This window comes from candidate division Zixibacteria bacterium HGW-Zixibacteria-1 (assembly GCA_002838945.1).
Lineage (GTDB): Bacteria > Zixibacteria > MSB-5A5 > GN15 > PGXB01 > PGXB01.
On the sequence record PGXB01000022.1, the window covers coordinates 1 to 55456 of the forward strand.

Annotated in this window: 47 protein-coding genes; 31 read left to right on the forward strand and 16 right to left on the reverse strand. The window is 48.3% G+C overall.

What is annotated here, in order from left to right:
• The first annotated feature begins 126 nt into the window (after positions 1-126).
• Together CVT49_09435 and CVT49_09440 are read left to right on the forward strand one after the other, a co-directional pair.
• The gene (locus CVT49_09435; GenBank protein ID PKK83219.1) at positions 127-639 is read left to right on the forward strand and encodes a hypothetical protein; all 513 of its coding nucleotides are present in this window, start codon (positions 127-129) and stop codon (positions 637-639) included.
• A 191-nt stretch (positions 640-830) separates the two neighbouring features.
• Entirely contained in the window at positions 831-1190 is a 360-nt protein-coding gene (locus tag CVT49_09440) for a hypothetical protein (GenBank protein PKK83220.1), read from the forward strand.
• A gap of 30 nt (positions 1191-1220) precedes the next feature.
• On the opposite strand, the gene CVT49_09445 is transcribed toward CVT49_09440, so the two are convergent.
• Together CVT49_09445 and CVT49_09450 are read right to left on the reverse strand one after the other, a co-directional pair.
• On the reverse strand, positions 1221-1571 hold the full coding sequence (locus tag CVT49_09445) for a cupin domain-containing protein (GenBank protein ID PKK83221.1): 351 nt from the start codon (positions 1569-1571) through the stop codon (positions 1221-1223).
• A 33-nt stretch (positions 1572-1604) separates the two neighbouring features.
• Entirely contained in the window at positions 1605-2462 is an 858-nt protein-coding gene (locus CVT49_09450) for a hypothetical protein (protein ID PKK83222.1), read from the reverse strand.
• 314 nt (positions 2463-2776) lie between these two features.
• Here CVT49_09450 and CVT49_09455 point away from each other — a divergent pair, with 314 nt between their 5' ends.
• The 11 genes from CVT49_09455 to CVT49_09505 all read left to right on the forward strand — a co-directional run bounded on the left by CVT49_09455 (position 2777) and on the right by CVT49_09505 (position 18049).
• Complete coding sequence (locus tag CVT49_09455; protein PKK83223.1) at positions 2777-4936, forward strand: hypothetical protein; 2160 nt, start codon at positions 2777-2779, stop codon at positions 4934-4936.
• A 25-nt stretch (positions 4937-4961) separates the two neighbouring features.
• Complete coding sequence (locus tag CVT49_09460) at positions 4962-5579, forward strand: hypothetical protein (protein ID PKK83224.1); 618 nt, start codon at positions 4962-4964, stop codon at positions 5577-5579.
• Entirely contained in the window at positions 5557-8124 is a 2568-nt protein-coding gene (locus CVT49_09465; protein PKK83225.1) for a hypothetical protein, read from the forward strand. Before CVT49_09460 ends, CVT49_09465 begins: the two co-directional genes overlap by 23 nt.
• A gap of 201 nt (positions 8125-8325) precedes the next feature.
• A complete protein-coding gene (locus tag CVT49_09470) occupies positions 8326-8664 on the forward strand; it encodes a hypothetical protein (GenBank protein ID PKK83226.1) in 339 nt (112 codons plus the stop codon).
• 67 nt (positions 8665-8731) lie between these two features.
• Positions 8732-10324, forward strand: a complete 1593-nt coding sequence (locus CVT49_09475; GenBank protein PKK83227.1) for a hypothetical protein — start codon at positions 8732-8734, stop codon at positions 10322-10324.
• 8 nt (positions 10325-10332) lie between these two features.
• Entirely contained in the window at positions 10333-13401 is a 3069-nt protein-coding gene (locus CVT49_09480) for a CusA/CzcA family heavy metal efflux RND transporter (protein ID PKK83228.1), read from the forward strand.
• A gap of 365 nt (positions 13402-13766) precedes the next feature.
• A complete protein-coding gene (locus CVT49_09485) occupies positions 13767-14846 on the forward strand; it encodes a hypothetical protein (protein PKK83229.1) in 1080 nt (359 codons plus the stop codon).
• Between the two features lie 37 nt (positions 14847-14883).
• The gene (locus tag CVT49_09490) at positions 14884-15975 is read left to right on the forward strand and encodes a hypothetical protein (GenBank protein PKK83230.1); all 1092 of its coding nucleotides are present in this window, start codon (positions 14884-14886) and stop codon (positions 15973-15975) included.
• A 37-nt stretch (positions 15976-16012) separates the two neighbouring features.
• A complete protein-coding gene (locus tag CVT49_09495) occupies positions 16013-16540 on the forward strand; it encodes a hypothetical protein (protein ID PKK83231.1) in 528 nt (175 codons plus the stop codon).
• A 45-nt stretch (positions 16541-16585) separates the two neighbouring features.
• Positions 16586-17098: a hypothetical protein gene (locus CVT49_09500; GenBank protein PKK83232.1), complete on the forward strand. Its 513-nt coding sequence runs from the start codon at positions 16586-16588 to the stop codon at positions 17096-17098.
• A 228-nt stretch (positions 17099-17326) separates the two neighbouring features.
• Positions 17327-18049 carry a hypothetical protein gene (locus tag CVT49_09505; protein PKK83233.1) on the forward strand — a complete coding sequence of 241 codons (723 nt, stop codon included), beginning with the start codon at positions 17327-17329 and terminating at the stop codon, positions 18047-18049.
• 67 nt (positions 18050-18116) lie between these two features.
• Here the strand turns inward: CVT49_09505 and CVT49_09510 are convergent, their stop codons facing one another.
• Positions 18117-19568 carry an FAD-linked oxidase gene (locus CVT49_09510; protein PKK83234.1) on the reverse strand — a complete coding sequence of 484 codons (1452 nt, stop codon included), beginning with the start codon at positions 19566-19568 and terminating at the stop codon, positions 18117-18119.
• A 429-nt stretch (positions 19569-19997) separates the two neighbouring features.
• Between CVT49_09510 and CVT49_09515 the strand changes: the two genes are divergently transcribed.
• The 4 genes from CVT49_09515 to CVT49_09530 all read left to right on the forward strand — a co-directional run bounded on the left by CVT49_09515 (position 19998) and on the right by CVT49_09530 (position 24660).
• Positions 19998-21785, forward strand: coding sequence for a hypothetical protein (locus CVT49_09515; protein ID PKK83235.1), 1788 nt, complete (start codon positions 19998-20000; stop codon positions 21783-21785).
• Complete coding sequence (locus CVT49_09520) at positions 21745-23319, forward strand: hypothetical protein (protein ID PKK83236.1); 1575 nt, start codon at positions 21745-21747, stop codon at positions 23317-23319. Before CVT49_09515 ends, CVT49_09520 begins: the two co-directional genes overlap by 41 nt.
• A gap of 184 nt (positions 23320-23503) precedes the next feature.
• Positions 23504-23995 (forward strand): GNAT family N-acetyltransferase, encoded by a 492-nt coding sequence (locus CVT49_09525; GenBank protein PKK83237.1) that lies wholly within the window; start codon positions 23504-23506, stop codon positions 23993-23995.
• Positions 23996-24030: 35 nt separating this feature from the next.
• Positions 24031-24660, forward strand: a complete 630-nt coding sequence (locus tag CVT49_09530; protein PKK83263.1) for a class I SAM-dependent methyltransferase — start codon at positions 24031-24033, stop codon at positions 24658-24660.
• A 93-nt stretch (positions 24661-24753) separates the two neighbouring features.
• On the opposite strand, the gene CVT49_09535 is transcribed toward CVT49_09530, so the two are convergent.
• Together CVT49_09535 and CVT49_09540 are read right to left on the reverse strand one after the other, a co-directional pair.
• Positions 24754-25836: a hypothetical protein gene (locus tag CVT49_09535; protein PKK83238.1), complete on the reverse strand. Its 1083-nt coding sequence runs from the start codon at positions 25834-25836 to the stop codon at positions 24754-24756.
• An 11-nt stretch (positions 25837-25847) separates the two neighbouring features.
• Complete coding sequence (locus CVT49_09540) at positions 25848-27269, reverse strand: hypothetical protein (protein PKK83239.1); 1422 nt, start codon at positions 27267-27269, stop codon at positions 25848-25850.
• A 280-nt stretch (positions 27270-27549) separates the two neighbouring features.
• On the opposite strand from CVT49_09540, the gene CVT49_09545 reads away from it, so the two are divergent.
• The gene (locus tag CVT49_09545) at positions 27550-28344 is read left to right on the forward strand and encodes a hypothetical protein (GenBank protein PKK83240.1); all 795 of its coding nucleotides are present in this window, start codon (positions 27550-27552) and stop codon (positions 28342-28344) included.
• Between the two features lie 29 nt (positions 28345-28373).
• On the opposite strand, the gene CVT49_09550 is transcribed toward CVT49_09545, so the two are convergent.
• Together CVT49_09550 and CVT49_09555 are read right to left on the reverse strand one after the other, a co-directional pair.
• Positions 28374-30578 (reverse strand): Na-K-Cl cotransporter, encoded by a 2205-nt coding sequence (locus tag CVT49_09550; GenBank protein ID PKK83241.1) that lies wholly within the window; start codon positions 30576-30578, stop codon positions 28374-28376.
• Positions 30579-30780: 202 nt separating this feature from the next.
• Positions 30781-31344 carry a hypothetical protein gene (locus tag CVT49_09555; GenBank protein ID PKK83242.1) on the reverse strand — a complete coding sequence of 188 codons (564 nt, stop codon included), beginning with the start codon at positions 31342-31344 and terminating at the stop codon, positions 30781-30783.
• A gap of 230 nt (positions 31345-31574) precedes the next feature.
• On the opposite strand from CVT49_09555, the gene CVT49_09560 reads away from it, so the two are divergent.
• From CVT49_09560 to CVT49_09575, 4 genes are all read left to right on the forward strand, one after another.
• The gene (locus CVT49_09560; protein ID PKK83264.1) at positions 31575-31835 is read left to right on the forward strand and encodes a transcriptional regulator; all 261 of its coding nucleotides are present in this window, start codon (positions 31575-31577) and stop codon (positions 31833-31835) included.
• Between the two features lies 1 nt (position 31836).
• Positions 31837-32253 carry a hypothetical protein gene (locus CVT49_09565; GenBank protein PKK83243.1) on the forward strand — a complete coding sequence of 139 codons (417 nt, stop codon included), beginning with the start codon at positions 31837-31839 and terminating at the stop codon, positions 32251-32253.
• Between the two features lie 143 nt (positions 32254-32396).
• Positions 32397-33218: a hypothetical protein gene (locus tag CVT49_09570; GenBank protein ID PKK83244.1), complete on the forward strand. Its 822-nt coding sequence runs from the start codon at positions 32397-32399 to the stop codon at positions 33216-33218.
• 12 nt (positions 33219-33230) lie between these two features.
• Positions 33231-34406, forward strand: a complete 1176-nt coding sequence (locus CVT49_09575) for a hypothetical protein (GenBank protein ID PKK83245.1) — start codon at positions 33231-33233, stop codon at positions 34404-34406.
• Here the strand turns inward: CVT49_09575 and CVT49_09580 are convergent.
• A complete protein-coding gene (locus CVT49_09580; protein PKK83246.1) occupies positions 34393-35076 on the reverse strand; it encodes a hypothetical protein in 684 nt (227 codons plus the stop codon). The two genes, CVT49_09575 and CVT49_09580, sit on opposite strands and share 14 nt — an antisense overlap.
• A gap of 330 nt (positions 35077-35406) precedes the next feature.
• Between CVT49_09580 and CVT49_09585 the strand changes: the two genes are divergently transcribed.
• On the forward strand, positions 35407-36576 hold the full coding sequence (locus CVT49_09585; GenBank protein ID PKK83247.1) for a hypothetical protein: 1170 nt from the start codon (positions 35407-35409) through the stop codon (positions 36574-36576).
• A 331-nt stretch (positions 36577-36907) separates the two neighbouring features.
• Positions 36908-39292, forward strand: a complete 2385-nt coding sequence (locus tag CVT49_09590) for a hypothetical protein (GenBank protein PKK83248.1) — start codon at positions 36908-36910, stop codon at positions 39290-39292.
• A gap of 76 nt (positions 39293-39368) precedes the next feature.
• On the opposite strand, the gene CVT49_09595 is transcribed toward CVT49_09590, so the two are convergent.
• The 4 genes from CVT49_09595 to CVT49_09610 form a co-directional block, all read right to left on the reverse strand.
• On the reverse strand, positions 39369-40574 hold the full coding sequence (locus tag CVT49_09595; protein ID PKK83249.1) for a phosphofructokinase: 1206 nt from the start codon (positions 40572-40574) through the stop codon (positions 39369-39371).
• Between the two features lie 151 nt (positions 40575-40725).
• On the reverse strand, positions 40726-41199 hold the full coding sequence (locus CVT49_09600) for a hypothetical protein (protein PKK83250.1): 474 nt from the start codon (positions 41197-41199) through the stop codon (positions 40726-40728).
• A 165-nt stretch (positions 41200-41364) separates the two neighbouring features.
• Complete coding sequence (locus CVT49_09605) at positions 41365-42621, reverse strand: hypothetical protein (protein ID PKK83251.1); 1257 nt, start codon at positions 42619-42621, stop codon at positions 41365-41367.
• A 15-nt stretch (positions 42622-42636) separates the two neighbouring features.
• Complete coding sequence (locus CVT49_09610) at positions 42637-43635, reverse strand: cytochrome-c peroxidase (protein ID PKK83265.1); 999 nt, start codon at positions 43633-43635, stop codon at positions 42637-42639.
• Between the two features lie 248 nt (positions 43636-43883).
• On the opposite strand from CVT49_09610, the gene CVT49_09615 reads away from it, so the two are divergent.
• From CVT49_09615 to CVT49_09645, 7 genes are all read left to right on the forward strand, one after another.
• On the forward strand, positions 43884-44888 hold the full coding sequence (locus tag CVT49_09615; protein PKK83252.1) for an aldo/keto reductase: 1005 nt from the start codon (positions 43884-43886) through the stop codon (positions 44886-44888).
• 222 nt (positions 44889-45110) lie between these two features.
• The gene (locus tag CVT49_09620) at positions 45111-45557 is read left to right on the forward strand and encodes a hypothetical protein (protein ID PKK83253.1); all 447 of its coding nucleotides are present in this window, start codon (positions 45111-45113) and stop codon (positions 45555-45557) included.
• 71 nt (positions 45558-45628) lie between these two features.
• A complete protein-coding gene (locus CVT49_09625; protein ID PKK83254.1) occupies positions 45629-46171 on the forward strand; it encodes a methyltransferase type 11 in 543 nt (180 codons plus the stop codon).
• A gap of 191 nt (positions 46172-46362) precedes the next feature.
• Positions 46363-48378, forward strand: a complete 2016-nt coding sequence (locus CVT49_09630; protein ID PKK83255.1) for a hypothetical protein — start codon at positions 46363-46365, stop codon at positions 48376-48378.
• A 228-nt stretch (positions 48379-48606) separates the two neighbouring features.
• Positions 48607-50463, forward strand: coding sequence for a hypothetical protein (locus CVT49_09635; GenBank protein PKK83256.1), 1857 nt, complete (start codon positions 48607-48609; stop codon positions 50461-50463).
• Positions 50464-50612: 149 nt separating this feature from the next.
• Positions 50613-50816, forward strand: coding sequence for a cytosolic protein (locus tag CVT49_09640; GenBank protein PKK83257.1), 204 nt, complete (start codon positions 50613-50615; stop codon positions 50814-50816).
• On the forward strand, positions 50813-51361 hold the full coding sequence (locus CVT49_09645; protein PKK83258.1) for a hypothetical protein: 549 nt from the start codon (positions 50813-50815) through the stop codon (positions 51359-51361). Before CVT49_09640 ends, CVT49_09645 begins: the two co-directional genes overlap by 4 nt.
• 7 nt (positions 51362-51368) lie before the next feature.
• On the opposite strand, the gene CVT49_09650 is transcribed toward CVT49_09645, so the two are convergent.
• The 4 genes from CVT49_09650 to CVT49_09665 form a co-directional block, all read right to left on the reverse strand.
• The gene (locus CVT49_09650; GenBank protein PKK83259.1) at positions 51369-51800 is read right to left on the reverse strand and encodes a DoxX family protein; all 432 of its coding nucleotides are present in this window, start codon (positions 51798-51800) and stop codon (positions 51369-51371) included.
• A gap of 323 nt (positions 51801-52123) precedes the next feature.
• Positions 52124-53179: a hypothetical protein gene (locus CVT49_09655; protein ID PKK83260.1), complete on the reverse strand. Its 1056-nt coding sequence runs from the start codon at positions 53177-53179 to the stop codon at positions 52124-52126.
• Complete coding sequence (locus CVT49_09660) at positions 53176-53751, reverse strand: hypothetical protein (protein ID PKK83261.1); 576 nt, start codon at positions 53749-53751, stop codon at positions 53176-53178. Before CVT49_09660 ends, CVT49_09655 begins: the two co-directional genes overlap by 4 nt.
• A 518-nt stretch (positions 53752-54269) precedes the next feature.
• Positions 54270-55307, reverse strand: a complete 1038-nt coding sequence (locus CVT49_09665; GenBank protein PKK83262.1) for a hypothetical protein — start codon at positions 55305-55307, stop codon at positions 54270-54272.
• Positions 55308-55456: the final 149 nt, after the last annotated feature.

Below are 55456 nucleotides of genomic sequence, written 5' to 3' on the forward strand. Positions count from 1 at the left end.
ACATCTGAACACCTCCTGTCCTTCGGGACTCAGGATGAGAAAGAATCATAATAATAGTATCCTTTCTCCGTGTCCACTAAATCGGGGGAACTTCACAGTATCTGCATTACCAGAGATAATTACGGAATGTTAGCGACAGATTTATCACTCCTATTAGAAAAAGAATCTAAAGCCCCATATCCTCTATGTGTTAATATTCTAGATTTAGATTCATTGCTTGATGCATTTTCCTATTTTGGTTGGAATCCAATAAGGCTTTGCGAATATCTTGATGGCCGAGAGAAGATGCACGGTCGGGTGACTGCTGAAGATGAGTTAGAATATGCTGGTTATCTGATTTCTCATGGAACATTCGATTATATGTTTGAGTTAAAATACGATCGCTTGACATTAAATCATAGTTATTCAGAAGTGTTCGATCAGATTTTCCATGCCAAACATGGTGGTGAGCCAGTAAAATACGACCCTAAGCCACCAGTCACTATAGACTATACTGAGGAAATGAAAAAGTGGATGTCACAGGATAATCCTGATGCCATGATCGATAAAAAGCAAAAGAAAGCAGTTCGACAGCAAGGTAGGAATGAGCCATGTGCATGTGGTTCTGGTAAAAAATTCAAAAAATGTTGCGGACGCTGACAATCCACCAATCATCCAACCATCTATTTGGTTAACAAATTATTGGGCCGCCGTGCCCCGGAGTTCCGCTCCGGGTTTCTTAAACCATATTTCGTGAACATTTAGCCCATCCCTGTTTCCAAATTATCTGCAATTTTACCACCACTTTGATGGTAAATCGGTCATGAGGGGGTCTTATAGAGGAGTGTCTATTGAAAAATTTGTTCTTACACGTCGTTGCGAGCGGAGAGATGCGCCAAACGCGCATATCGAAGCGTGGCAATCACGCCGCTTCTGACATGAAGACAACAATTACGCCAAAATGTGATGAGATTGCCACTTCGCTCATCCTCGCCCGGCGGCTCGGCTTCGCTCCTCGCAACGACGATCAGGAAATAGGCAGGATCACTCATTCCGCCAATGGTGGAATATCGGACCCTGCCCTATTTATGCCTATTCATCCATTGCCGGGGAATGGACACTCAATTTTTTTAAAAAAGCAAAAACAAAGCCAATTTCGTGTAAACTCCAGCCACGGTAGGGCACGGAGTCTCCGGACTCCTGCCTGCTAAAAATTAACGATCATTCGTTCACGGTGCTTTTTACCCCTTCTTCCTCTTCAGCCAGAAATCGAAGGAGCGGCCGGGGACAAAGATATCAAGACCGATCGAAATCTCATCGAGCGGATTCTTGACCACATGCATCTCATCACCGGGGATATAAATCGTGTCGCCCTCGCCAAGTTCATACTCTTCGGATGGCCCGGTAACTACAATCTTCCCCTTCAGGACAACCAGCACCTGCGCATTGGGATGATTGTGCTCGGGCGATTGATGTTTGGGCGGTTTGATAAAATGCTCTATCGATATATCGGCCTGACTGCAGAGACTGATTCGTTTCCAGTCCTTTTCCGGCTCATAACGTTCGCCATCTTTGATTCGAATAACCTGCATAATTCTGCTCCCTCTTTTATTTCATCTCGATCATCAGCGGCTGAACATGATACCGAACCCGACTCGGGTCAGCTCTTTTTTGTAATCGACCAGGCTCTCACCGTAGCCGTGCGAGACTCGTACGCACATGAAACTTGTTTTACTCTTCGGCACCGGGAGACTGTACATCAGGCTGATGTACCCTTTGCCGGTACTGATGCTCCCCCGAAGCGTAATATGGATGGATTGATAATTGAGAAACTTATAAAACAGGTGCAAGTCGGTGTATCCGAGATAATCGGTGATATCGGGGTTGTCATCACCCACTGCCGCGTCAGGGTATTCTTTTTCATCTTCGGGAATCCGGTATCGCAGTTTGAGGTACAAAAGCACATTGGAATCGAAATAATACGGCGAAATGTATATCAGGTTCCAGCTTCGCGATATCGGCGGTTTCTGGCCGTTCGATTCATGCTCGAAACCCACATCGGCGCCGACTTCACCGGAAGAAAAAGCGAAACGCTGTGTCCGGTAAAACAATTCCGGGTTGTAATTCGTCTCCCGAAACGGGGCCGAATTATTGTGGTCATAAGCCTGCCAGAATGATATCTGCGTATAACCGAAATATATTCGGGAATTAAAAAGGCGGTGTTTGGCGCTAACCTGAAAGACCGCCTCGGTCCGGGCCTTGTTGTACTCGTCGGAATAAGTGAACGGCAGCATGAACAGTTCCTTGTGCAAAGTGAGTCCGGGACCGGTGCGTATCATCTGGAAACTCTCGGAAAGTTCTTCGGCACCGACGTGAATTCGCAGGAGCAAAATCAGAAATAGAAACACCATAAGAAACGACTTGTAGTTGAATTTGCCCTTCATAGTAAGCTCCTCCCCTGCCATCTTTCCCGACGCAGACATATCGAAAAATGGCCGACAAAATATAATTTAGTGAACTTTTTAATAATAATGATCGGCTGGCTGCATTGTCAAGCTTGAAGGTTTGTTCCGGGACGAGGCTTAATCAGTGCAATCTTAATTTGCTGTAAGACAGCCGTTTGCAATCACCGGGGCAAATCCCCGGCCGCCTTCACTTCTCACTCCTGAGTCTGCAAAAGAGCAATTTTGGTGCAATAAAAGCAGTCGCAACTCCATCCGGTTTATGTGCTTTTGGGAAAAAGTGACGATAATTGTATTACTAACAAACCACATAGAGAGACCAAAGGGGATTACATATGCGAGACTTCTTGCCCTTGCAACTATCCAAAAATATTACCGTTACGATAATCATTCTGCTGCTGGCCTTGCCGCTCGCAGGTTTGGCCGGTGATGGCATAGATATAGCCGACATGGATCTCGACCGGCTGCTTGATGACATTGTCGTCTCCGCTTCGAAGAAGGCCGAAAGACTGGAAGAGACGCCAGCCAATGTTTTCGTCATTACACGAGATATGATCGAAAATTTTGGGTGCCAGAATATCGGTGAAGCGCTTTCTTTGGCGCCCGGTTTATACATCACCAACGACTATTCATTATCTCAGATAGGCATCAGGGGTGTTTCCGAGTACGGTGACTGGAACAGTCACGTGCTCGTTTTAATCGATGGCCGACCGACATGCGAACAATACGGCGGGACCAGCTCAATAGACAATATCGGGCTGGACATCGATAATATTGATCGGATAGAAGTGGTCAAGGGTCCCTCATCATCTCTTTACGGAAGCAATGCCTTCTACGGCCTGATCAATCTTATATCAAAAAATCCCGATGAAGAAAATTTGACGGTGGCTACGAAGTACTCATCGGAACTTGATATAAGAACAATCAGCCTGAGTCTGTCACAGAAGGTCAACCCCGATCTTTCTTTCCTTGTCACCGGATCACTGTCCGACCAGGAAGGGAATAAACTGTATTTTCCGGAATTCAGCGACTTTGCCGATTCCAGTATGTTTGCCCTGGATGCCGACGGGTATAATCAGTATTATCTTGATTCCGGTTCCTTTACCGAGGGGTGGGCGGACAAAAAGAATACTCTCGATAAATACTCTCTTTATAGTACACTTAATTATCACGGATTGTATGCCATGGTTCACGTGGCGAAAATGAATACCGGAATTGCCCATTCAATGTGGGGTTCGGTGTTCAACCGGAGTGAAAATAAATTCAAGGAACAGAAGATCAATATCGACCTGGGATTTAAACACCAGTTTTCTTCGACTATCGACTGGAAGGCCAGCCTCGGATACGATCACTACACTTGGGTCGATTATATTCTTTACAATTACGGCGTCGCCGACCCCGATGGATATTACTCACCGGGGCCTATCTGGCAGGACTGGGAACATGACCGGGCGATGACAGCATCATCTCAGGTCCATATCTCGGTCACACCGTCATATGACATAATTGCCGGGGCCGAAGTTCAGTTCCATACCATCCGACATGAATCCGGCGAGACCGACCGGAGCGGTGAAATAATAAGTGAAAATGTCATTCCGAAGGAATCCGTCGAAAACAAAGGTCGGATTTATAATTTGTACATCCAGAATGATTATTCTTTCGGGAATCATCTCAAGATAGTGGGCGGTCTTCATCTCAACCACTACACCTATACCACTGGCAAAGCCATGCCAAAGGCAGCCCTGGTTTATACGCCGTACTCCGCGGGCACTTACAAATTGATTGTGGGTCGTGGATTCAAGTCGCCGAGTTTTTATGAATTAACCTTTACCGACGGGACATTCTATGCGGCAAACCCCGATCTCAAACCGGAATTAATCACAAATTATGAAGTTGTCGCTTCGCACTCGCTGCCTCATGGGCTGTATCTGGACATTGCGGCCAATTACAGCCGCGTCACAAATCAGATTGTCCAGACAATTGTGGATAGTTCTGATCCGGACCACCCCGGCGGCGATTTTCTGGATGAAATATCGCAGTTCCATAATATAGGTCGGAGACAAATCCGGTCGGCCGAACTAACAATCAGGCGAAAAAGTGTTTACAGGCTCAGCGGATTGGCCGGCATAACCTACCAGGAAGTCTCTTCCACCGAAGAATCGGCCATATCCAGACAGTTTAATTCCCCGCGGTGGCTTGGAAATGCCGGATTGAATTATCAACTCGTTCCGGAGCGACTCAATGCCTCGGTACGCGTCTCTTATATCGCTCACCGCTATACGTGGGACGGCAGTCAAATACCGGAAATGTTGACGATTGACATGTCCCTCTGCGGCACAAACATTATCCGGGGTACCGCCATGACTGTCGGTATAAAAAACCTTCTTAATCGAGACAACCCTATTCCTTTCAGTTACGACTACGCTCCCTCGAGAAGCATTCAGGGTACCGGTCGATCTCTTTATATCAGACTGGAATCCAGCATAGGAATATAGCCCCGCCGTCCGGATAAAAAAGAAAATGACAACTTTTAAGTCGCTCATATTGATATTTTTAATAATCGCGGTTGCGTATCCGGCATTATTTTCTGACTGTGCCGCGGCCGTCAGTAAGGATGCGGTACCGCCAAAGCTGGCTCTGCCGCTGTTTCTGAAGATTATTACGTACGACCAGTGTTTCAATCGGGATAGTATTTCAAAGATTGTTGTTTATATAGTCAGTGATAAATCCGTTTCCGAATCTTTCGAGCAGGCGGCCGAACTGCAGGATTTTATTCACTCGACCGGGCCGTTGAAGGTCCATGATATTCCGGTAAGACCGGTATTCGTCTCCATTCCGGAGCTGAAGGACTCCCTCAAGAATGATTCGAAAGATCAGTATCGCATCACCGTTCTCACTAATCTCAAGCGGCAGGAAACGCGCGAAGTCGTGGAGGCCTGCCGGTCGAATCATGTATCGACATTTGCACTTGACCCCGCATTGCTTGTTGACGGCGTGTCGGTCAGTGTAATTTCGGATAGAGACGGGGCGCATATACTCATCGATATTTCCTCCTCACGAATGGAACAGACGCAATACAGCGCCCACCTTCTGAAAATATGTAAGGTATACAAAAATGGTGACTTACATAGTGAATAAATGGTCGCTTCAGATCCAGATAACTATTCTTGTGACGGTAGCGGTAATCTCCGTGTCCGCAACCCTGGGATTATCTTCCTATTTTGCCCTCAAGAGGCAGATGCATGATAATCTGGACGACAAAGCGCAGAGCGTGGCCACCATTACAGCCGCCAATCTTGTCCCCGGACTGGAGTTTGATGATCGTGATTATATCGCAGACGTGGTCGGTTCCCTGTTCCGCGACGGTGATATCCGTGCCGTGATCGTATATGATAGCACCGCCTCGCTGATCCATTCGATTATCGTTGACAGCACTCTTGAGAGGCAACTTGATACCGAATTTTTGAAAGATAATGAATCTTGTGAATTACGAGATCAATTTCACCTGGCCCTCAGGCCGATTGTACATATGGATACGTACCTCGGCAAAGTATATATTGTTGTCCGTCAGGACGAAGAAAAATCATCAGCCGCCGACACCTTCATATTTGTCATAATTCTGGCAATCGCGCTTCTGATCGCATCCATAACAGTCGCCAGGATTGCCGCCAGAAGGATACTGCGTCCGATAAGGACATTCGAGACCGCGGCGGTTCGCGTCAAAAGCAGCGACACCCTCCATCCCATCGATATCGCTGATCTCCATCCTGATTTTTTGACGCTTGGTCAGTCTTTTAATGCCATGCAAAGCAGATTGCGGGCGGTCTTCACCGAACTGGCCGATTCCCGCGACCAGCTCGAATTCAGAGTGCGTGAACGAACCAAACAGCTGGAAAAGGAAATTGAAGATCGCAAAAAGAACGAATTTGAACGCACCCAGCGTTTGATCAGGGTTCAATTGCAGCGAACGGCAATTGCCGAAATGACTACGGATGATCGTATCACGAAACAGCCTTTTGAACTTGCCGCAAGGGCGATAACGGAAATCTGCTCGCACTCCCTCAATGTGGAAAGAGTCGGCATCTGGCTGTTCGAAAACAATCAGGAGCAGATTAAATGCATCGATCTCTACGATCGAGCGGCCGATGGCCATTCCAATAGCATGGTAATTCCAAGGGCATCTGCGCCGCGATATTTTTCACACCTTTCGCACGACCGTGTCCTGGCCTGTGATGATGCCAGGACTGCTGTTTCGACCAATGAATTTGCGGACGCCTACCTCATTCCCTTCGGAATTACTTCAATGATGGACGCTTCAATCAGAATATCAGGCGAATTTATCGGAATTGTCTGCTGTGAACATATCGGCCCGATACGCCACTGGCATTCGGATGAAATCAAATTCGCGGATGAAATATCGGCTCAGATTGCCCAGGTATTCGCTGAATCGCAGCGGCGCGAAATGGAAAAGGAGCAGCGGATATTGAACGAGCGCCTGGAGAAGGCCGAGCGGATGGAATCGCTGGCGGTTCTTGCCGGGGGAGTGGCCCATGATCTTAATAATATGCTCGGACCGGTCGTTGGATATGCGGAGTTACTGCTGAAAAGCGATCTTACTGATGATAAGGTCCGCAAAAAGATTGAACGCATCGCAGCGTCAGCGGGAAGTGCCGCCGATGTTATTCAAGATTTGCTGGCCCTTGCAAGAAGAGGCCGTTATGAAATGACACATATCAAGCTAAATGATGTTTTAAAAAGCTATTTTGATTCTCTTTCTTTTATGCAACTGGCGAAGAAAAAGCCCGAGATCGATGTCTTGGTCTCATTAACCGCCGATGATTCATCAATATTCGGTTCAAAACTTCATCTGGAAAAAGTCCTCATGAACCTGGTGCACAATGCATTTGAAGCTATTACAAATGATGGAACAATAACGGTCTCGACGGAAAAAATACGCATCAACAGACTGGAATACACCGGGATGGAGATTGAACTGCGTGATTATATGGCGCTTCGAGTCAAGGACAGCGGGGCTGGAATTGCCCCTGAGGATATGCATAAAATCTTTGAGCCATACTTTTCGAAAAAAGTCATGGGCCACAGTGGCAGCGGCCTCGGACTGAGTGTGGTTTACGGAATTGTGAAGGATCACAAGGGTTATTATGATATCAGCTCGGAATATACTAAGGGTACCGAATTTGTTCTGTATTTCCCATTTTCAACTGAAGAAAAAATATCCGATTCCAAAACACCCGCAGATGATGGTGCCGTCGGTGTAGCCGGGAACGAGACAATTCTTGTTGTCGATGATTCGGCGGAACAGCGCGATATATCCAGGGAAATGCTGGAAAACATGGGTTATACTGTCTTCACCGCCCAAAATGGTCATGCCGGCGTGGATTTCTTGAAAACCCACGAGGTCGATCTGGTAGCCCTTGATATGATAATGGAAGACGGGTTTGACGGCCTTGATACATTTCAGGAAATTCTGAAATTCAAACCTAATCAGCCTACCATCGTGGTGAGTGGATATTCAGCCACCGACCGGGTCCAGACAATGCTTAATCTGGGGGCAAGCACCTATGTCAGGAAACCTTTTGGCTTCGAATCGCTGGGTAAGGCTGTCAGAACGACATTGGAGGCGGATCGACAAAGAATGGCCAGGTCTCAGGCCGACGCATAGCGGAATTCAATGCCATCCGCGCCGCTCCTCTCCGAAATCGCCTGCTCACCATAATTTCTTGCCCCCTAATGACAAAGATGAATCCTCGACCCTACCTTTTCTCACAAATATTGTTCGAACGACAGATACATAAAAAGATGAGGTTGACAATCAGGAGTTTTTTGGTATATTATTCGAAATTCATTTTGTCCGGAACGTCTGATGGTTTTGATGGTATATAAGATAATGAAAGCAGCCATAAGTCAATTAGCAGGCATCAGTCCCGTTAAAGCGGCGGCAATACTGGGACTGGTATTTCTTGTCATTTTCGCGGCCTCGTGCGATTTTTTATCGGGGCATTATGACCGGGCCTGCGAAAATATCTGCGAGGACTGCAGCGACTGCGTCACCTGCTCGCCGACTCTTCACATGCTGTCGGACAGCGGCCCTGATTTCCGTCATATAGATCATGTATATGGATGGCACATCCCTTTACCGTCACCACAGCGCCTTAATATTCTCTCCACCGGCATAGATCATCCTCCCCGAAATATCTCGTAATATCCATTACGCCGGCATCAGCCGGCCCCTAAATTCCAGAAACAAAACTGGAACCGAACTGGCGGCCATGTTCAGGCTGTTATTCGGAAGATTAATTTTTGTAAATGCGATTAATTCTGGAGGTTTGGTAATGAGATCCTGTTTGAGATACATTTTTATTAGTTTAATGGTAACCGGGGCATTTTTGATAACCGGCTGCAATTCCGGCCAGTCGGATATCCACGCCGATGCAGCCGGAGCCGAAACGGGCCATGAAGGGCATAGCCATGCCCCCGGCGAACACGGGCAGGCTGTTTCTGCAGGAGCCGGCGAAACTGAGATTTCGAACTGGTGCACCGAACATTCCGTACCGGAATCGGAATGCACCAAGTGCAACCCCGCCCTTGAGGCAAAATTCAGGGCATCCGGCAATTGGTGCGAGGGCCACGGCGTCCCCGAATCGCATTGCAGGCTATGCAACCCCGGAATCAAATTTCCGCAGGAGGAAATATTAATAACGCAGGAGCCTGAATTTTCGGGTAACGGTATTGAAATATCGCTGAATTTTCGACCCAATGCAGCGGTATGTGCCACCAACGACGCCCTTATTCAATTTGCCTCGGCTGTCACTGCCGAACGGGCCGGAATCAAGGTGCAGGCGGTACAATCGGCACATTATGAATCGGCAATAAATGCTCCGGCGGAAATAGTCTTTGATGAAACCGGAGTGACCGTTATTGCTTCCACCGTTCAGGCTCTGGTTTCCCGCTGGTTGATTTCGGCCGGTGATGTCGTATATAAAGGTGATAAACTCGCCATTCTTAATTCACCCGAAATAGCTCAGTTGAAATCATCGCTGGTTGCAATGCACGCCCGTTACGAGGTGGAGCGGAAAGAACTCGAGCGCCATCAGTATATGAATGAAAGGGATTTAATAAGCAGGGCCGAACTGGACCGTCAGGAGTCCGCGGCGGAACAGGCGCGGGCCGAATATATCGGCACCAGGGGAATGCTGCTATCGGCGGGATTATCGGAGAGCGATATCGATGAGGTGATAAAATTCGGCGGCTTATCCAATCAATTTATCATGCGCTCTCCCTCAGACGGCCTGGTGGTCGAACGCATCGCCCGGCTCGGCGAATTGATCGACGCCGGAAAGGTATTTGCTATTGTCGCCGATCCGAGATCGATGTGGATCGAGGCCCGGTTGACCGAGGAGCAGATCAAGGATGTCAGAATCGGCGACCAGCTTACATTCAGTTCCGACGGCAATGGTATTGATCGGATCGGCGGTGAGATTATCTGGGTCTCGCGCTTTTTGGATACTCACACCAGAATGGGGACGGTCCGTGCCAAAGTCATTGATCCCGATCACGCGCTGCATGCCGGTGAATTCGGCCGGGCGAAAATATTGCACGCAACCGATCGTGTCGTCTCCCTCGTTCCGAAGGATGCCGTGCAGTGGGAAGGTTGCTGCAATGTGGTTTTTATAAAGGAAACTCAGGATCGGTACCGCCCCCGCAAGGTGCAGCTGCTCGATGGCGATGGTCCTTACTATCAGGTAACCGACGGCTTGCGGCCGGGTGAGGAAGTTGTGGTTGACGGAGCCTTTCTTTTGAAAACCGAATTGAAAAAATCAAGCATCGGCGCCGGCTGCTGCGGTCTTGATCCGGTCGGCTGAGGTGCATGATGATTAGACATCTTGTTGAATTCACGCTGCGGTACAGGTATGTCACCCTGGCGCTGGCCGGTTTGCTATGCCTTGTCGGCCTCCTGGCACTCTGGCATCTCCCCTTCGATGCCTTTCCGGATACAACACCGGTCCTTGTCCAGGTAAACGTCGCCGCCCCGGGCTGGGCGCCCGAGGACCTTGAACGCCTGGTCTCATATCCACTGGAGCAGGTCCTCACCGGCCTTTCCGGTTTGACGGAGGTCCGATCCGTCACCAAGTACGGGCTGTGTCAGGTCACGACGATTTTCGATGATGGGATCGATTTGTATCTGGCCCGTCAGCAGGTGAGCGAGCGCCTTCTGGCCGTCGATCTCCCCGAAGGTATCGGCGCCCCGCAGCTCGGACCGGTCTCCACCGGTTTGGGAGAAGTTTTCCATTATATAGTCATTGCGCAATCCGCCGATGAAACCACCGCCCGCACCGCCCAGGACTGGATCGTCAAACCGCAGCTTCAGGCCGTGCCGGGAGTTGCCGAGGTGAACAGCTGGGGCGGATTCGTAAGACAGTACATGATTCTTTTCGATCCGGATCGAATAGCCGGATACGGTTTATCAATCAATGAGGTCGTCGAGACCATCCGCCGCGATCTTGGTAACGTCCCCGGCGGGCAGGTTGTCCGGGGTGGAGAAATGACCATCATCCGAGGCGTGGGAACGGTAGAATCGATAGAACAGATAAAAAATATTGTCCTTGTTAGTCCCGAAGGCGTCCCTGTTACGGTCAGCAACATTGCGGAAGTGGTCATCAGTCATGAAATCCGGCGCGGTGCCGCAACGTACAATGGACAGGGTGAAGCCGTTCTGGGCCTCGGATTCCTGATCACCGGTGAAAACCCCGCGGAAATTACCGAAAGACTCTCCACCCGTCTCGCCGAAGTGCAGCAAAACTTGCCGGACAATATCAAGGCCGTCCCCGTTTATGAACGAACCACTCTGGTCAGCAAGGTGCTGAGAACCGTCGAGCATAATCTGTTGTACGGTGCTTTGCTTGTTATTGCCGTCTTATTCGTCTTCCTGGGAAATCTCCGCGCCGGACTGATCGTGACATCGGCAATTCCATTGTCAATGATGTTTGCTTTCGACATGATGTCCCGCGTGGGTATTGCAGGAAGCCTCATGAGCCTCGGCGCCATCGACTTCGGGCTGGCGGTGGATAACGCCGTCATACAGGTCGAGAATGCCGTCCGCCGGCTTTCGCATGATACATCCGGGCGCGACCGCCTTCAGGTTATTCGGGATGCCATTCTCGAAGTACGCAAACCGACCCTGTTCGGCGAATTGATCATCATCATTGTTTACCTGCCGATTTTGACACTGCAGGGCGTCGAAGGAAAACTTTTCCGTCCGATGGCCCTGACGGTTGTGTTTGTACTCACCGGGTCATTGATTCTGTCATTTACCGTCCTCCCCGCCCTCATCGGCACTTTTCTTACCAAACGAATCCGCGAACGCGAGCCGATATTTGTGGGATGGCTGAGAACAGCTTATCAACCCGTGCTCAATGCGGCGATTAAACACAGCAAAGCCGTTCTTGCAACCACTTTAGCACTCGTGGCCGGGGGTATCCTGCTCTTTACTCAACTGGGATCCGAGTTCGTACCACGGTTGAGTGAAGGAACGGTCGTGATCAATTTTGTCCGCCTCGCCGGTATATCAATCGATGAATCCGTGAAATACAATACCATCATCGAGAAAAACCTGCTGGAAAAATTTCCCGATGAAATTTCGCATGTATGGACCCGGACCGGCACCGCCGAACTGTCAACCGATCCCATGGGTCTTGAGCTTTCCGATATGTTCATCTCACTCAAACCTCGGTCGCAATGGACAAAAGCATCGAACCAGCAAGAGCTGGTCGCCGCCATTGACGGCGAACTGGCCGATCTCCCGGGCCAGAATCGGATTTTTACCCAGCCGATCGAAATGCGCGTGAATGAAATGATTGCCGGAATACGCTCCGATATCGGTATCAAGCTGTTCGGCGATGATCTGAAGATCCTCGAGGAGAAAGCGGAAGAGATCGCCGCCCTCGTCGAAAGGATACCGGGAAGTTCCGATGTATCGGTGGAACAACTGACAGGGCAGCCACAGGCGCAAATATCGGTCGACCGACAGCGCCTGGCCCGGTTCGGGCTCACGGCACGTGATGTCCTTACGGCCGTGGAAAGTATCGGCGGGATTATTGTGGGCGATGTGTTCGAGGGCCAGAAGAGAATCGACCTGGTGGTACGAATCGATACGACTCTTCTTGCCGGTCCGGAAGATATCGACCGGATACTCCTTCGATCACCCACCGGAAGCCTGGTCGGACTTGATCGGGTTACGTCGAGTACTCTCGATGAGGGACCGGCGACAATCACTCGGGAATGGAGCAAGCGGCGCATCGTGATTCAGTGCAATGTTCGTGATCGGGATATGGGATCATTCGTCAATGAACTGCGGGACCGAATCGAAACCGATATCGAACTGCCTTCGGAGTATTTCATCCGCCTCGGCGGAGAATTCGAAAATCTCGAAAGAGCGCGCGTCCGGCTTGCCATCGTCGTTCCTATCGCTCTGCTGCTGATCTTCGGATTGCTCTACTGGACGTACAAGTCCGTGCGGGATGCCTTGCTTATATTTTCGGGAATTCCGCTCGCCGCTCTTGGTGGTGTTGTCATCCTCGCGTTTCGAGGAATGCCTTTTTCGATTTCCGCCGGTGTCGGCTTCATAGCCCTTTTCGGTATTGCCGTCCTGAACGGCCTGGTGCTTGTTTCCTCCATCAAACGCATGCGATCCGACGGCATGGATATTACCACGGCCGTAAAAGAAAGCGCCCTTGTCAGACTCAGGCCGGTGTTCATGACCGCTTTGGTGGCGGCGCTTGGATTTGTCCCGATGGCGATATCGACCGGTGTCGGCGCCGAGGTTCAGCGACCTCTTGCCACCGTTGTTGTCGGCGGAATTCTGACCTCCACGGCACTTACACTGATAGTCCTGCCGGCTTTGTATGTAACATTTGGCCGCCGCACGGAGGCGGAACTATAATTTCGGTTTAGGTCGAACAGGCTGATTTCGGTAGAGAAAAATATTCCCGGCTTTGTGAAATTGCCGTGCAAGTTCTTGCACGGCAATTGTATTTTGCCGCCTCACTGCAATAAAGAAATGGAATAAAAAAATATTCGACTGCTGATATTTCAAATTTGCCCTTTGCTATTTTTTTATATCTCGTTATATTTAAGAGTTATTAATTAGTCACTTATTCATCGACACCTTAGTTATCGATGAATAATGCGGTGTGCGAATATCTGGTGTGAGGCGGTCTCCGGCAATCTGATAATGGGTCGATGCAATGAAACATTCACCGCGCCGGAGTGATTATGCACAAATAATATAATCTGGAGAGGTCTCAAATGAAAAAATCATGGTTCTTTCCGGCCGGAGTGCTTGGTATCATGTTGATTCTCGGCCTGATCTTCTCGGCTTGCTCGGATGATCCGACCGGCCCTTCCGGCAAATGGGCCTGGCGCCCGCTCGGGTCGGGGACAAATGGCTCGGTCGCGGCACTTACAGAGTACAACAACAAATTAATCGTGGGCGGATGGTTCTCCGCTGCCGGTGACTCCACGGCACATAACATGGCCGCCTGGGACGGTTTCAAATGGTCAACTCTCGGTTCCGGGTGTGACAACGTGGTCAACGTAGTTGAAGTCTATAATGGCAAGCTGTATGCCGGGGGTGGATTCACCGTAGCCGGCGGTGTAGCCGCCAATAGAATTGCGTCCTGGGATGGCTCTGCCTGGGCTTCTTTGGGAACCGGCATGACCGGCCCTGATGTCTATGCCATGGCCATATATGATGACAAGCTGATTGTGGGCGGAAATTTTAGATTCGCCGGCGGACTCGCCGCCGACTACATCGCCGCCTGGGATGGGACAAACTGGTCAACTGTCGGATCAGGCGTGAACGGGGTTGTCTGGGGACTGGAAGTGTACGACGGCAAGTTGATTGCCAGCGGATATTTTACTTCGGCCGGCGGTACCGCGGCTGATGGAATCGCTTCATGGGATGGAACCAACTGGGCGCCTCTGGGTTCGGGCGTGGACAATGACCCTTGGGCAACGATTGTATATAACGACAAGCTGGTTGTCGGCGGCTCTTTCATACATGCCGGAGGAGTCAGTACCGACTACATTGCGGCCTGGGATGGTTCCTCCTGGTCGCCGCTGGGAGCCGGAATGGATCAATCCGTATATGCGCTGAGCGTTTTTAACGGCAAACTGATTGCCGCCGGATTGTTTTCGGAGGCCGGCGGTGTCGCTGCCAATAAAGTCGCGTCCTGGAACGGCTCCTCCTGGTCTGAGGTCGGTGGCGGAACAAATAATAGAATCCTCGAATTCGAAGTCTGGAACGGTAAGCTCTACGGCGGTGGCGAATTCAATGTCGCGGGCGGCGACAGCATCAATTACATCGCCGAGTGGAGCTATAAATAATCAATTATTTGCATCAATCCTGTAATTGGTGAGACAAATGAAAAAAGTCGCATTAATAATTGCCCTGATAATCGGTCTTCTCCTGATTATCTGCGCATTTTTATCTGGCTGCTCTGATGATCCGACGAGCCCGACTGGACCAAAGGGCAATTGGGCGTGGCGCCCTCTTGGATCGGGGACAAATGGCCCTGTCGCCGCGTTTACAGTGTACAATAACCAATTAATCGCAGGCGGATTATTTACGTCTGCCGGGGATTCAACCGTCAGCAATATTGCGTCGTGGGATGGCTCCAATTGGTCAACCCTCGGTTCCGGGATGAGCGCTTGGAGATGGGTTAATGCCGTCGAAGTATATGGCGGTTCGTTATATGCCGGGGGGGGATTCATCGTAGCCGGCGGCGTCGATGTCAATCATATTGCGGCCTGGGATGGTTCTGCCTGGGCGCCCGTGGGAGCCGGAGTGAACGATATGATTTTTTCCATGACCGTTTACGACAATAAATTGATTGTGGGCGGACAATTTACTACCGCTGGCGGGAGCGGCGCCAATTTCATTGCGGCCTGGGATGGGGCCGTCTGGACGGCGCTTGGATCAGGAGTAAATTCAAGTGTCTTTGCTTTGTCGGTGTACGACGGTAAATTGATTGCCAGCGGATATTTCTCAGCTGCGGGGGGGAACCCTGCCAATGGGATCGCCTCCTGGGATGGGGCCGCCTGGGCACCCCTTGGTTCTGGTGTGGACAATGAACCCTGGGCAACGACAGTTTACGATAACAAACTGATCGTCTGCGGCAAATTCACTCAGGCCGGAGGGGTGGATGCAAACAATATTGCGGCCTGGAACGGATCCTACTGGTCACCGCTGGGTACCGGGATGGATTCTTCCGTAATTTCGCTGGAAGTATTCAACGGCCAGTTGATTGCCGGCGGCTATTTCAACACGGCCGGCGGCGTCAGCGTAGGTAAAGTGGCTTCATGGAACGGTTCATCCTGGTCATCGTTCGGCGGCGGAACAGACCAGGAAATCCTGGAATTCGAAGTGTGGGGCGATAAAATGATCGCCGGTGGTCAGTTTCTGGTTGCAGGCGCCGACAGCATTAATCACATCGCCGAATGGAGCTATAAATAGACAACCATTTGCATCAATCCTGTAATTGGTGGGACAAATGAAAAAACTTCGGTTAATGCTTACATTGATAATCGGAAGCATCCTGATTATCGGCGCTTTGTTTTCCGGTTGTTCGGATGATCCGACAGGACCAACGGCCAAGTGGGCCTGGCGTCCACTTGGTTCGGGGTCAGCCTACGCTCTCGGGGCGCTGACAGTATACGATAATAAAGTATTTGCTGCCGGAAATTTCTTGGATGACGTCGATTTTATGGCCAACGATATCGTGATATGGGACGGTTCTGACTGGTCGATCCACGGATCAGGGACGGATAGCATGGTTCTTGCCATGACCGTTTATGACAACAAGTTGATTGTCGCTGGTCAATTTTCATCCGTCAACGGGGTCAGCGCGAGCAAAATTGCGGCCTGGGATGGTTCTGCCTGGACCCCGCTGGGATCAGGAGTGGATCATCGGGTTTATGCCATGGTCGTTTATGACAACAAGCTGATTGTCGGCGGCGAAATTACTTCCGCCGGCGGAGTAAATGTAAATCGTATTGCGGCCTGGGATGGATCTTCCTAGACTCAACTCGGATCCGGTATTACCGGATATGTCTATTCGCTCTGTGTGTACGACAACAAGCTTATCGCCGGAGGGTGGTTCACCTCGGCCGGCGGCGTTGGCGCCAGAGGAATCGCGGTCTGGGATGGCTCTTCCTGGAGCCCGCTTGGGTCAGGCTTTACGGGTGATAATGACGAGGTCTTTTGTCTTTCCCCTTACGGCGACAAATTGATTGCCAGCGGATATCTTGATCAGGCGGGATCGGTCAATGTCAATAATATCGCGGCTTGGGATGGTTCTGCCTGGACAGATCTGGCACCAGAGATGAATAATGGGATTAGTCCACTTATCATATTTAACAATAAATTGATTGCCGTGGAAAATTTGACATCACCCTTCGATCCAAGCGCCTATAGAATCTTTTCCTGGAACGGATCTTCCTGGTCCCCGCTGGGGTCAGGCATGAATGGAAGGATCCTTGACTTTGCGGTTTTCGGCAACAAATTGATCGCATGTGGAGAATTTGACATGGCCGGCGGCGACAGCGTCAACTACATCGCCGAATGGAGCTATAAATAGCCCGACTTTACTACAAAAGTATTAATCGTAATATGTTCGCCGTGTGGGGCAGGCATTTGCACCGCACGGCGATCTGTTATGACTCGCCATATTTGACGGAACCACTCGACAGAAACATAACCCCGCAAAACCGGGAATAATTTAATATTGTCACTATAACAAATAATGCATTGCACGATTTCCCGAAAATAGGTAATATATCTTCTGTTACAATCCACAGGGGATGGTATGAATTTCGATAATGTCTATGAAGATGCCCGGCGGGCCGAGGCCTATGCCAAGCTCGAGTTTCCCGGAACGTACTATCTGGCCTATCGGGACCTCCCCGAAATAATAGCGCAGCATGTCACGGGAAAAAGGGCGTTGGATTTCGGCTGCGGCACCGGCCGCTCTTCAAGATATCTCAGGAAACTCGGGTTCGAGGTGGTCGGCGTGGATATCTCGGAAGCGATGCTCACAAAAGCCCGGGCAGGCGATCCGAACGGGGATTATCAGCTCGTCAGCGATGGTGATTTGAGCCGATTCACGGCCAGCAACTACGATCTGGCTCTATCGGCATTTACCTTTGACAATATTCCGACGGTCGAAAAGAAGATGAATAACTTCAGAGAGATCAGGCGCCTGCTAAAACCGGGCGGCATCATGATCAATCTGGTGTCCTCGCCGGAAATTTATACCCATGAATGGGCCTCATTTACGACCTCCGATTTCCCGGAAAACCGATACGCCAAAAGCGGCGACAAGGTTAAAATTATCATGAAGGACGTGGATGATCAACGGCCGGTTGAAGATATTATTTATATGGATGATGCCTATCGGGCGCTTTACAAACTGTCAGGGTTGGAACTGGCGCTGACTCATAAGCCGCTGGCCCGGGAGAGCGAACCGTATGAATGGATCAATGAACTGCACATCGCCCCCTGGACAATTTACATCTTAAAGAAATCATAAAATACCGGATAACCCCGTCTGGAGTTACCCGGTACTGGACTAATCTAAAACGCGAACTGCAAAAAATTTATACGACGCGTTTGATTTTTGCCGCTTCTTTGCCGGTAGCGATATTCTGATTTAGACAAAACAGATTTTCCGGATCATATTTCAGCTTGATCTTCAGCAATCGCTCATAGTTCCCGCCATAGGCTGCATTTATGCGATCGGTTTCTTCCGCTGTCAGGAAATTCACATAAACGCCGCCCGAGGCGTGGGGCGTTAATTCTTTGAAGAAATCCCTGGACCACCCGATACAGCGGTTGTCATCGGAAGGTTCCTCCCAGCGTCCGTGCATGTTCAGGACATAATTGATATCACGATGAGAATAGGCTGTGGCATCCTTGGAAACACGATTTACCTGGCCCGCCAGCAGACCGAGGAAAACTTCGCATTGTGGTGACGGAAGCTTCGAAGTGTACTCAACCGCAATATCAATGACCTCATCGCTGAGCTCGACAAAATTGTGGGATTTCCAATAATTGCGCGCCCCGGGCGTCAGCAGCGGATCAAAGGCCGCCTGCCAGGCGGTAAAGGGCTGCACTCCGACATGCTCGCCGATGACTTTCCCGAATCCGCGCAGCGGCTCGATCGCTTTCAACCCCTCCTCCGGGTCACCCACATGGCAAAGAGCAAAGGCCATGATATTTTTACCGTGATACTTCTCCGGTAGAAATGGAAGCGGCGGCGCCTGTCGCAACACTACCCACACGCTGGTTTCATCTTTCAGACCTTTAACATATTCGCGGTACAACTTCAGCGCCGGTACGGCATCGGACAACGGCAGGAATATCAGTCCGCTGAGAACTTCCGGTCCCACCGGATGGAGTCTGAACTCAAACCTGGTTACGACCCCGAAATTTCCTCCCCCGCCTCGGACCGCCCAGAACAGATCCGGGTTTTCTTTTTCATTCGCGCGCAAAAGCTCGCCATCGGCAGTCACGATATCGACCGCCAGAAGGTTATCGACGGTCATGCCGTATTTCCGCGAAAGCCAGCCGAAGCCGCCCCCAAGCGTCAAACCGGCCACACCCGTGGTGGGATTGATACCGACCGGTGTCGCCAGCCCGAAAGACTGCGCCTCGCGATCGAAATCACCAAGCGTTGCACCCGGCTCGACATGGGCCACACGGGCGCCGGGGTCGATTCTGACCGAACGCATCTGCGATAAATCGATCATAAAACCGCCCTCACAAACGGCGTTTCCGGCAATATTATGCCCGCCGCCGCGAACGGCCGTCAAAAGCCCATACCGGGCGGCAAAACTGACCGCCAATCTGACATCCGATGCCCCGGCGCATCGCGCAATCAGCGCCGGACGTTTATCAACCATTGCGTTCCAGATGGTGCGCGCCTCATCATAGCCTTCGGATCCCGACCGAAGAAGTTCCCCCCGCATTGCCGTCTCAAGTCCCTCGACCGCCGCCTCGTTAACAGAAGCGGTGGCCCCATTTCCCAGGACAAATTGTATTTTGCTCATAAGATACCTCCAAATTATCCAGTCAGCCTGTGCAGTTGCAGGTTATAGAAAGTCAGTAGCTGACAAAATTAATTTTATGAATATTACTTACTTGATACGATGCCAAATGCATATTGGAGTGATTTAATCCATTATAATAGAATAAAAAAATGAGCCCTTAATAGCAACTCCGATTAAGTTATTGTGGTTTGAGATGATACCTGATTGAATCCAATCATTGAAGCTGTCGTGATCGCTTTTTTGTAATTAGTTGTCCCGCAATTACTACGGTAATTTATTTTATTTTCGGGTGGTTCTTTTGCGATAATATCATATCAGCTGCCGATAACTTGATATTTTCTTCGCTTTAGACTATATTGGCACCTTAAAAAAACCCCGGAAGGAAGAGCAATTAGACCCACCAATTATTTTTATTTTAAGGAGCTGCTCATGAATAGACGAATTTGGCAGGCAATTCTTGTCTGCGCCCTGTTGTTGTTCGCCGCCGCGGTTCCGGCGGTCGCACAAAATATTGACGCCAAAGAATACTGGCTCGATAACGGCATGCAGGTATTGATGGTCGAGCGGCATGAATCCCCGACCATCATGGCCTCAATTGCGGCCCGGGTCGGTTCGGCCAACGAAATCACCGGCATCACCGGAATTTCACATCTTTTCGAGCACATGATGTTTAAAGGGACCGAAACGATCGGTACCAAGGATATCAAGCGTGATCGGGAAATTATGGCCCGGCTCGACTCATTACGGGAATTAATGCAGGCCGAGGAACGGATTATGCGCGAGCAGCTTCGCCGCGGCGAAATCAAGGATATGCTTGACCCCGAGGCCAAGACACCGCGCTATCGCGAAATTGACGCCGTCTTCGACAGTCTGATTCTCGAGCAGCGCCAGTTGATCATTAAAGATCAGCTTGATGAACTTTACAGCAAGAACGGCGGTTATTTCCTGAACGCTTTCACCTCGGAAGATATGACCGGTTATCTGGTCCGCCTGCCCAAGAACAAAATTGAGTTGTACATGTGGCTGGAATCCGACCGCTTCCAAAATGCGGTCTTCAGGGAATTTTATTCCGAGCGCGATGTGGTCCGAGAGGAGCGCCGTCTCGGTGTCGAATCAACCCCGACCGGATTGATCGAAGAAGATTTCAAGGCGATGTTCTGGAAGTCATCCTCATACCATTGGGATGTTATCGGGTGGGCCTCCGATCTCGGCAGTATCACACGTGACCAGGCCAACGCTTACTTCGATACTTATTATGCACCGAATAACCTGACCATGATTCTTGTCGGTGATCTGAACCCGGACGAGATGATTAAACTGGTCAGGAAATACTTCGAGCGTATTCCCCGCGGCACCACGGAACCGCCGGATGTGACGACTCTCGAGGAAAAGCAGTACGGCGAAAAGCGCCTGATTGCCCGGGCGGAAACCAGCCCCAAAACCGAAATCTGGTACCATACCGTAGCCTGGAAACACCCCGACAGTTATCCGCTGGAAATCCTGGCCGGAGTTATGGGCGGCAAGACCGGCCGGCTCTATAAGAAGCTGGTCGAGGAAAAGGGTTTGGCCAAAAGTTCGGGAGGCGGCGGCCCGCGCATGATGCCCGGCAGCGATCTGGCTGTCGATGCCATCCAGGACTCCAAGAAATATGCCGGCTCCTTTCAGATCAGAGCCGAAGGAATCTCGGGAGTTCAAGCCGAACAACTGGAAGGGGCCATGTCTGAAGTGATTGAAGATCTGAAGCAGAACCCGGTTTCCGAGGAAGAACTGCAGAAGGTAAAAAATCAGCTGCGCGTGCAGAAAATCAGGTTTATGGATATCATGTCCGGAATCGGCATCCTGTTTTATCTGGGCCAGAATGCCGCCATGGGCGACTGGACCGAAGCCAACAACAGTTCAGCAAAACTGGATATGGTCACGGCGGCGGATGTGCAGCGCGTGGCCAACGAGTATTTTGCGGATGACCAGCGAAACGTCATGATTATTAACAGCAAGGCCGGACAGGAATCGGGCGGGGACGAGGAAGATCCCCAGTTTACTCAAATGGTGCAAATGATCAAGTCGATTAATGATCCCGCCCGGCTGGAACAGATGATCGGTATGGTTTCGATGCGGCTGGATCAGATTGATGACCCCGAAGAGAAAGCCAGTGCCGAAAAACTCCTGAAAATCGCCAATGACCATCTCAACCAACTCAAAGCGGCCGAGAAAGAATAAGGCCTGCGCCATAGGAGAAATGAATATGAAAAGATTATGCATTCTTCCGTTCAGCCGGCTGATGGCGCTTGTGATGATCCCGGCGCTGGCCGTCATGCTGTTTTTTGCTTCCGCCGCCACGGCGGATGATATCGTCAATCATCCCGATAAGTTGAAATTCAAAGAGCTGAATTACCAGCCGCCCAAACCGGGAGATTACCGCCATCAATTGAAATGCGGCGCCGCCGCTTATGTGGTGGAAAATCCTGAGATGCCCACCTTTGACCTGACCATCCTGGTCCGCACCGGATCGATTTATGACCCGATCGAAAAAGCCGGGCTGGCCGACATGACCGGGTATCTGATGCGAAACGGCGGCGTCCAGGGTATGACCGTCAAAGAAATCGACGAACGTCTGGCTTACCTGGCCGGGGATATTTCGATCAATATCGACGAGACCCAGGGCGCGGTCACTTTGTTCTGCCTTGCGAAAGATATGGATGAGGGTTTGATGCTGCTGAAGAAAATCCTGTACACTCCCGTTTTCTCACAGGAGGCCCTCGACCGTTACCGCGCGGATATTCTTTCGGATCTGGAACAGCGCAATGCATCCACCGCCGGAATCGAATCGCGCGAATGGAATTTCCTGATGTACGGCGATCACCCGTCCACTATTCCCTTTCGCCGCACCGAACAATCGATCAATTCCATCACCCGCGAAGACTTGATCGCCTTCCATAAAAAATACTTCTTCCCCAAAAATTTTACATTCGCAATCTCCGGTGATTTCAAAACCAAAGATATCCTGGCCAAGCTGAATGATCTTCTCGGCGGATGGCCCGATCAGAAACTGGAGTTGCCGGTCATATCGGATCAAATACCCGATCCGAAACCGGGGGTATATATGATCAGGAAAGAGGATGTCAACCAGTCGCGCATCCGCGTGGGGCATCTCGGCGTCAAACGCGATATCCCCGATGAGTATGCCTTGCTGGTAATGAATGATATTCTCGGCGGCGGCGGCTTCACCTCGCGCATCATGAGCCGGGTTCGCTCGGATGAGGGTCTGGCCTATAATACCGGCAGTGCTTTCAACCGCCCGGTTTTGTATCCGGGAACATTTCGGGCCTGGTTCCAGACCAAGCACGAAACCGCAGCATTCGGCACCAGGTTGATTGTCGATGAAATCAAGCGTATCCGCACCGAAAAATGCGAGGCGGAAATTGTGGAGAACGCCAAAGCTTCGTTTATCGGCAACCTGGTCAACCCCTTCAGCAGCAAAAAGGATATTGTCAACACTTTCGCGGATGATGATTACACCGGCCGGCCCGATGATTACTGGCAAAACTATACCAAAAACATGGAAGCGGTGACGCCCGACAATGTTCTGGCCGTTGCCCAGAAATACCTGCATCCGGATAAACTTGTCTTTCTGATCATCGGCGATCCCGATGCGGTGGAAAAAGGCTCGGATAAACATCCTGAGCATTTTTCGGATTTTGGCGAAGTTACCATTTTGCCGTTGCGCGATCCGATGACATTGGAAACGAAATAGATTTTAATTAATATTATTCATAATATGTAAAGGCCTCCGCTCCGACGGAGGCCTTTCTTTTTTTTCAGCAAGATGTCGGCATAATAAATTTGTGACATGAGGAACATTTGACTCCGGCTGGGCACCGGCGATTATTGTTGCTATTTTGACTTATATATTATTTTATTCCAATGGAGTAGCAGCTATGCCCTACAAATTGAAGAAAATGACCAATGCCGACCGCATGGCGGTGATGAAAATCTTCAACCATTTTGTCGAAAACAGTTTTGCCGCCTATAATGATACCAGGGTTTCGGACGGGATCTTCGATCATTTTTTAAACATCTCCAAAGGCTATCTGGCGCTGACCGTCAGAACCGAAACGGATCAAGTGGTCGGGTTCGCGATGATGCGTCCTTTTCACCCGGCCAATTCCTTCCGAAAAACGCTCGAGGTCGGCTATTTTATTATGCCGGAACATACCGGACAGGGATTGGGATCGCAAATACTAGAACGATTCATAAAGAAAGCCAAAGCGCTTGGTGTTGAGATCTTGCTTGCTTCGATATCATCATTGAATGAAAAGAGCATACGGTTTCACTTAAAGCATGGTTTTGTCGAGTGCGGCCGCTTCAAAGGAATCGGCATCAAAAAGGGTCAAAAGTTTGACATGGTGTGGATGCAAAAAAATCTGTAGGATTGCCGCTTTTTGATCGGGAGTGCATCATGGATATGAATGAACAAATGGAGCATATATACCGTAACATCCCGCTCGAGAATATTCCCTGGAATATGCCGGAGCCGCCGGCTCTTTTGGTCGAGGCGGTCGCGAGCGGTAGGATCAAACCCTGCCGGGTGGTCGATTTGGGATGCGGCGCCGGGAACTATTCGGTCTGGCTTGCGCAACATGGTTTCGATGTGACCGGTATCGAGATCAGCCAAAGCGCCATTGCGCTTGCCGGTAAGCTGGCCGCCTCGAAAGGTGTCTCATGCCGTTTTGTGGCCGCCGACTTGCTTGGCGACCTGCGAGAATTTCATTCAAGCTTTGATCTGGCTTTTGACTGGGAAGTGCTGCACCATATACAACCGGAGGATCGCCCGGGATATCTGCAAAATGTCCGCAATCTCCTGCGCCCGGATGGCATGTACATCTCTCTCTGTTTCAGCGATAAAGATATCGAATTCAGCGGCGGACAGAAAATTTTCAAAACACCGCTTGGTACAATTCTTTATTTCTCGACGGAAGAAGAACTGGAAGAGCTGTATAAGCCGCTCTTTCATATAATCGAATTGAAAACAGTGTCGGTTCCCGGCAAACAGAAACCTCATCGGACCAATGTTGCCTGGTTGCGGCGTAAGTAATCGCCGATTAAAATATCAATTCAAGGTGCAAAATAAATGGCGGAAGAGTATACTCTTCCGCCATGAATGGTTTAGGTCCGAATATATGTTCTCTCAGTTTTTATCCGGCTTGTCCTTATCATTTTTTTTGACTTCCGGTTTCAAGGCATCTTTAAGCTTGATAAGCTCGCGCAGTCGTTCGAACCAGAACGGGGCGCCGAAAGTCAGGAAGATTGCCGTTATCAACACTCCCAGAATATGGCTTAAATTTTTATAATAATCCCAGCCTTTCGCGAAAAGCTGAATATTGAAGAGGGCCAAATCGCCGCTATATCTCTCGAATCGCTCCATCCCCTCGGCAATCTGGGCCCGGTGCAACATGTCAAGAAGACTCTCATACTTTTCCACAACTTCGGCACGTTTCTCCGGCTTCTCATCCGACATTATTTCATCAAGTTCGTTAATAATATCCTGCTTGTCGGCTCCGATACCGGATGCCTGCTCCAATTGCCCGGCCAAATCACCATACTCTGCCTGCAAAAGCACCAGCGCTGAATCGGAAACATCTTCATATGACAAAACCTTCAAAGCATCCTGCCCGTTTTCACTGACCAGCTTTCTGGCGCTTTCTTCAAGGCGCGCCTGTAATGCGGGATCATTGGAAAGGCGTTTAAGCAAATCAAGTGAATCGACCTGAAAGAAAAAAGCAACCAGTAACGCCAATACAAAACCCCAGTATCTCAGCATTGTTTGAAAACGTTTACTGAGATAATCATAAGTTTCCAGAAATTTCTTTTTTATTTTATCACTTTCGCCTTTGCTCAGAATGATATTCTTTACTTCCGAGATCCTTTCGATAAGTTCGTCCGGTTCAATCCAGGTTTTTCTGGGTTGAACTCTTACTTTTTTGGATTCTTCTTTTGAAAATAGGGTCGCTCTTTTGACATCGCCAAGAGGCGACTTCAGGATTTTCTCCTTTATTTCAGCAAGACTAAAAGTGATACCTTTTTCTTTTTCTTTAAATGCCAGATCCAAAAGAGCCTTTAATCCATAGGCAAGATTATTATAACGCAACCTCAGGACATTCTGAAGAACCTGCAATAGCGCTGTCACAATCAAACTCAAAATGAGTATGATGGTTGTAAAACCGATGGCCACCCCAAGAACATCATCCAACGAACCAAGATTTTCCAGCATCTCATACCTCCTTAATCAGCGCGTATCCACCGGGTTCCATGCCCGCGGCGGACCTCATCGACCGGTGGCGGCATGTTGGGATCACCGGTCAGCGTGATTTCCACCACGCGGAACCATTTCCCATCCGTCTCCACCAGAATATCCTTGCGCCTTTTCTCGATCATTTTTTGTCTTTTCTTTTCGGTCATATTTTCCCATTTGAATTTCTTCTCATGGATGTAAGTACTGTAGAATCGATGCGCCCCTCCCAGCCGGTCGATCACTTTCGGACGCGGGTGTTTGTGGCCGGTCATTTTGAAACCGCTCTCTCCCATCGATGCCGCCGATACGACCGGATTAAAAATGCTGTCGGTAAATAATTTCTCAAAAACATCCTCGCTGCCGTGATGAGGCACTTTCAGCACATCACATTTAAGTTTATCCAGTTGACCGAGGCCGTTAAGATGATTGTAAAGTTCTGTTTCGGAGGCTTTGTTTAAATCACCTGTAAACAGCATCTCAAACTGGCCGTATTTTAACCTGAAGGTTACGCTGTTGCCGTTGATGGTTTTGGCCCAGTTCCTGCTTTCATAGGCCTGAAGAGTGCTTAACGGCCAGAGAACCTCCATTTCAATTCCCGATATGGCATTGTGGCTCTGCGCATAATTTTCGATGATGAAGGGAGCGCCGGCATAGGCTCGATCGAATGCCATCACTGACATGTCGCGGGACCGGCCGATAATTTCTTTCGCCAGATCTTCGTACTCACCAGTGAAATAGCCGTTGTTGAAGCTGCTCTTGAGCTGTCCGAGGTCCTTTACCAGGTAATCTCCTTTTATTCGATCCTGCGAGTCCAGGAAAGCCATGCCGCGCGTTACCGTTCCTCCGCTTTTGCTGTACACTGCATTATTGTCGGTTATTGCGTTTAACGGAAATTTAGCGGTACCCGGTTCGTACGTAGCCAGTCCGTTGTGATAAATAGTGCCAAAAACCAGATTTGTATCCTGTAACAGCCCGGTCAGGCCCAGGATATGATCTTTGTCATGGTGCGTAATTACCGTATATTCGATAATGGGATAATGGTCGGGATACAACCGATCGATAAATTGCCCGATCAACTCGCTTTCATCCTTCGTCCATGAGCCGCCGTCGATCAGAATATCGGTTCGCTCGGGAACAGGGTCATCATAACCATCGACCGAATAGTTATAATTAGCGGGCAATTGAATAATCAGGCCGTCACCCTGGCCGACATTAACGATCCAGATGCGAAGCAGACTGTCTTTATCCGGCACATAATCGACTTTCTGCACTCTGCCGAAAGTGCTGTAATCGGGCGGAGGTTGGGCAAATACCGTGGCCGATAATGATATTGCTATAATCAGCAATAGCTGAATTATCCCGCCTGCCAGCGCCCTCCCGCCTCCTTTCTTCAATAAATGTAACATGTCCATAGCAGAACCTCACAAGATGGTTTAGTTATTTATGCCCGGATTGCATGGTCACGGTGTCTGTCGATTGGGCAATTTCAGTGTCGATATTCTCGATAATGGGCTTTTTTAAAGAGATACATTAATTTTGCATTAACTCAAAAAACCCGGCAATAAATTAAAGATATTTCGAAAGGACAGAAAGGCAATAAAAAATTTACTTATATAAACCGAACTTTTTTAGCGTGCGGGCGTATCTTAAACCATAACTGCTCATTCACAAGCTTAATTGCCTGAGGTACTTATGAGGAAGAAACTATCGCACAAACTCGCTCGCTGGGGATTATTGCTGGTAACAGTAATCATTGCCGTCTTTGCTCTTCAGATAACAGTCCTGGCCTTTCCTCAGATGTTTGTCTCCAAAAATATCCAGCGCGGTTCTATCAAAATATTTTACGACGGCGATCAGGATGCGTATGTCGCCGAAATAGCTGAAGATGTGGACAGCCGCCTGCGTGCGACCGTTTTTTACGATTCGACTCAAAACACCAATGTCTACTTTTTGCGGAATCAGGGGCTGTATAAGATGTTTGTCCGATTATCGATGCTCCCTGCCGCGCCACAGGGATTCGCACTCTCTATTTTCGATAATGCCTTTGTCGACGAAGCAAGAGTGAAAGAGCTGGCTGAGATGACCGGCGGTCTTCCGAAATACAGCATCTATGAAGGCAACCCGGCCCATACTATCGTGCATGAAGTGGGTCATCTGATCATTACCGGTCAAATCGGCCGCGGGACATGGAAACAGCTTCCTCACTGGAAACAAGAGGGATTTCCGGAATATATCGCCAATATTTCATTGATTCGCGGCGACAGCACGGCAAGTCTGCCGGACCGGGTCGCCATTCTCAACGATGATAGTATTTGGGGATGGAAGCGCGGCTGGGATCGCATTCATTATGAAGCTGGTCTTCTGGTCGAATTTCTACTCGATGTAAAGGGGTACACGGTCGAAGATATTGTGGCTGATTCCGTCACCAGTGAAACGACTCTTACAGAACTGCTGGAATGGTGCCGTCTGCGGGAAATTCCCCAGTAATTTCACGGACTTTCTTTGAATTCATTGCCCTAAGCCGGTTCGAGTTCATCGGCTTGAAGCAGTTTGCCGACAAAGAGACAGGAATTCTTGACAAAAAAGACCACTGGCAGATCACCGACAATATTTTCAAGACGGCTGACATATTCAAGCTCCTGGCCCGGTTCGGGAATGGCCAAACCAAGAAAAACGACATCGGCTTCGGCGCTGTACTCCTGAATCAGGTGGCCGATATTTTTATCGGGCGGTTTCAGAAAAACATTACATTCGGCTTCGATTCGAATGTCCTTGAGCATTGCTGCGAGGTACCTCGAGGTGTTCTCCCGGGCGAATTCATTGGAAGCCGCACTCAGGATGGTTAGTTCGGCGCCCCGCCATTCGGAGTTGCGAGTAAGCAGGTACGCCAGCAGCAGCATCAGGTCGCCGTTTTGTTTCAGGCCGCCCCACCAGATATGAATTTGCCGGGCCGACTTATGCACCGGAAAGATATGACGCGGATTGATCTTTCCGATCACCACCGACTTCTGAATCTTTTCGAGCCGCTGGGCCGTAACCAGAAAATCAGCCAGGAGCTTCGGGTCCTTGGGCCAGCCGAGGACAATTGTGTTGCTGGAAAACTCCGCTATCCCATTGGCCTGGGAAACATCGACAATGCCGTTAACAACATTGTCGACAATATCGACTTCGGGAAAGACCGCCAGATCTTCATTGCGCATCAACTCCGCGGTCGATTTCAACCTCGCTTCGATATCGATATTTTCCGCCAGAAGATCGCCGACAATCAACTCGCAGACCGTCACTACGCCGCGGTCCTGGCTGAACCAGGAACCGAATTTTATCAGATCGAGCTTTCTTTGAGGATCATCGACAAAAACCAGGACATGCGGGCGCCAGTTGCGGGCGCTCATTGAACGCCGGGACAGCCGAATAAGCACCCAGCGAAGTGCCGCCTCATAAATCCCGCGCCGGGCATCACCCCAGGTGGCTCTCCTCTCCCGTCGTGCGAAAAACAGCCAGAGAAGAAATTCAATCGAAATTGCCATTATGCTGGCCAGCGGACTGATCAAAAACATCACCCATAAACAAGCGACTCCACAGGCAATGTTGACTATCCAGGGGACGCGAAATCTCGGCCGCCATGACGGGTCGCCGCTGAGCGTCTCCAGACCGGCAACAATATTAATGGTCCCGTAAACCGTCAGAAAAAACATGGTGACGACCTGGGCGATGGAATTGAGATTGCCGAGATAAACAAAGGCCAGAGCTATGGCCACCGAAAGAACCAGGGCCGCCTTTATCCCGCCCTCGCCGGAAATAAATGACCTTATTTTACGATTGGTTATTTGATCCCGGGTGACTGCCTGAAGTGTCCGCGGCGCACCCAGAATCGAACCCACGGCGGAGGAAAGAATCGCCCCCCATAAACCGGGAAGAATCAGCAATGCCCCCAGCGGAGCAATCTTCAGCCAGATCAACGTATCTGATTTCAACTCTTCAGCCGCAGCCGATTTATAAAGCAGCACCGGAATCGCCAGGTAAATAAGAAATCCGGTGATAGCGGCGGCGATGGCCCCGATCGGAATCGACTTTTCCGGCTTTTTGAGATCGCCCGACAAGCTCAATCCGGCCATAACCCCGGTCACCGCCGGAAAAAATACCGCAAACCCGATCCAGAAATCTATTTGGTCGGCTGATTCGAGAAAAACCAGCGGTTTGGTTCGCGTGATTAAAAGAGCACCAACAGCCAGCGCCATTATGGATATGGCCACCAATAAAAGAAGCGGGGCCTGTGATTTCAAGGCCAGTTTGGCGCCATAAAGCGACACCCCGCCGACAACAATAATTATAACGGCGCTTATCAATCCGAGAGGGATTCCCGGCCAGACAATACTCAGCGACTCGGCCAGACCATAAGCATATAAAGTGGCCGAAACCGCCTGTGAAAGGTATAGAGGCACCCCGATAGCCGCCCCCACGCCAAGACCGAGGGAGCGGGAAATTATAAAATAGGCTCCTCCGACCCCAACCCGCATGTTCGTGGCCATCGACGAAAACGACAGCGTGGTGACCAATGTTATGCAGTTGGCAAGGATGACGATAAGCAGTGTTTTGACAAGACCCAGATGACCGACAATCCATCCGAAACGGAGGTACATAATCACGCCAAGGATGGTCAGGATCGTGGGCGTATACACTCCCAGAAATGTCCCCAGCGTTCCCCTGGACTGTTGATTCACTTATAAAACCTCAATTTGGCGAAATTTCATCTCCTGATGGCGGTCAAAATAGCCAATACGAATATATTAAAGCAAGATTTAATTCAAATAAAAAACCGGGGGGTTCACCTCCCGGTTTTAATTTCATATATGTCAATCGGTGGATGATTTTACGGGGCTTGTGTTTTCTTATTTATCGAAATCGCCGATCAAATATCAACAATCAACTTTTCATGGCTTCGGTCGGATAGGAAAAATGCATCTGTACAATCACCCACTTGCCGTTTCTTTTCTCCGTTACACCGGTCCAGCGAACATCCTTCCAAGCGGTCGGACGTCCGTCCCACTCTCCGAAATCATCCAGCACACAGGCCCACCAGGCGACATCGCCCCCCTGGGAAATATTAATGCGCAAATCCTTAACCTCGTAGCTGGTGGCTTTGAAGGCGTCATTCATGAAGACATTCTCGACAAGCTGCCGGAACGCTTCAAACCCGCGAATAGTCCCGGCATTGTCGGGATTATAGAAGAATAGGCTGGAGTCCTGAAGCATCACACTGTAGAGCCGCTCTTTGTCCTTGGTCAGCGCCCAACCGATCGAATCCTCAATTACTTTTTTGATTATGGCCATCTCTTTATCATTGGCTTTGGTCGCATTCATATTGCCGCTCCCCTCGGAAGATATTGTTTTGTCTGCCAGCCGCACGGTTGAATCATCACTCTTGCCGCACCCGGCCGAAAGCCCAACTGCCGCCGCTAAAATGATATAAATAACTACTCTTACCATTTTGAAACCTCAAAAAAATGGATGTTTTAATTTCCAGGTAACTTTTGTTATGGTCGTTACATCAGAGGTACATAATCAGATACAGGCTTGCGGACAATTTCTCAAAAAAGACTCACTTATCTAAATAATGAAATAACAATATGTTAAAGGAATTTCTCATATTCTTAATAAAAGTTGAAACTTATTTTCAAAAATGTTGTATATTTACAACAGATAAATATGTTTATTATATGAAAAGTAGAAAATTATATAACAGAATCTCCGTACTTCGCGAAGAACGGGGAATTTCGAGAAAGGAACTGGCCGACCAGATCGGTGTTAATTTCCAGACGGTCGGCTACCTGGAGCGGGAAGAATACAACCCCAGTCTCGATCTGGCCTTTCGGATCAGCGAATATTTCGCTCTGCCGATCGAGATGATTTTCTCCACCGAACCGATGAAACCGCTCTCGCAGGAAATTCTCGAGCAGAGAAAAAAGACGGGAGGATAATATGTCGGCCATGAACAGGAGAATCTGGGTATTAATCAATTATATTTGCCTGGGTTTGTTGCTCTTTGCCTTTTATTCCGGCGAGCTGGTCGAACGGACCACCATCATTTATGCCGCTCTTGCCTTTGCACTGATTGTCGGCCTGATCAGTTTCTTCTTGGTGCATATTAATACCGGACTCTGGAAACTGGTTCACTCGAAAATTGATAAGCTTGATGAACGGCAGGTGCAGGTCACCCATGGCGCCCTCCGTCATTCTTACAGCATTTTCACCATTCTGGCTCTGGTAATATTATTGATAATAGCCCTGTCGGGCGGCTATGATGATGCCAATATCATCATGATCTTCGCCTCACTATTGTACCTGGCCCACACTCTCCCCTCCTCGGTCCTCGCCTGGACCGAGAAGGAAGTGTAAGGTTCTCAAGCGCTTATTAGCCTTCAGCTGTCAGAAATTGACAAAAACTTGCTTTTCTTTCATTCTGGTTTAATTAATTATGGACAATCTAAAGAATATTATATATAATTCATTAAATAGTCGGTCATAATAATAATTGAAAAATGGTAACAACACTTAGAGATTTAACTATTTCTGAAATCAAGAGAATCAACTGTCCGGTAAAATGCAAAATCATAAAAAAAGAAATTAAGAATCTTGCAGATTATTTTGCATTGACATCCTCTTTATTAGTTGATAATCAGCCTTATTGGTACCGAGGCCAGCGGAACTCCTCATGGAGCCTGGTACCCTCCGCATTAAGATATATTACTCTGTCAGAGAGAAGCGAGGCATTAAATCTATTGAATGATTTCAAGAGAATTGCCGAGATTAAACTTGATAGACCCCCTGGAACAGATGAAGAATTGAGGTGGCTTCAACTTGCGCAACATTATGGCATACCAACAAGATTATTAGACTGGACAGAAAGCGCTGTGTTTGCATTGTTTTTTGCCTGCAAAGCATATAAAGAAAAAAATGTTGAATTCGATGGTATGGTCTTCCTTTTAAATCCCAGTCATATAAGCAAGCTCCCAGGTACTACTTCGAGAACCTCACTTGATACTCATCCGGATGACGATTTAATTGGCTCATATACGATGCTTGGACCCAGGGCCAACAAAAAGGGAAAACCCAATATTGCAATTAAGCCGGTTTGGAATTCTGAAAGAATGATGTTTCAAAGAGGTGTATTTACATTACATGGCAATAAAGATTTTGCCATAGATGAGGAGCAAGCGCCTTCATTGGTAGGAATCCCAATTTTATTTGAATTGAAGGCAAATATTCAAAAAGAGTTAGATAGAATATGTATAGATGAAATAGCAATGTTCCCGGAATTAGAGCATGCGTGCATAAATTTACGTAGAAGGGCCGGCTTATAATAGGAAGATAATATGCCAAGTAATATACCCTTTATTTATAATGAAAATGATGTAGAGATTCTAAAGACCTTTTATTCAGATACTAAGTGTGTAAGGATTTCTCTTGAGAAGGCTAATATATTAAATTTGATCCCATCTGGGATATCGGTCTGGATAGATCCAAATGTCGATATATACCATAATTGGCCACCAAGTGAAAATAAGCTCAAGGATCTTTATTCTAGATTTGATCCAGAAGAAAGAATATCTGATATTAATTTTCAAAAAAGGCCGAATGAGGAATATTTATGTAAATTTATTAATTCTATCTTAGATCACTGTAATGAGTATGGACCGGGACTTTTAACAGTTCCACAACTTCCGTTAATGGAAAAGCCAAATAGAAATGCTATTAATAAAAAAATGGTTGAATTGAGCAAGGAGTGGCAGCACAAAAATCATTATTCTGGCAAGTTAATATTACCAATTATAATATGTAATCAAAGTCTGATAAATAGAAAACCTTTAAGAGATAAAATTATTGAACATGCAAGAATGTCTCTTGATATCTTTAATATGACGGCGATCTGGGTCGTCGATGTAACCCTAAATGATAATCTACCTTTTAATACCTATGGAGATAAGAGATTTCCTAGTCTTATTGAACTTCATAAAGGACTACAAAAGGAAATCCCGCCCCATACAAAAATAATTGCCGGACCATATTGGGGGATGAATCTATTATTGTGGGCACGCGGACTTGCAACCCATATGGCCTTTGGTCTTGGCAAAGGATATCAGTATCTAATCCCAGGTGGAAAAAAAAGAAGAGGCCACAACCGCATAGCTTTAGGTCCCCTGCGAAGGATGTCGGTTGTAGAAAAAGAATTGGAGGCATGGCTCAAGATTGCCAAAGAACGCATATCGTATGACCAGCAAGTAGTTAAGGTCTTTGATAATTTGCTGCAAAATATGAAGAAATATTATAGTGATAATTATGCTGCTCAAAAACAGGTCGCAGAATTTTATAAAGAATGGATTGGCAGTTTTGATAGTCTCCCGCCTGAAGGAAGGGCTTTGGCACTCTATCAAGATTTTTCAAATGCATTTGTCTTGGGCAAAAAAATAAAAAAACCTCTTCCGCGTTCGGCAAAGTCGGCCCGCGCTCCGGAAAAAGTGGTTCAACAATATATGCTCAATACTCTTTAAGGAATAAACGCCAGAAACTCTCCCCGGCATGGATTTGCAGTACTGAGTTGGCATCTTTATTAGAAACTCTTGGAGATATTAATTTTTCACAAAAATTGCTTTTAACCGCTAATAAGCCAATATTGTTTTTCTCAAACTCAAATCTTCTTTTGCCTTCTGCTATTCTTACCGCAGAATCAAATGGGAGACCGACATAAGACTCTGTAAATATTGTAGTATTGGAAATTGCTTGATATAAGGCCTCATTTACTCTGTTTAGCTTCAGTTCGACAGCAACCATTCTGTCATGTAACGGCATCCAACCATTAAGTTTTTGATAATAGTCTTTTCGCTTGGAAATAAGAAATTTCTTTCTGATTAAATAATTTATTTCGCTTTCGAGTTTATCGCTTGTTAGCCACCAATCAAATATTCGAGCAAGGTGTGCCATGCCCATGGATTTCCCGCTTTCCGCATCCGGAATCCTCTCCAACAGGGCTATGCGTGGGATTGGTCCAATAGTAGAACGCTGATTATAGTTCACTCGTAAGTCAGCTTTTTCCTTATTAATTTGCACACCGACCAAATCACAAATACCCCAGGGGGTTTTAAATTCGACCTTGGTCATTAATCCCTGGGCCAATAGCCAGTCTCTGACCGGCTTGGTCATTTCACTTTCATATTTAAACACGGATTGTCAATCACCCTTTCCGCCTAATATATATACATAATTTTCTAGCAACTTCGTCAACAAAAAAATTGGTAATCTTAAATCATTCTTGTAGTTAGATTTGTGGTTAGCTTATCATGCATCTTTCAACATGGCACTCCATTAATGGACAAGGCAAGAGCTTCCGCAGCGTCCCCAATAATGGCAATAATGAAAAAAAACTGTTTGGATCTGCTGGTCACCCAAACTCAGCCCGACTCCGCAAGATTTCGGGCCGCAACCGACCATTTATAGAAACTAATACTGATACCTGTTACGTATCTGAAAAACAAATTCTTTTGAGAGGGAATCATGTGCAGGAAAACTTATTTATCCGGCGGCATCGCCTGTCTGATGATCGCCATCCTAATCTTGCCGGCAGCCCCGGCGACGGCACAGGACAATATCGATGAGATTATTATAGGCAAATATCATAAAATACAATCGACCATCCTCGGTGAAGAACGCACCATATCGGTCTATTTACCTGATGGTTATGAAGACTCAAAAGACATATTTCCCGTACTGTATATCCTTGATGGCGGCAGCAAGACTCGTCTGATGCTGGCGGCATCAGCCATGGAAGATATCGATTCCAAAGGGCGAATGCCGCAGATGATCGTGATCGGCATCGACAGCCCCAACAGCCCCCGCGATTATTTCCCTCTCATATTTCAGGACCGCCCCGGCACCGGCGAAGCCGATAATTTTATAAGATTCTTTACCGATGAGCTGATTCCCTGGGTTGATACCAGTTTTCACTCGGCCGATTATCGAATCCTGAGCGGCTGTTCCAATGCCGGGCTTTTCACGGTCTATACCTTTTTGACCCGGCCCGAAACTTTTAACGCATATATCGCGGCGAGCCCGTCAATCGGGTGGTTCAAAGAATTTATGCTGGAAAAGACGAAAACATCACTCCCGGGCGGACAGATGGCCGGCCGCCCCATATATATGAACTATGCTACCGATGATATCGAGAGCATCGTTACCGGCGCCATGCCGGAATTTGTCGATATTTTTCGGAATCATGCTCCGGCGGATTTAAGATGGACCATGGAGGTATTTGAGGGAGCCGGGCATGTTCCGTACGCGAGTTGTCACAATGGTTTGAGTTATATATTCGGCGACTGGCAGTATCCGGCTGAAAAGCTGAAAGCCGGAGGACTTGAATCTTTGAAGGAGCATTACAAAAAGCTCTCCGATAAATATGGCTTCAGAGTCAGGGTCCACTCGGATCATTTGAGAGATCTGGGCATGGATTTTTACCAGGCGCAGGAATATGATAAAGCTATCGAGGTGTTTAGTTTCTATGCCGACGAATATCCCGAATCCGGCCGGGGGTACTATTTTCTCGGCGCCGCCCATGATAAAAAAGGCGACCGCGAACTGGCAATAAAATATCTTGAAAAAGCAGTCGAGCTTGACCCCGAATTCCCGCCGGCAAAGATAAAACTCGAGCAGGTCAAAGCCGGCGGCTAAGAACTCTTTTCTTCATGATTTAATCCGATTAAACGCTTCTTTGCCGAATGTTCATTGAATCAATCCGCTATTAATATGAAAGATACACCCCTTTTGCGCACCGTATTAATCGCATGAATAATATTAACGGAGCCGGAGTCTTTTTAGTAATACTATCGCTGCCGCTTTATGAAACAAGCGTTTGATTTTGGCGTATATCGACAGTGGGTACAAGCTCTCGGCAGCAATCTTCTGCAGAATTTGGCCAGGGGTAAAGCCAAAGCAGAGAAGGGGCTTAGGACCTTGCAAAGGACTGGTGGGGCTTCTGGAAGTGAAATGAAAGGAGTCCGAAATGAAGGTCATTAATGACTACCGAGGGTTTAAATTCCTCAAGCTGTTAACTATCAGCCTGTTTATAATGGGCTTGCCGGCCGTTATGCCGGCCTCATCCGAGCCGATTTTCAATCCGCAATTAGTCATTAGCAGAACAAACGAGGCCATTGATATCGACGGCAAATTGAACGATCCGGGCTGGAAACGCGCTGCTCATCTAAGTAATTTTGTCGAACGTTATCCCGGCGATAATATCGAACCGCTGGTCGAAACCGAGGCCCTTGTTACATATGATCATGGTCGGCTGTATGTCGCCTTTATCTGCAAAGATGATCCGGCCAATATCCGTGCCACCATGTGTCAGCGGGACCAGTTCGGCGGCGATGACGCCGTGATTGTCCTGCTTGATTCATATGGCGATGCCAACTGGGCCTATGAATTTCAGGTCAATCCATATGGTGTTCAGAAAGATTTGTTATGGACCAATATTGCCGGTGAGGATTCCGGCTATGATTTGATCTGGGAGTCATCAGCCAAAATTACCGATTCGGGCTATCAGGTAGAAATCGCCATACCTTTTTCCAGCATTCGTTTCCCCAGCCTTGACGTTCAGAACTGGAAAATGGATTTCTGGAGAGTTCATCCCCGCGACAGTTATCATCAATATTCATGGTCGGCCAACGACCGCAATCAACAGTGCTGGCCCTGCCAGTGGGGCACCGTGACCGGTATCGGTGATGTCAAACCGGGCAAGGGTTTGGAAGTTTTGCCCTCGTTGATTTCCAATCAATCCGGAAGCATGCAGTACGGCGACTCGTTGATTTCGCCTTATGATGACGGCAAAATCGACGGCGAAATGTCGCTGGGCGGAAAATATTCCATCAGCTCCGACATCACCCTGGAAGGAACGTACAATCCGGATTTCAGCCAGGTCGAAACCGATGCGGCACAGATCGATGTCAATTCGACAGTAGCGCTCTTTTACCCGGAAAGACGGCCGTTCTTCCAGGAAGGAATCGACATCTTCCGGACACTCTTCAATTCCTTCTATACACGAACCATTAATGACCCGCAATTCGCCGCCAAATTGACCGGTCGCTATGACGGCTACCGTTTCGGCTTCTTATCCGCCATCGATGAAAACACTCAGTACATCATCCCCTTCGACGAATCCAGCTCAATACCGCTTAATGTCGGCAAGAGTTACGTCAACGTCCTTCGCGGAATCAAATCGCTCGGCAATTATTCGCATGTCGGGTTTATTGTCAACGATCGCCGGTTTGAAGATGACGGCTATAACACTATCCTGGGACTGGATGAAAATATCCGCCTGACACAGAAAATAAGTCTTGACGGACAGTACCTGGTGACCTTCAACAAAGAGCTGGATAACCCGTCCAAATCAGGCTTCTATAATTATTACAATTTCAACTTCGACAAGAACACCGCCGCCTTCGACGGCGAAACATTCACCGGCTATGGATTGATTTCGCGCTTGCGTCATAACAGCCGCTCATTGAATTTCAATGTAACATACAGCCAGGTCGATCCGACATACAGAACCGAAATCGGTTATGATCCCTGGGTTAATTACCGCGATCTGTCATCCGGTACCAATGTCAATTTCTATCCCAAGTCCGGTATATTCGAAAGAATTACGCCCAGAATGTATATGGATACGCGCTGGAAGTACGACGGCGAGCATCGCTGGTATCATGTCTTTCTCGGACTTGAAGGCAATCTGCGTTACGCCCAATCATCCTTCAATGTTAACGTGGGACGATCCGACGAACGCTGGTACGGCGTTGATTTCAACAACCTCTGGTCGTTTGAAATAGACCTCAACAGCCGCCCGTCAAGTAAGATTGCCTGGTATGCCGGGTACAATCGAAGTGTCTCGCCTGCCCTTAATCAGCTTGTAAAAGGCAACGAGCACCGCCTTGACGGATCGCTGACGCTGAAACCGATTGACCGGATGACCATTTCCCCCAGCATGAGCTATACCATCAGTCATAATCCGGATAACTCCGAAGAACTGTATGAAAACCTTGTTTCGCGGACACGCCTTCAGTACCAATTGACCAGGGCTTTGTCTTTCCGGTTGATATTTGAATATCGCTATCGTGAGGTCTGGTACAAGTATCTGGATGACGAAACCGAAGAAATCGTCCGCTACAACAGCGCCATGAAGAATTCGAATATCTTCCCGCTTCTGACTTACCGGATTAACCCCTTTACGATATTCTATGTCGGCATGACCGGAAGTTATAATGATTTGGGGCAGTCGGCGTTTGATGGCTATTTCTCACCGCGCTATTATGAATACAATCAGGATATCAAACGCAACTGGTCGCTGGACAACCGCCAGTTTTTCATGAAATTGCAGTATCTGTTCCAGACTTGATCTGATCACGATATATAATGACAAAAGGCCTGACCAAATGGTCCGGCCTTTAATTATTCACAGCTTTCAACCGCACTTATGTTTCGCTGGTCATGATGAAGAGCGGTTTCATCTCAAAACTCTGATAAATCGGGCGAAGCCGAGTGGTATTATAAAAGCGGTTGACATCGACAAGTTTCTTGGTCGAAGCCACGACTTCGATCGGAACATTGTCGTACCGTCCGTTCTTAAGTACAACCAATCGCCCATGAATCCCATCGAGAATCAAATCAAGCGCCAGGTTGCCATAGGCCATGGGAACAACCGAATCGATGGCATCCGGATCGCCGCCGCGCACCAGATACCCGAGGCGCTGGTTGATGGTGTTGATTCGCTTGCCTTTGTTGAATTTGGGCGACAATTCCTTTATTTTGGCCGAGACCAGGTCGCCGATACCGCCGAGTTTCATATGGCCATAAGCGTCTTTTTCGGTATTCTGAAAAACCATTTCGCCCTCGTCGAATACTGCTCCTTCGGAAACCAGGACGATTGAATATTTGCTTGGGTTTTTATGGCGGTCATCCACCAGAAGTCCGGTCAGGTGTTCCACACTGAACTTAAATTCGGGGATAACGCACCGATTGGCCGCACCGGCCATGGTCGGAAGTATCGCCGTGAACCCGGCATAGCGGCCGAAAACCTCGATGACCAGAATCCGCTCATGCGAACCGGCCGATGTCCGAAGACTGTTGCACATTTGAATCGTCCGGCTGACACAGGTGGAAAAACCGATACAATAATCGGTCCCCGGCACATCATTGTCCATGGTCTTGGGAATCGCCACGACCTTGACTCCCTCCTTGAAAAGGCGGACGCCATAGCTGAGGGTATCATCACCACCGATTGGAATCATGTATTCAATGCCGAGAAACTCGAGATTTTTCAACACCTCGGGAGTCAGATCATTAATATTATCCTGATAGGTGTTTTGCAAATGTTCGGGGACATCGTCTTTGGTGACTTTTCCCGGATGAGTTCGCGAGCTGTGTAAAAAGGTCCCGCCGGTCCGACCCATCCGGTTGACAATCTCTTCCGTAAGAACCTGATAACATTGGCTGTTGTCGGCGCCTTTATCGCGGACAATACTGAGCGGCCCGGCCCAGCCGCGCCGAAATCCGATCACCTGATACCCTTCACGAATCGCCCGGATCGTAACCGCCCGAATAGCCGGGTTCAGTCCCGGAACATCTCCGCCGCCGGTTAATATTCCTATGACACCTTTTATTTTATTGATATTTGCCACAGCTTTATCTCCTCAAAAAAATTACTCACACCCCTGTTTTGTCAATTTATCGGCAGAATAATATATAATTATATAACGCCGTGTCCAGCCCTTTATACGGTATATGACCGTATGATTGGCTGTAAATTCAGGACATTTTAGGGTATGTATATCAGCACTGGTTCATTCGCCAGATGGCGAAGTTGAGCGCCGAGGCGAAACGGACCCAGGCCAGATAGGGCAGCAGAAGCCACCCCGCCGTCGGCTGTCTCATCCAGAATAGAATAACCGTGGCCAGAATGGCTATCCAGAGGGCTACAATATCGACAAAAGCCAGTCCCGGATTTTGCATCCCAAAGAAAAACCATGACCAGAGGCCGTTCAGCAAAAGTTGAATCAGGAATACGGCCAGCGGCAGCGCCGCCGCCGAAAATCCGGCCTGACGCCAGATAAGCCATGCCGCCACACCCATCGAGATATATAGCAGGGTCCAGACCGGGCCAAAAATCCAGCCGGGCGGGGTCCAGGTCGGCTTGGCCAACGCCTGATACCATTCACCGGGCACGGAGCGCCCCGAGATAAAGCCAACCGCCAGACAAAGTCCGACGGCAATCACAAGGCCGACTATATTTTGATTGGAACTCATAGTTTTCTCCAGCTTTTGGAATTATTTATGTCCCTGCGTCAACTTATCAAGCCGCTTTATCAGGTCCTTTCACTGTAACAGCAATTTCCAGGGTTAGTTTCAATAAGCTATAATATTAGAAAAAAAGGCGGCTGTTGAAAACAGCCGCCCTGATAATTCAATTTATCAGAAATCAAAATCAACCAAAAATGCAAAGTAGTGCTGTTTATCTTTCTCATCTTTCCCGACTATTCTATATGTATATTCACTGTGGAGAGCAACATTGACTGCGGTCCAATCTCCCAGATAATATCTGACCAGACCGGAAAAAGCATTAATGGTCTTCTCTTCATCGAATTCAGGCGGTTTGACAAAGTTATACATCGCCGAAACAACCAGCCGGTTGTTCGCCAACCCGGCCCAGTCGATCCGTCCGAAACCTCCGACATAATCATAATCCTGAGTGGTATCGATATCATTGAAAGCCTTGTCATCAAGACCATAAAGCATAAACAGTTTCAGATTAAATGTCCGCCAATTCAGACTGGCATCACCGCCAAGGCGATAAAACGACTTATTGTCCTTACCGTCCGCCTCACCGGATTCGCCCACATAAGGTTCGGAACTGGTCGGCTGCCAGCCATAATATGCGAAGGCCCCGACCCGCTGACCGGCGCTCTGCCCGTCACCGCGGCCGATTACCTGCATCAGGTTGACATAAAGATCCTTGGCATTGTTATTATCCGGGTTGGCGCCGGTGCCGTTGACAATACCGGCTCCATACTTAAAACCGTTTTCGAAATGACCCGTTGCTTCAACACCAAATTGGTTGTCATCAAAGACGAAATTATTGTTTGGTGTCCCGAAGGCATATATTTCGTACGGCTGCTTCATGTAATAAGTACGCTTGGAACTGAATGGGTGATACGCCGGCTCGAATCTCCCGATACGGAGATTCAGCTTATCCTGAACCAGGTTGCTGAAAATAATATTAGCCGACTCCAGCGTTCCCAGCTGACTCGCGTTCGTGCCGTTGGAATTGCCGGTATAATCGGCGGCCGGTTCATCGATACGCGGTGTATAAATAAGCAGAAAAGAAATATTCTTGTGCAGAACCCCTGCCGCCAGCAAATCCAGCCCGTTGATATTGAAACCGGTCGTCGTATTTTTGCCGGAATGAGATATCACCATGCCGGTTGAAGTTCTTATAGATATCGGCGGGGCAATCTGGAAAACATTCTTCTCGAGTCCTTCCTGGCCGGGAAGCTGATAGCCGTTGTCCCTGATGCGCTGACCGAAATCATTGAGCTTGGTGAAGGCGGTATGACACATATTACAATTAAAACCATACTTCCTGGCAAAGGCCGGAATGGCATTACTGCTGTCGGGAAGAATCGATATCAGGCATACTAATGCCGCCAGAATAACGCATATTCGTTTCATCGTTTATCCCTCCCTTCACTTCGGAAATTCCGACGGTGGAATCGGTTTGACGTTGGATACTTCAGGATTAGTACTTACCATGGCCCGTTTCATGAATGCAACCAAAGCCGCTATTTCGCTTTCGGATAATCCGAGCGGCACCATCAGCGGATCGAGATTCGATTCATCGGATCCGCCGCCAAGATCATAGAGCCGAACGACATCTTCAAGCGTTTTTTCCGACCCGTCATGCATGTAAGGCGCCCTGAGTGCGGCATCCCGAACCGTCGGGGTCTTAAAGGCGCCCATGTCGGCCGGGTTATTGGTTACTTTGTACCGGCCTTCATCCTTTTTGGATAGATCAGCAGCAGCAACACCCAAGTTGTGGAATCGACTGTCACTGAAATTGCCGCCCCAATGGCAGGCGGTGCAATGTCCCTTGCCGTTGAAAATCTCCAGACCCTTTTTCTCGAGCGGGGTCAGAGCGGTAATATCGCCGCGGACATATCTGTCGAACGGAGAGTCGGTAGTTACCACCGTCCTCTCGAAGGCGGCAATGGCCTGCGCCACCTGATCGACCGTAATCGGCGTGGAACCAAACACCAGCTTGAATTCCTCGACATAACCGGGAATGTCATTGACCGTCCGTATCATGGCGACATGGGTATTACCCATTTCGATCGGATTGGCAATCGGGCCTTTGGCCTGATCCTCAAGGCTGGGTGAGCGTCCATCCCAGAATTGAAGCAGGTTATAGGCGGAATTCGAAACCGGCGGCGCCCTTCGGCCGCCAAGCTGGTTATTGATACCTTTACTGGTCGGGCCGGCATCCGACCATCCCATGGCCGGGTCATGGCAGGTCGCGCAACTGACCGTATTGTCGGCCGAGAGGCGGGTATCGAAATAAAGTTTTTTACCGAGAAGGATTTTGTCGACCGTTTGCGGGTTATCCGGTGGTTCCACCACCGGCGGCAGATTACCTATCTGCTCAGGTCCCAGCGAATGAGCCCGAACCGAAGTAATTGGAACCTGCATCGGTTCATCGCCTGCCACAGTCAATGGAATCAGGAATACTGCAAAAATCAGAATTGCCTTGATCTTAAGCACAGAACCTCCTTGTCTGAAGGAATGAATTGATTTACCCCATTTGATACCGGAATATATATATTTCAATATTCGAATAAGCAACAGGATTAGATATTTTCTACAAAAATTTTCTATTATGACAAAATTCCTGTCTTCCGTAGGCTATATTATATTATTATTTCGAAAAGGAGAAATTTATGGAATATCGTCATCTTGGTTCATCGGGTTTACAGGTTTCGGCATTGTCCTTCGGTGCCTGGGTTACATTCGGCAACCAGATTCAAGTTAATGAAGCTTATGAGATTATGAAGGCTGCTTATGATTCCGGCGTCAATTTCTTCGACAACGCCGAAATATATGCCCGAGGCGAGGCCGAAACAATCATGGGCAAAGTATTCAAAAAGGCCGGATGGAAACGATCCGACCTGGTTGTCTCCACCAAAATTTTCTGGGGCGGCAATGGTGTCAATGATAAGGGCCTTTCAAGAAAACACATTATCGAGGGCACCGACGCCGCTCTGGCGAGACTGCAGATGGACTATGTCGATATGCTTTTCTGCCACCGGCCCGATATCCGCACGCCGATCGAGGAAACGGTCCGCGCCATGACGCATATCATCAATCAGGGCAAAGCCTTCTATTGGGGCACCTCCGAATGGAGCGCAAGGGAGATCCAACAGGCTTATGACATCGCCCGTCAGGAGCACCTGATTCCTCCCACCATGGAGCAGCCGCAGAATAATATGTTCGCCCGTGACAAAATCGAACAAGAATATGTCCTCCTCTATTCCGGGATCGGCCTCGGGACAACCATCTGGAGCCCGCTCGCCAGCGGTATTCTGACCGGTAAATACAATAGCGGTATGCCGGACAGCACCAGGTTCTCCCTGAAGGGATACGAATGGCTCAAAAACCGGCTCGAGAGCGATGAAGGCAAAGCCCAGATCGAAAAGGTCCGCAAAATGACAGCGATGGCCGGGGAGATCGGCTGCACCATGGCCCAGATGGCTCTCGCCTGGTGTTTGAAAAATCACAATGTCAGCACCGTCATAACCGGCGCGACCAAACCCGAGCAGGTCATCGAAAACATGAAAGCGCTTGACGCGGTCGAAAGACTGACCCCGGACGTCATGCAGAGCATTGAGCAAATTCTTGCCAATAAACCGGCTGGGGCCATAGATTTCCGAACCGCCTTTGACTGATTGGAAAATTATAAGGGCAGAAATGTTATATTCTGCCCTTTTTGTCTCTCTGATATGGTTTGTGAACCAATAAAAGAACTACGAACTGTTTTCGTTATTATGGGTTTAAATTTTCCATCCTTCCATCCCCCTCCGAAAAACTCTCCCCTTTTCGGGAACAAATTTGATTGCTAACTTGTCTTATATCAACGATATTCTCGATCTGGTATAAAGTGAGTGAAGATGAAAATTATAGGAAATTCGATAAAGGCTCTGACCCTGATGACCGTGGCCGCTTTGGTAATCTCTTGCGGCAATGAGAAACATACTGCTCACAACAATGATCAAATGGGCAGCTATATCACGGTCGAACAACTTCATAAAGTGGTTGAAACGGGCAGGGACATTTATCTGCTCGATGTCCGCACCGCCCGGGAATTCGAAATCAAACGGCTGCCCTTTGCCGATGAACTTATCCCATACGACAGCCTTCAGTATGTGACTGACCGGCTCCCCAAAGATAAAAACAGCGAGATCTTTCTTTTCTGCCGCACCGGCCGCCGCAGCCGGATCGCCTTTAATACTCTCAAGGAAATGGGCTACAATAATCTTCACAATGTCCGCGGCGGTATTGTCGCCTGGCAGGATGCCGGCTACGAAACCATCTCCGGCCCGGTCGAAGCAAAATAAATATTTTGCCTTGCCTGTTATTGGCCCTGTCAGTATATTTTTCTGTCACAATCAATCACAGGGAATAATCTATGTCTCGCAAAAAACCTGACCGAATGTCTGATATCTCTTTCACGCTAATGTCATTCGTCTTCAAGGTTATGGATCTCTTCCATTCGCCGGTCAAGAAAATCGACAGCTTCGGCATCAGCGAAGGCATGACCATTGTCGATTACGGCTGCGGCCCCGGAAGGTACATCGAGCGGGCGTCGAAACTGGTCGGCCCGAATGGTAAAGTGTATGCCGCCGATGTCCAGGAACTGGCCGCCGAAGCCATCAAAAAGAAAATGACGCAACTGGGATTGACCAATGTCGAACCGGTTGTTATCACCGGATATTCCTGCCCGATCGAGAGCCATACCGCCGACATGATTTATGCCCTCGACATGTTCCACATGGTCAAAAATCCTACTGAGCTTCTAAAAGAACTGCACCGCATTGTCAAACAGGATGGCTTCCTGATTATCGACGATGGCCATCAACCCCGCGAGACAACCAAAAGTAAGATCCTCGCCTCCGGCGTCTGGAAGATCACTGAAGAGCACAAAAAGCACCTCAAATGCCTCCCGGTTTGATTTTTAGCACTCATAATTCTGCATAAATTCCGCCAACCCCGGCATTGATCGAAAAAACCATCATCTAATTATTTCTCAAATTTCTGTTGCCATATCTGCCATTGTATAATAGATTTAAGCAACTGGTTTGCGGCACCTGGAATCAAGCAACATCGTAACCAAACCATCATTGTCTTATTTATTTTGAGAATATGGAAGAAAATAATTCCCAACAGCCCCTCCGCGAAATATCGGATGAAGAGCTAAATCAAGTATTAGAAGCTCACAAATTATGGCTTTTACCAGGGGATAAAGAAGGTGTGCGTGCTGATCTAAGTTACGTCAATCTTGCTCAAAGAGATTTGAATGGTATAAATTTGACTGATGCTATTTTACAGGGGTGCCAATTAGAAGGGGCAAAATTAGCTGGAGCCAATCTGACCAAAGCTCTATGTGCCGGAGCCAATTTTGGTGGTGCCTTAATGCACTTGGCATTTTTGGCTAATGCAAGTTTGTTAGCTTCTGATTTAAGAGGGGCCCATTTGTTTCGTGCTGATTTGAGTAGTGCTATATTGAGTAACGCAAAGATACAGGATGCGAAATGTAATAATGCCAATTTCTCAAATGCCGACCTAAATAGCGCCGATGTTGATGGGGCAATTTTCGACAAAGCAAACCTGCAAAATGCAAATCTTGACAATATCAAAAACCTGAATAAGGCAAGCTTACACAATGTAAATATGGAAGGCGCCACCGGCCTCAAAGGCACTGAATTTGCCCGGGCCGATATTACCGGGGCGCGTCTGCCGGAAGGTATCCGCGATTTTTCGGCTCTTGAAACTGTCGAAGAGACTTCCAGGAATGCCCGGAAAATATTTTTCGCAACTTTGTTGGCCTGCGTTTATTGCTGGCTGACTATCGGAACCACCACCGATGTCAAACTAATCACCAATACCGCTTCTTCGCCGCTTCCCATTATTGGGACCGCTATTCCAATTGCATGGTTTTACAAAGTTGCGCCGGTTATGCTTGCCTGCCTTTATTTCTATTTGCACTTTTATCTTCAGCGGCTCTGGCAGTCGATGGCCGGATTGCCCGCCATTTTTGAAGATGGTCGACCTCTTGATGAACGTGCTTATCCCTGGATTCTCAACGGCCTTGTCCGCAGGCACTTTGAGATATTGCGAAAAAGGCGCTCTCTTCTTAACCAATTTGAAGAAATTGTCAGCATTGTTCTGGCATGGTGGGTGGTGCCAATTACTCTATTATGGTTCTGGCTCCGTTACATTCCCCGCCATGATTGGATCGGAACAAATTTGCAAATAGCCCTGATAACAATCTCAATTGCCGCCGGGTTATTTTTCTACAATGCTCATGCTTCAGTTCTCAGGGGCAAAAAACCACTCCCATTCACCCTAAAAAAATGCTGGCGTGATAAACGCATTTTCAAATGCCTTGGTGTAATCATATCCCTGTCATTATTAATAATATTATCATACGGTTCGATAAATGGAACGCGGGAATTTGAGGATATTGGAGCAATTTCGAAAATATCACTTGTGCCGCGCATATTTTCATGGATCGGATATGATGTCTTTGCTAATATTGTCGAAAAAGATGTCTCATTAAAACCGGAAAATTATTGGATGATCGATTCATTGTCTCGCGAAAATGCTATAACTGGAGCAAGACTTGCCTATGCTGATTTGAGATATGCCAGTGCTCGTTCGGCCTTTATGGCTAACGCGGATATGCGATATGCGGATATTAGGGGGGCTCATTTCATCAGCACTGACCTTCAGGGTGCTGATCTCACCGGGACTAACCTTAAAGACGCGAATCTCACATGGGCTAACCTTAAGGGTGCTGATCTCACCCTTGCTAGCCTTCAGGGCACCAATCTCTTCAATGCCAATCTTCAGGATGCTGATCTCACTCATGCCAACCTTCAGGGTGCTTTACTCACATCGGCCAGACTTCAGGGCGCTTTTCTCGTGAGGGCCAACCTCCAGGGCGCTGATATCACAACGGCTAACCTTCAGGGCGCTGATTTCCAGTGGGCTCGACTTCAGGGTGCTGATCTCACTTATTCAGGCAATCTCACTCAGAAGAAACTTGATGTGGCTTGTGGAGACAGCCTGACCAAATTGCCCGATGGCCTAACAATCCCACTATGCGATACTTGCGCCTGGTATAGAGTTATATATGGATTTGAAGATACATTGTAAAAAATAAATGACTTTCGTCTTTTGATGTCCTGCATTTTCCCTTAACCAATCCCGCCCCTTTATCCGTCTCTTTACCGGAACCCGCCAGTCACCAATTTTTGACTTATCCCGCTTATTTAACAGGCTTGACATTTTTTTACACGAATGAAAAATAGTCGTGCAATATATCGCCGATTCATCACCCTTTAGAGTTAGTCGGGTGTGTGATTTTGTACAATCAGGGACGAAATGTTATGTTTTTCGATAAAAAGAATCAATCCGAATTGTCAATTAAGTCATTATATAATCGAAACTTATAAGATTTTCGCCGAAAATTTTTGGGGAGAAAGGCTAATGAAACACTCAGTATCAATTATCATTATGACACTCCTTCTGACAGCCGGAGTGTCCTGTTTTGCCGCCGGTATCCATGACGCCGCCACCGCCGGCAAGCTGGATTCGGTCATGGAAATGCTTTCCATGGATCCGGAACTGCTCAATGCCCGCGACGAGAACGGCATGACGCCGCTTCACTGCGCCGCCTATAATAACCATATCCCGCTGGCCGCGTTCCTGATTTCCAAAGGGGCCGATGTCAATGCCGCCAAAACCAATGGAAGCCGGCCGCTGCATGGCGCCGCTTTCTATGACTGCCCCGAGATCGTCAAGATGCTTATCGAACACGGCGCCGATATGGAAGCGGTCAACTCTTCCGGATATACGCCGCTGCTGTCCGCCGCCTCCGCCGGGCGGCTCGAACCGGCCCGTATCCTGATCGAAAATGGGGCCAATATTCATGCCCGCACTGCTGATGGGGCCTCTCTCTTTCTGATGGCGGGCTGGAACAATCACGTCGAATTACTGAAATACCTGATCGATAAGGGGATTGATATCAATGAGCGCGACCAGTTCGGCGGAACACCGCTGATGATGGCCGCCCGCATGGGCCAGACCGAAATGGTAAAAATGCTTCTCGATAATAATGCCGACGTCAATGTAATTAATAACGACGGCATGAATGCGCTGCTGGTGTCGATGATCGACGGCAACTCCGAAACCGCCGGAATGATTGCCGACAAAGGCGCCGATGTCGATATCCGCGAAAATAATCGGCAGCGGACCGCCCTGCACTTTGCCGCCATCAGAGGCAATGCCGATGCGGCAAAGATGCTTCTGGATCGCGGCGCCGATGTGAACGCCCGTGATATGCTCGACAAAACCCCGTTGCACTATACCGCTAAGCATGGTTTCAGAAATGTCTCCGATATTCTCAAAGCGCGCGGCGCCGATATGACCGGTGTCGAGGAAAACTACGGCTTCAGCCCCTTGCTGGCCGAGTCATTGGGTAACGGCAACGCCGATATGTGGTACCTCGGTCATTGCGGCTGGGCCGTCAAAACAAATAACCGCCTGCTGGTTTTTGATTACTGGAATCCCGGGATCGATCCCGCCGAGCCGCTTCTGGCCAACGGCCATATCAATCCCGATGAAATCAAAAACCTCGACGTAACCTTTTTCGTATCCCACGACCATAGGGACCATGTCGACAGCAGCATCTTCTCCGGCAAAGATAATTTTGCCAATGCCAAATATATTTTCGGATTCGATCCGGGAGTGTCAAATCTGTTCGAAGAATCCGGATACAACGGCCCTTCCTATGAATTTATGCCGCCTCATGAAACCAGAAATATCGACGGCATCAATGTCACCACCATTAAGGCCAATGATGCCGGGGTCGGTTTCCTGGTCGAGGTCGACGGCCTGTCTATGTACCATGCCGGCGATCATGCCGGATGGCGCGAAGGTGAAAAGGATGGTTTCACGCAGGAGATCGATTTCCTGGCCGGGAAGGTCAATCATCTTGATCTGGCCTTTCTGAATGTAACCGGCTGCCATGTCCAGGATACGGTGTCGCTCTACGAAGGCACCTGCTACACTCTGGAAAAACTGAAGCCGACTGTTCTCATCCCCACTCACGGCCTTTACCGTGAGTATGTCTATGGCCGGGTGGCCGAGCGGGAAGATATCAAAAAATACGGCCCGATAGTCTTCTGCCCTGAATGCCGGGGTGATTGTTTCCACTATCGCGGCGGAAAAGTTATGTAGCCTTACCTCTTTTCCCCTAGAAGGGGCCGCTTGGCGGCCCCTTCTTTTTTTTGCAGCCGGCTCAAAGCATTTCCCCGGTTGATTTCCGCACCATTCCGGTTTATTTTGCTTATTAAAATTGATATAATATATCTTTGCAAGGGAGCCTTATGGATTGTAACAAAGAGCGGAACCTGGCATCATGCAACTGCAGCTATGAGCCATGCCCGCGAAAAGGCCTGTGTTGCGATTGCATTGCATACCACCTCAAAATGCGCCAGCTTCCGGCCTGCTGTTTCCCGGATGATGCCGAAAGAACTTATGACCGATCCTTCCGCCATTTCGTCCGACTGGTTAATGAGGGTAGCGTTTGATTACTGAAGGAGATAACATTCCCATGCATAAAATCCTCATCATCGGCAACCCGGGAGCGGGCAAATCGACTTTCTCCATCGCCCTGGGCAAATTGCTCGACCTTCCCGTTATCCATCTCGATTATCACTTCTGGAACTCCGGCTGGATCGAAACCGACAAGGAAATATGGAAGGAAAGAGTTAAAGAGCTTATGGCCGGCGAACGATGGATAATCGACGGTTATTATCGCACTACCCTCGACCTGAGAATACCGGCCGCCGATACGATATTTGTCTTCGATTTCCCGACTTTGCTCTGCCTCTGGCGCGCCCTTAAACGAAACATGATGAATCGAAAGAAGGTGCGCCCCGATATGGCTCCCGGCTGCGCCGAGCGGATCGACTTTGAGTTTTATAAATGGATATGGAATTTCAGAAAAGACAACCGGCCGTATATTTTCAAAATGCTCGAGAAATACGCGGCCGGCAAAAAAATCACAATTTTCAAAAAATCTTCGGAAGTTGCCCGATTTCTGGAGCAGCTCTCCTACAAGAGCAACCGTTAAGTTTCCCTTAAAAATCCATTTGTTTCTTGAACATCAATCGATCCAGCGAGAATTTACCCGGCCCGCTGATAAGTATGGTCACATATGATATCAAAAACATAAGCGGCAGTTCTTTTCTGCCGAACGGGTCACCCGCATGAATCAGAAAAACGGCCACAAGCATGGTTATTATCAATGGAAATGTCGCCAGACGGGTCATGAAACCGAAAATAAGCGCCAGCGATGCAAACACTTCGGCAAAAACCACCAGCCCCAGACTGGCAGTAGTTCCGAAACCAAGCGGGTCCGCAAATTTTGGCGCTATTTCCGAAAAATTCATCAATTTACCCCAGCCGTGACTGAGAAGCATCATCGATCCGACCCCGACTCTCAGAATCAACAGGCCCCAACTATTCAAAAATGTCTCTTTGGTCTGCTCAAAGTATAATAAAAACGGCATGGTTGGTTGTCCCCTTTTTTGGTCAATTTATCCTGAATTAATATTCCTGTAACAGTCCCGGATTGACTGTTGTTCATAATATTTTTTTGGAATCGAATATCATATTGAACAAACTTTTAACAGCCGCGTTGATATGCTGAGGGCTGACTTCACGCTTTTATCCCCACCTTCACCGCCGCCTCTGCTCTTTATCGCATTTTTGCTGCATCAATCCGGTTGTGCCGGGGGGCGCCAGGCTCCCCGGTTTTTTTAATTAATAATAAAATAAGGGCCGACATCGGCCGGCCCTTCTTAACGACTATATAAAGAATACAACGAGGATTTTATTCGCCTTCATCTTTGAGTTTTATCATAAGCTTTAGAACGGGCGGGGCCGCGATGGAATCGGCATTATCCTCCGTCCTGATATTGATACTTTTTTCGATAAATTCGCCCTCTTTGTCGGGGTCAGGTTTCCTTAGTGCGATCGTGCTGTCCGACAATAATACCAGAATACCGTCTTTAAGAGTCTGGATTACTTCGGTCGGGCCAAGTCGAAGTTCAATCATGCGCATATCCCCATCGGCGACCGTTTCCACTTTGACTTCGAATTCATCTTTATTCAATCCCTTTTTCGCCAGCAAGCGCTCGATGTCGAGCTGTACCTGATAATCGGCCACAGCCCTCGACCAAGCCGAGCCCGAAAGCCCTTCATCATTAATAACTATTTCACCCTTATCGAGTTTCAACCTGACCGGCCGGACCTCTTCGCCCTTGATTTTAGTTATAACTTGGGCATACAGCGCCCCCGACTTGATCTTGATTATCGGTTCGACATTCACGCTGACCGGTTCCTCGATCAATCCGCCGACCGCGGCCCCGATATCATCGGCCTCGCGTCTGGTCGGGATGTTGTCGATGACATATTTGATATTTTGACCGTCGGATGAAACCGAGGCCGAGACCGCTTCGTAGCCGATGGCGGCAAAGGCGGCATTGAGAAGTTCCGGCGGGATTTCCCCGGCCGATCCGGCATAGTTCAATGTCATCCGGTAGCCGGTTGTTTCGGTGTATGAAAACGGCACCAGGGTGATGAACAGAAAAACGGCGACAGCCACAGACAACCCGGTCATCAGCCGCGGACGTTCGGTGATATTGTATTTTATATGTGACATGATTTTCTCCATAACGGTTTGTTTTGCCGTCGCTTCTTCGGTCCTGCGGCGCAGCGCGGCCAGGTCGGGACCGCCGGCGTTGTCGTCGGCTGTCGTGGCGGCAAAATCGACATCAAGCATCCGCTCCGCCCGCGCTAAAGCGGCGCACTCGGGGCAGCCGTCAAGGTGCTCCTGCAGGGTGCGGGCGCTTGCTTCATCGAGACCGCTTTGAGCCGACTCGATCATTCTTCGGGCTTCGGAGCAATGCATATCTCTACCTCGCTTAGCAGTATATTCTCGATTTCTTCGGAGCCGGACCCTTTGAAAAAGCGGATCAGGGCCTCCCGCATCTTCCGCCGCGCCCGGGTCAATCGAACCCGGACATTGCCTTCCGACTTGCCGGTCATCCCGGCCAGCTCGGCAATGGTCCAGCCGTTCATTTCGTGAAGCATTATCAGGGCCTGCTCATCGGGCGAAAGCGCCTTGAAGCCTATTTCCAGCCGCCGCCGGGCCGCGATTGCAGGGTATGGATTTACCCCGACCGGGCTGTCGGCTGTCTCATCGGTCAGAGGGAGAAAGCGCTTCCACCACGACCGCCGCCGATGGTTCTTGAATCGGTTGATCATGATCCGGTACAGCCAGGGACGAAAAGCTTCGATCTTTCGCAGACTGTTGAACCTGGCCAGCGCGCAGACCAGGCTGTCCTGATACAGATCGTCGCCGTCGTCACGGCTTCCCATCAGCTTGCGGCAGAAAGCGCGTGCCCTGAGATGTTCGCTTTCCACCAGATTCCAGAACAGGTCCCTATTTTGCTTCATCTACACCTTAGACACCCTCAAACGAGGTTTGTTACAGAAAAAGTTTGTGCCGGAATATTGAATGTCACGGCTGCATTTATCGACAAAAAACTGCCGGATTACCACCAGATTCGGGGCTGACTTTCGGAGTAATTTCTTCTTACTATAATTTGGGTCATAGATTTACACGGAATTGGGTTTGTTTTTGCTTTTTTAAAAAATTTCTCATCCCATACCTCCGCAAAAAATTATAAAGGCGCGGGTGCCCCATCCGCCTTGGCGGACTGTGGGTTTGTTTCTTCCGTGGATGGCCCGTCTCGGCGGGTCTGCAGTGGTTCTGCCTATTTGTTGAAAATGACATGACCTTTACAATCTCCCAATTTGACGCACTAATAGCCATAATTTTATTCACACCCCTCTATAATACCCCCCGATGACCATTTTACCATCAAATTGATGGCAATTTTGTACGGGAATATATTTTAAGAAACCCGGAGCTCCGGGGCACGACGGATTGGGATGCCTCAGAATGGCTTGAGCTATATTGACTTGATGTAGATATCTGTAAATTTATTTGATTTTTGATTATATATAAGAGTCAGTCTGAATTTATTCATTTTATCGACAACAGTTACATTGTCGTCTGCCAATGTCAACATTTCCAATCTTATAGGATAAGTCCAAGACATTTGCTTGAATAAAATCGCACTATTCTGCTCCATTTGATTTTTTATGAGATCTTCTGCATTTTTATAAAATCTAATTATGCGGCCAAACTCTTCCACTGAACGCACACTTAATCCGCCACAAGAGACGCCGCCGCCAGGGACTGCATAATACTCACCGTTTAAATCCAAAATGACATTTATAAGACTTTTTCTGAGATTAATTGTCTCTTTTTCTGATGGTGTATAAGATAATTCAGAAAAACCATGGAATCTAGACGTGTTGATAATTTGGGGAAAGTTATTTTTCACAATACGCATAATGTTCTTATCTGCCCATTGTTTATGTTCACCGATTATAATAAAATAAGCATATTCATTATCAAATATTGCATATAGTAACTCACTGGTTCTCTCAATCAATTTTTTTAGTTTTTCATCTGGTTTTACCCCCAAATGCAAGTGGTGGATACCCCAATCATAAAACATCCCGTCATGTTCGGTTGCATTAAATATTCCTTTACTCATATGAGCTAGTAATGAGTCTCCATTACTTATTTTTTTCTTTAATAATTTCAATCCATTTCTAAGCGGTTCGGGACATATAAATTCTCTGGAACATTTGATTGCTCTTCTTTTTGGTTTAACAAATCTACGGTGCAGGTTGATAAAACTGCAAACCAAGTCCATCTGATACTTTTTTCTTAATATGCTATCATCCGATTGCGTGCTTTCTGCTTGGATACTCTGTTTATTTATTAATAGACCATCTTTTTGATTATTTAAGAATTTTATCTTTTTTGCTTTCCATTCATCGTAATTTTCAAATTCAAAGCCATTTGATATTAATTGACTGATTTGTTCCAACTTCAATTCCAACCAATTAGAAACGAGGTCTATTTCGATATACAATTTATCACACCCTTATAATGTTTATTAATAGGAGGCTCACTTATCCAGTATTAGTAGATACCGTCTTAACTGTCAAGGGCATAGTTAGGATTAAAGGGTAAATTGTTTTTCAACATTGCCCGGATCATCATCAGTAGTTTTTTCATAAC

What these genes read in the sequence shown, in the direction of transcription:
- CVT49_09435 (PKK83219.1), top strand. Translation starts at nt 127, where the DNA reads ATGTTAGCGACAGATTTATCACTCCTATTAGAAAAAGAATCTAAAGCC.
- CVT49_09445 (PKK83221.1), bottom strand. Translation starts at nt 1,571, where the DNA reads ATGCAGGTTATTCGAATCAAAGATGGCGAACGTTATGAGCCGGAAAAG.
- CVT49_09450 (PKK83222.1), bottom strand. Translation starts at nt 2,462, where the DNA reads ATGTCTGCGTCGGGAAAGATGGCAGGGGAGGAGCTTACTATGAAGGGC.
- CVT49_09455 (PKK83223.1), top strand. Translation starts at nt 2,777, where the DNA reads ATGCGAGACTTCTTGCCCTTGCAACTATCCAAAAATATTACCGTTACG.
- CVT49_09460 (PKK83224.1), top strand. Translation starts at nt 4,962, where the DNA reads ATGACAACTTTTAAGTCGCTCATATTGATATTTTTAATAATCGCGGTT.
- CVT49_09465 (PKK83225.1), top strand. Translation starts at nt 5,557, where the DNA reads ATGGTGACTTACATAGTGAATAAATGGTCGCTTCAGATCCAGATAACT.
- CVT49_09470 (PKK83226.1), top strand. Translation starts at nt 8,326, where the DNA reads ATGGTTTTGATGGTATATAAGATAATGAAAGCAGCCATAAGTCAATTA.
- CVT49_09475 (PKK83227.1), top strand. Translation starts at nt 8,732, where the DNA reads ATGTTCAGGCTGTTATTCGGAAGATTAATTTTTGTAAATGCGATTAAT.
- CVT49_09480 (PKK83228.1), top strand. Translation starts at nt 10,333, where the DNA reads ATGATTAGACATCTTGTTGAATTCACGCTGCGGTACAGGTATGTCACC.
- CVT49_09485 (PKK83229.1), top strand. Translation starts at nt 13,767, where the DNA reads ATGAAAAAATCATGGTTCTTTCCGGCCGGAGTGCTTGGTATCATGTTG.
- CVT49_09490 (PKK83230.1), top strand. Translation starts at nt 14,884, where the DNA reads ATGAAAAAAGTCGCATTAATAATTGCCCTGATAATCGGTCTTCTCCTG.
- CVT49_09495 (PKK83231.1), top strand. Translation starts at nt 16,013, where the DNA reads ATGAAAAAACTTCGGTTAATGCTTACATTGATAATCGGAAGCATCCTG.
- CVT49_09505 (PKK83233.1), top strand. Translation starts at nt 17,327, where the DNA reads ATGAATTTCGATAATGTCTATGAAGATGCCCGGCGGGCCGAGGCCTAT.
- CVT49_09510 (PKK83234.1), bottom strand. Translation starts at nt 19,568, where the DNA reads ATGAGCAAAATACAATTTGTCCTGGGAAATGGGGCCACCGCTTCTGTT.
- CVT49_09515 (PKK83235.1), top strand. Translation starts at nt 19,998, where the DNA reads ATGAATAGACGAATTTGGCAGGCAATTCTTGTCTGCGCCCTGTTGTTG.
- CVT49_09520 (PKK83236.1), top strand. Translation starts at nt 21,745, where the DNA reads ATGACCATCTCAACCAACTCAAAGCGGCCGAGAAAGAATAAGGCCTGC.
- CVT49_09525 (PKK83237.1), top strand. Translation starts at nt 23,504, where the DNA reads ATGCCCTACAAATTGAAGAAAATGACCAATGCCGACCGCATGGCGGTG.
- CVT49_09530 (PKK83263.1), top strand. Translation starts at nt 24,031, where the DNA reads ATGAATGAACAAATGGAGCATATATACCGTAACATCCCGCTCGAGAAT.
- CVT49_09535 (PKK83238.1), bottom strand. Translation starts at nt 25,836, where the DNA reads ATGCTGGAAAATCTTGGTTCGTTGGATGATGTTCTTGGGGTGGCCATC.
- CVT49_09540 (PKK83239.1), bottom strand. Translation starts at nt 27,269, where the DNA reads ATGGACATGTTACATTTATTGAAGAAAGGAGGCGGGAGGGCGCTGGCA.
- CVT49_09545 (PKK83240.1), top strand. Translation starts at nt 27,550, where the DNA reads ATGAGGAAGAAACTATCGCACAAACTCGCTCGCTGGGGATTATTGCTG.
- CVT49_09555 (PKK83242.1), bottom strand. Translation starts at nt 31,344, where the DNA reads ATGGTAAGAGTAGTTATTTATATCATTTTAGCGGCGGCAGTTGGGCTT.
- CVT49_09560 (PKK83264.1), top strand. Translation starts at nt 31,575, where the DNA reads ATGAAAAGTAGAAAATTATATAACAGAATCTCCGTACTTCGCGAAGAA.
- CVT49_09565 (PKK83243.1), top strand. Translation starts at nt 31,837, where the DNA reads ATGTCGGCCATGAACAGGAGAATCTGGGTATTAATCAATTATATTTGC.
- CVT49_09570 (PKK83244.1), top strand. Translation starts at nt 32,397, where the DNA reads ATGGTAACAACACTTAGAGATTTAACTATTTCTGAAATCAAGAGAATC.
- CVT49_09575 (PKK83245.1), top strand. Translation starts at nt 33,231, where the DNA reads ATGCCAAGTAATATACCCTTTATTTATAATGAAAATGATGTAGAGATT.
- CVT49_09585 (PKK83247.1), top strand. Translation starts at nt 35,407, where the DNA reads ATGTGCAGGAAAACTTATTTATCCGGCGGCATCGCCTGTCTGATGATC.
- CVT49_09590 (PKK83248.1), top strand. Translation starts at nt 36,908, where the DNA reads ATGAAGGTCATTAATGACTACCGAGGGTTTAAATTCCTCAAGCTGTTA.
- CVT49_09600 (PKK83250.1), bottom strand. Translation starts at nt 41,199, where the DNA reads ATGAGTTCCAATCAAAATATAGTCGGCCTTGTGATTGCCGTCGGACTT.
- CVT49_09605 (PKK83251.1), bottom strand. Translation starts at nt 42,621, where the DNA reads ATGAAACGAATATGCGTTATTCTGGCGGCATTAGTATGCCTGATATCG.
- CVT49_09610 (PKK83265.1), bottom strand. Translation starts at nt 43,635, where the DNA reads ATGCAGGTTCCAATTACTTCGGTTCGGGCTCATTCGCTGGGACCTGAG.
- CVT49_09615 (PKK83252.1), top strand. Translation starts at nt 43,884, where the DNA reads ATGGAATATCGTCATCTTGGTTCATCGGGTTTACAGGTTTCGGCATTG.
- CVT49_09620 (PKK83253.1), top strand. Translation starts at nt 45,111, where the DNA reads ATGAAAATTATAGGAAATTCGATAAAGGCTCTGACCCTGATGACCGTG.
- CVT49_09625 (PKK83254.1), top strand. Translation starts at nt 45,629, where the DNA reads ATGTCTCGCAAAAAACCTGACCGAATGTCTGATATCTCTTTCACGCTA.
- CVT49_09630 (PKK83255.1), top strand. Translation starts at nt 46,363, where the DNA reads ATGGAAGAAAATAATTCCCAACAGCCCCTCCGCGAAATATCGGATGAA.
- CVT49_09635 (PKK83256.1), top strand. Translation starts at nt 48,607, where the DNA reads ATGTTATGTTTTTCGATAAAAAGAATCAATCCGAATTGTCAATTAAGT.
- CVT49_09640 (PKK83257.1), top strand. Translation starts at nt 50,613, where the DNA reads ATGGATTGTAACAAAGAGCGGAACCTGGCATCATGCAACTGCAGCTAT.
- CVT49_09650 (PKK83259.1), bottom strand. Translation starts at nt 51,800, where the DNA reads ATGCCGTTTTTATTATACTTTGAGCAGACCAAAGAGACATTTTTGAAT.
- CVT49_09655 (PKK83260.1), bottom strand. Translation starts at nt 53,179, where the DNA reads ATGATCGAGTCGGCTCAAAGCGGTCTCGATGAAGCAAGCGCCCGCACC.
- CVT49_09660 (PKK83261.1), bottom strand. Translation starts at nt 53,751, where the DNA reads ATGAAGCAAAATAGGGACCTGTTCTGGAATCTGGTGGAAAGCGAACAT.